Source organism: uncultured Parabacteroides sp. (assembly GCF_905196875.1).
GTDB lineage: Bacteria > Bacteroidota > Bacteroidia > Bacteroidales > Tannerellaceae > Parabacteroides.
Genome location: NZ_CAJJWO010000022.1, coordinates 1 through 57,671, shown reverse-complemented (window position 1 = coordinate 57,671; position 57,671 = coordinate 1). Strand labels below are relative to the sequence as shown.

Annotated in this window: 39 protein-coding genes and 1 pseudogene; 16 read left to right on the top strand and 24 right to left on the bottom strand. The window is 44.8% G+C overall.

Features of this window, described 5'->3' with window-relative positions:
• The first annotated feature begins 73 nt into the window (after nt 1–73).
• From QZ076_RS09730 to QZ076_RS09705, 6 genes are all read left to right on the top strand, one after another.
• Entirely contained in the window at nt 74–1,813 is a 1,740-nt protein-coding gene (locus tag QZ076_RS09730; RefSeq protein ID WP_293712872.1) for a DUF6057 family protein, read from the top strand.
• A gap of 11 nt (nt 1,814–1,824) precedes the next feature.
• On the top strand, nt 1,825–3,288 hold the full coding sequence (locus QZ076_RS09725) for a hypothetical protein (RefSeq protein WP_293712870.1): 1,464 nt from the start codon (nt 1,825–1,827) through the stop codon (nt 3,286–3,288).
• 214 nt (nt 3,289–3,502) lie between these two features.
• Nucleotides 3,503–4,489 (top strand): FecR family protein, encoded by a 987-nt coding sequence (locus QZ076_RS09720; RefSeq protein WP_293712868.1) that lies wholly within the window; start codon nt 3,503–3,505, stop codon nt 4,487–4,489.
• Nucleotides 4,490–4,589: 100 nt separating this feature from the next.
• Nucleotides 4,590–8,054 carry a TonB-dependent receptor gene (locus tag QZ076_RS09715; protein WP_293712866.1) on the top strand — a complete coding sequence of 1,155 codons (3,465 nt, stop codon included), beginning with the start codon at nt 4,590–4,592 and terminating at the stop codon, nt 8,052–8,054.
• 5 nt (nt 8,055–8,059) lie between these two features.
• The gene (locus QZ076_RS09710) at nt 8,060–9,892 is read left to right on the top strand and encodes a RagB/SusD family nutrient uptake outer membrane protein (protein WP_293712864.1); all 1,833 of its coding nucleotides are present in this window, start codon (nt 8,060–8,062) and stop codon (nt 9,890–9,892) included.
• A gap of 16 nt (nt 9,893–9,908) precedes the next feature.
• Entirely contained in the window at nt 9,909–10,583 is a 675-nt protein-coding gene (locus tag QZ076_RS09705) for a DUF3823 domain-containing protein (protein ID WP_293712862.1), read from the top strand.
• Nucleotides 10,584–10,701: 118 nt separating this feature from the next.
• Here the strand turns inward: QZ076_RS09705 and QZ076_RS09700 are convergent, their stop codons facing one another.
• The 14 genes and pseudogenes from QZ076_RS09700 to QZ076_RS09630 form a co-directional block, all read right to left on the bottom strand.
• Nucleotides 10,702–11,076: a hypothetical protein gene (locus QZ076_RS09700; RefSeq protein ID WP_293712860.1), complete on the bottom strand. Its 375-nt coding sequence runs from the start codon at nt 11,074–11,076 to the stop codon at nt 10,702–10,704.
• 312 nt (nt 11,077–11,388) lie between these two features.
• Nucleotides 11,389–11,571 (bottom strand): DUF418 domain-containing protein, encoded by a 183-nt coding sequence (locus tag QZ076_RS09695; protein WP_293712905.1) that lies wholly within the window; start codon nt 11,569–11,571, stop codon nt 11,389–11,391.
• Nucleotides 11,565–12,557, bottom strand: a complete 993-nt coding sequence (locus QZ076_RS09690) for a family 43 glycosylhydrolase (protein ID WP_293712858.1) — start codon at nt 12,555–12,557, stop codon at nt 11,565–11,567. The genes QZ076_RS09695 and QZ076_RS09690 overlap by 7 nt, the downstream gene beginning before the upstream one ends.
• 24 nt (nt 12,558–12,581) lie before the next feature.
• A complete protein-coding gene (locus tag QZ076_RS09685) occupies nt 12,582–13,463 on the bottom strand; it encodes an aryl-sulfate sulfotransferase (protein ID WP_293712856.1) in 882 nt (293 codons plus the stop codon).
• Between the two features lie 9 nt (nt 13,464–13,472).
• Nucleotides 13,473–15,269, bottom strand: coding sequence for a c-type cytochrome (locus tag QZ076_RS09680; protein ID WP_293712854.1), 1,797 nt, complete (start codon nt 15,267–15,269; stop codon nt 13,473–13,475).
• A gap of 5 nt (nt 15,270–15,274) precedes the next feature.
• Nucleotides 15,275–17,764 carry a hypothetical protein gene (locus tag QZ076_RS09675; protein ID WP_293712852.1) on the bottom strand — a complete coding sequence of 830 codons (2,490 nt, stop codon included), beginning with the start codon at nt 17,762–17,764 and terminating at the stop codon, nt 15,275–15,277.
• A 137-nt stretch (nt 17,765–17,901) separates the two neighbouring features.
• Nucleotides 17,902–18,597, bottom strand: a complete 696-nt coding sequence (deoC, locus tag QZ076_RS09670; RefSeq protein WP_293712850.1) for a deoxyribose-phosphate aldolase — start codon at nt 18,595–18,597, stop codon at nt 17,902–17,904.
• A 12-nt stretch (nt 18,598–18,609) separates the two neighbouring features.
• Nucleotides 18,610–19,644, bottom strand: a complete 1,035-nt coding sequence (locus QZ076_RS09665; protein WP_293712848.1) for a zinc-binding dehydrogenase — start codon at nt 19,642–19,644, stop codon at nt 18,610–18,612.
• A gap of 20 nt (nt 19,645–19,664) precedes the next feature.
• Nucleotides 19,665–21,188: a xylulokinase gene (xylB, locus tag QZ076_RS09660; protein ID WP_293712846.1), complete on the bottom strand. Its 1,524-nt coding sequence runs from the start codon at nt 21,186–21,188 to the stop codon at nt 19,665–19,667.
• A gap of 17 nt (nt 21,189–21,205) precedes the next feature.
• A complete protein-coding gene (locus QZ076_RS09655) occupies nt 21,206–21,685 on the bottom strand; it encodes a hypothetical protein (protein ID WP_293712844.1) in 480 nt (159 codons plus the stop codon).
• Nucleotides 21,682–22,068, bottom strand: coding sequence for an electron transporter RnfD (locus tag QZ076_RS09650; RefSeq protein ID WP_293712842.1), 387 nt, complete (start codon nt 22,066–22,068; stop codon nt 21,682–21,684). Before QZ076_RS09650 ends, QZ076_RS09655 begins: the two co-directional genes overlap by 4 nt.
• A 189-nt stretch (nt 22,069–22,257) precedes the next feature.
• Nucleotides 22,258–25,629, bottom strand: a pseudogene (locus QZ076_RS09640) (DUF5127 domain-containing protein); the annotation flags it as partial.
• A 202-nt stretch (nt 25,630–25,831) separates the two neighbouring features.
• Nucleotides 25,832–26,356 (bottom strand): DUF2867 domain-containing protein, encoded by a 525-nt coding sequence (locus tag QZ076_RS09635; protein ID WP_293712840.1) that lies wholly within the window; start codon nt 26,354–26,356, stop codon nt 25,832–25,834.
• Nucleotides 26,357–27,189: 833 nt separating this feature from the next.
• Nucleotides 27,190–28,689: a M20/M25/M40 family metallo-hydrolase gene (locus QZ076_RS09630; RefSeq protein ID WP_293712838.1), complete on the bottom strand. Its 1,500-nt coding sequence runs from the start codon at nt 28,687–28,689 to the stop codon at nt 27,190–27,192.
• 252 nt (nt 28,690–28,941) lie between these two features.
• Between QZ076_RS09630 and QZ076_RS09625 the strand changes: the two genes are divergently transcribed.
• From QZ076_RS09625 to QZ076_RS09615, 3 genes are read left to right on the top strand one after another with little or no spacing between them, the layout of a single operon-like run.
• Nucleotides 28,942–30,426: a TolC family protein gene (locus tag QZ076_RS09625; protein ID WP_293712836.1), complete on the top strand. Its 1,485-nt coding sequence runs from the start codon at nt 28,942–28,944 to the stop codon at nt 30,424–30,426.
• A gap of 33 nt (nt 30,427–30,459) precedes the next feature.
• Nucleotides 30,460–31,839 carry a sigma-54 dependent transcriptional regulator gene (locus QZ076_RS09620; RefSeq protein WP_293712834.1) on the top strand — a complete coding sequence of 460 codons (1,380 nt, stop codon included), beginning with the start codon at nt 30,460–30,462 and terminating at the stop codon, nt 31,837–31,839.
• A 9-nt stretch (nt 31,840–31,848) separates the two neighbouring features.
• Nucleotides 31,849–33,150, top strand: a complete 1,302-nt coding sequence (locus QZ076_RS09615) for an ATP-binding protein (protein WP_293712832.1) — start codon at nt 31,849–31,851, stop codon at nt 33,148–33,150.
• Between the two features lie 14 nt (nt 33,151–33,164).
• Here QZ076_RS09615 and QZ076_RS09610 read toward each other — a convergent pair whose 3' ends face one another.
• Together QZ076_RS09610 and QZ076_RS09605 are read right to left on the bottom strand one after the other, a co-directional pair.
• The gene (locus tag QZ076_RS09610; RefSeq protein ID WP_293712830.1) at nt 33,165–34,052 is read right to left on the bottom strand and encodes a hypothetical protein; all 888 of its coding nucleotides are present in this window, start codon (nt 34,050–34,052) and stop codon (nt 33,165–33,167) included.
• Complete coding sequence (locus QZ076_RS09605) at nt 34,049–37,378, bottom strand: SUMF1/EgtB/PvdO family nonheme iron enzyme (protein ID WP_293712828.1); 3,330 nt, start codon at nt 37,376–37,378, stop codon at nt 34,049–34,051. The genes QZ076_RS09610 and QZ076_RS09605 overlap by 4 nt, the downstream gene beginning before the upstream one ends.
• Before the next feature lie 162 nt (nt 37,379–37,540).
• Between QZ076_RS09605 and QZ076_RS09600 the strand changes: the two genes are divergently transcribed.
• A complete protein-coding gene (locus QZ076_RS09600) occupies nt 37,541–38,440 on the top strand; it encodes an AraC family transcriptional regulator (RefSeq protein WP_293712826.1) in 900 nt (299 codons plus the stop codon).
• Here the strand turns inward: QZ076_RS09600 and QZ076_RS09595 are convergent.
• From QZ076_RS09595 to QZ076_RS09580, 4 genes are all read right to left on the bottom strand, one after another.
• Complete coding sequence (locus QZ076_RS09595; protein ID WP_293712824.1) at nt 38,409–40,841, bottom strand: hypothetical protein; 2,433 nt, start codon at nt 40,839–40,841, stop codon at nt 38,409–38,411. The two genes, QZ076_RS09600 and QZ076_RS09595, sit on opposite strands and share 32 nt — an antisense overlap.
• A gap of 60 nt (nt 40,842–40,901) precedes the next feature.
• A complete protein-coding gene (locus QZ076_RS09590) occupies nt 40,902–43,706 on the bottom strand; it encodes a sugar-binding domain-containing protein (RefSeq protein ID WP_293712822.1) in 2,805 nt (934 codons plus the stop codon).
• A 266-nt stretch (nt 43,707–43,972) separates the two neighbouring features.
• Nucleotides 43,973–45,070 carry an aminoglycoside phosphotransferase family protein gene (locus QZ076_RS09585; protein ID WP_293712820.1) on the bottom strand — a complete coding sequence of 366 codons (1,098 nt, stop codon included), beginning with the start codon at nt 45,068–45,070 and terminating at the stop codon, nt 43,973–43,975.
• Between the two features lie 149 nt (nt 45,071–45,219).
• On the bottom strand, nt 45,220–45,474 hold the full coding sequence (locus QZ076_RS09580) for a type B 50S ribosomal protein L31 (protein WP_028726229.1): 255 nt from the start codon (nt 45,472–45,474) through the stop codon (nt 45,220–45,222).
• 220 nt (nt 45,475–45,694) lie between these two features.
• Here QZ076_RS09580 and QZ076_RS09575 point away from each other — a divergent pair, with 220 nt between their 5' ends.
• A complete protein-coding gene (locus tag QZ076_RS09575; protein ID WP_293712818.1) occupies nt 45,695–46,693 on the top strand; it encodes a class II fructose-bisphosphate aldolase in 999 nt (332 codons plus the stop codon).
• A gap of 55 nt (nt 46,694–46,748) precedes the next feature.
• Here the strand turns inward: QZ076_RS09575 and QZ076_RS09570 are convergent, their stop codons facing one another.
• Both QZ076_RS09570 and QZ076_RS09565 read right to left on the bottom strand, forming a co-directional pair.
• Nucleotides 46,749–48,152, bottom strand: a complete 1,404-nt coding sequence (locus tag QZ076_RS09570) for an MFS transporter (RefSeq protein ID WP_293712816.1) — start codon at nt 48,150–48,152, stop codon at nt 46,749–46,751.
• Nucleotides 48,153–48,162: 10 nt separating this feature from the next.
• Nucleotides 48,163–50,163, bottom strand: coding sequence for a hypothetical protein (locus QZ076_RS09565; protein WP_293712814.1), 2,001 nt, complete (start codon nt 50,161–50,163; stop codon nt 48,163–48,165).
• Between the two features lie 113 nt (nt 50,164–50,276).
• Here QZ076_RS09565 and QZ076_RS09560 point away from each other — a divergent pair, with 113 nt between their 5' ends.
• Nucleotides 50,277–50,897 carry a DUF4923 family protein gene (locus QZ076_RS09560; RefSeq protein ID WP_293712812.1) on the top strand — a complete coding sequence of 207 codons (621 nt, stop codon included), beginning with the start codon at nt 50,277–50,279 and terminating at the stop codon, nt 50,895–50,897.
• 156 nt (nt 50,898–51,053) lie between these two features.
• On the opposite strand, the gene QZ076_RS09555 is transcribed toward QZ076_RS09560, so the two are convergent.
• Together QZ076_RS09555 and QZ076_RS09550 are read right to left on the bottom strand one after the other, a co-directional pair.
• A complete protein-coding gene (locus QZ076_RS09555) occupies nt 51,054–53,177 on the bottom strand; it encodes an HRDC domain-containing protein (RefSeq protein WP_293712899.1) in 2,124 nt (707 codons plus the stop codon).
• Nucleotides 53,178–53,292: 115 nt separating this feature from the next.
• Nucleotides 53,293–54,891 (bottom strand): TrkA C-terminal domain-containing protein, encoded by a 1,599-nt coding sequence (locus QZ076_RS09550; protein ID WP_293712810.1) that lies wholly within the window; start codon nt 54,889–54,891, stop codon nt 53,293–53,295.
• A 124-nt stretch (nt 54,892–55,015) separates the two neighbouring features.
• Between QZ076_RS09550 and truA the strand changes: the two genes are divergently transcribed.
• From truA to QZ076_RS09530, 4 genes are read left to right on the top strand one after another with little or no spacing between them, the layout of a single operon-like run.
• Nucleotides 55,016–55,768 (top strand): tRNA pseudouridine(38-40) synthase TruA, encoded by a 753-nt coding sequence (truA, locus tag QZ076_RS09545; RefSeq protein ID WP_293712808.1) that lies wholly within the window; start codon nt 55,016–55,018, stop codon nt 55,766–55,768.
• A 5-nt stretch (nt 55,769–55,773) separates the two neighbouring features.
• Nucleotides 55,774–56,670 (top strand): DMT family transporter, encoded by an 897-nt coding sequence (locus tag QZ076_RS09540; protein ID WP_293712806.1) that lies wholly within the window; start codon nt 55,774–55,776, stop codon nt 56,668–56,670.
• A 42-nt stretch (nt 56,671–56,712) separates the two neighbouring features.
• Nucleotides 56,713–56,871 carry a hypothetical protein gene (locus QZ076_RS09535; protein WP_293712804.1) on the top strand — a complete coding sequence of 53 codons (159 nt, stop codon included), beginning with the start codon at nt 56,713–56,715 and terminating at the stop codon, nt 56,869–56,871.
• Complete coding sequence (locus QZ076_RS09530) at nt 56,872–57,504, top strand: DUF3256 family protein (protein ID WP_293712802.1); 633 nt, start codon at nt 56,872–56,874, stop codon at nt 57,502–57,504.
• Nucleotides 57,505–57,671: the final 167 nt, after the last annotated feature.

Sequence of the window (57,671 nt, the reverse complement as noted above, 5' to 3'; positions counted from 1 at the left end):
ACATTTGTTTAAGGGGTATTCGTTGGTTTTGAGTCTTTATTAATAATAAAGATTTAAGCTAACGAATATTATTATGAAATATAAAGATATTGCTGTTTGGGGAATTGTATGCTGTGGTTTATTCTTTTTTTTGCAGTATAACTACCAGTTCTATTTCTATTATATAGAACAATTGCAAATATTTCCATTCACATGGGACTATTTTAGGGATACGTCAGGTCAACCTGGTGGATTCGCTTTTTATCTATCTGGTTTTCTTTCTCAGTTTTATAGATTACCGTATGTCGGTGCATTAATTACGACTTTTTTGTTATTAATAGTGGGGTTATTGATGCAACGAATTTGCAGGCTAATTGCTCCGACTAATTTTTCTTATTTGATTTCTTTATTGCCTGTTTTATCACTTCTACCTTTGCACCTGGACATGAATTATCGATTGCAAGGTACGGTGTCTTACCTCTTGATGCTCGTTTTTTTTCTTTGGTATATAAATGTACAGGATTTTAGGTTCCGGTTTCTCATAGGTTGTCTTTTGTTACCGGTTTTATTGGGAATGGCAGGATCAGTTGTGTTTTTATTGGGAATGAGTATACTTCTTTGGGAACTCCTATATCGTAAAATGTATTGGTATTATATATTCTTGATATTGTTGGAATTGATTGTATTATTTTATTTATCTGTTCATCTGGCTTGGCAAGGAGAATACCGGATGATTTTATTACCGGATTTTTATTACGAACCGCTTTTGAATACCGGAATGATCTATTATTCATGGATTGTATTTCCAACCGGTATCGTTTTAACCGGCTACTTAAGAAGGAAAAATAACTTATCGGGATTAAAAGAGTTTTTAGTTGTCTTCAGTCAATTACTTCCGGTATTATTCTCCTTTTATTGGATACAAAGCCAAAGGAGGTTGGTCTGGCAAGAGAATATGAAGCAAGATTATTATTTGAAAACTGAGCAATGGGATAAAATAATAGCTATGTTTTCAGCAGAAAAGGCAAATCTGCAAACGATAAATGTTTTAAATCTGGCATTGGCCAATAAAGGTAAGCTGGGGGATAAACTATTTCATTATCCTCAATTTAGCAAAGACTGTTTATTACCGAACTGGGACAGCTCTTTACCTTGTGCAGTCGTATTAACTGAAATCTGTTTTCATGTAGGAGATATTGCTTCGGCACAGAAGTTTGCATTTGAAGGATATGTATCGTCGATAACCGGAAGTTCCTATTTCTTAAAACGTTTGGTACAAACTAATCTGATATTTGGCGCTTATCCGGTAGCAGAAAAATATATTAATATCTTGGAACGTACTTTGTTTTATCGGCAATGGGCAAGCGAACAACGAAAATATTTGTATAATGATAATTTAGTGAATGAAGATGTATTGCTGGGAGGAAAAAGAAAGGCATTAATAGGAAAAGGCACATATGCCGTTTCTTCCACGATATTGAAAACGTTGGAACAACTGGCTGTAAACAACCCAAATAACCAGATCGCTTTTCAATATTTATTGGGATATCATATATTGAGTAAAACATTGAAAAATTTTGAAGCTTTATATGAAAAATATTATCACACTGAGGTTTGGCCATCTTTGTCTATTAGCCATCAGGAGGCAATCGTTGCTTTGTTTCAAGAGCAGCCGGCCGTGTGGGCACAGAAAGGAGTAGGTTTGAAAGTGGAACAGAGGTATGGAGCATTCAACCAAGACATGAATGACAAGCGCGGGTATCTAAACTTTCGGGATGTAATGGCTGCTTCTTTTGGAGATACATATTGGTTTTACTTGGTATTTAAAAAATAAATAATGGTGAGATGAAACAGTTCTATTTTATTATTTTATTGTTTTTTTTCTGGGCTTGTACAAAAGATAGACAAATACTAGGTAATATGGAAAGTTTACCTACTATATTTCCGGATTATGTAAATGTGACAATCCCTTATAATATAGCTCCGTTAAATTTCTCTGTTCAATCCTCAGGCCAGCCTATTCTTGCCTTGTTCAGATATAGAGACGAAGAGTTTCAAGTAGAAGGAAGAAATGGAGAAGTTTGTATTCCCGAAAAGAAGTGGAAAGACTTACTGATCCAAGCCAAAGGCGATTCAATAGAGATAACGATTGCAAAAAAAGAACAAGACAAATGGGTTGCCTATTCCCCTTTTTCGATGTATGTGACGAAAGAAGCCGTAGATCCGTATCTCGCTTATCGTTTGATAGATCCCGGATATTCATTATGGAACAAAATGGGAATCTTTCAGCGGAATTTGGAATCGTATGAAGAAACGCCTATCTATGAAAATAAGATAACGAATTATAATTGTGTGAATTGTCATTCGTTTTGTATGTATAATCCGGATAAAATGCTTTTCCACATGAGGTCCAAAATGGGTGGGACAGTCTTGATCGATGAAGGAGAGATTGAATTTTTGGAAACAAAAGTTGAAGAAACGATTTCTGCATTGGTATACCCTTTCTGGCATCCTTCCGGCAAATATATTGCTTTTTCCGTGAATAAAACAACCCAGGATTTGCATCCGACTCAACGTACGGAAGTATATGATACAGCTTCCGATGTGGTTGTTTACGATATAGAGAAACATACAATCTTATCAACTCCCCTAACTACCTCTAAAAATAATTTCGAAACATTTCCAACATTTTCCCCGGACGGCAAGACATTGTTTTATTGTAGCGCTCCGGCTTGTCCCATGCCCGATTCAATAAGAAAACTTTCATATAGTTTATGTTATTTGTCTTTTGATCCGGAAACAGGAACCTTCGGTAATAAAGCAGATACTCTTTATAATGCCTATACCGATGGGAAGAGCGTTTCATTTCCACGTGTTTCTCCTGATGGCAAGTTTATGCTTTGCACGTTGTCCGCTTACGGAACTTTCCCAGTCTGGCATAAAGATGCCGATTTGTATATGATCGATTTACGAACAAAGAAAGGTTTTTATCCGAACGCTGTAAATAGTGATGATACTGAGAGTTATCATTCCTGGTCGTCAAATAGTCGTTGGATTGTATTTAGCAGCCGGCGTATGGACGGCCTATATACACGTCCTTTTTTCGCTTATGTAGCTGAAACCGGTGCTATTGCCAAGCCTTTTGTACTTCCTCAAAAGGATACCGGTTATTACGATCTCCTGATGAAATCTTATAATATACCTGAATTTATTACAGGAAAAGTCGATAATAATTCTTTTAAGATACGTAAAAAAGCCGAACGGGGAGGAGTTGCGGTGAAATATAGCAGGAGATCTGTACCAAAATAAGAATAGACACAGGACATGAGACTAACATAGCCAGCACTATAGTGCTGGTAGAGGTAATACAGTAGTGTTGGTTGGAATAGCATAGTAGTGTTAGGATAACTAGCATAATAATGTTGCAGTCTGTTATGTCTCTACACAAAAAGTGAAAAAAAATCATTTTGTTTTAGGGGATGCCGGGCTTTTTTGAGTCTCACGTTGTATAAATAGAGCGAAAATGGATAGAAACATACCATGGGATTTAATTATACGGAAATTCAAGCATGAGATTTCAGCTGAGGAGCAGACTGAACTGGAGGTGTGGTTTGCTGACAAAGCGAATCATACCCTGTTTCTTGAATTGCAATCCGTATGGTTGTCTCTTATGGCGGAAGGTACAAATTACGTTTCGGAGGTAGATATTTTATGGAAGAGGATGGAACTTAATATAAAAGAAAAGGAACCTAAAATAGTAAAGATGCCCTTATCTTCTTTTCGTTGGTTGTTGGGAGTTGCTTCTGTTTTTCTTCTTTTATTATTTTCTGCAACAAGTTATGTGGTCAATGAATGGTATCAAACCAGTTCTGCTGTTTTGACTTATTCTTCATTAAACGGTAAATCGAAAGTGATTTTGCCTGATGGTACGAAGGTTTGGTTGAATGCAGAATCTACGCTTGAATATTCGACTTCTTTATGGTCGAAAAAACGAAATGTGTTTTTGAAAGGTGAAGCTTATTTTGAAGTAGCGAAAGATTCGGAGCGTCTCTTTGTCGTTAATGGAGGGGGAGTAGCTGTAAAAGTGTATGGTACTGTTTTTAATGTCGAAGCGAGGGAGAATGAGAAGAATGTAAATGTAAGTCTGTTGTCCGGATCGATCCTTGTTGAAAATACAGGAGCATCTCAAATGCTTACACCCGGAGATATTGCAGTTTGTCTTAAAAATAAGCCTAGTATCCGAACAGAACGGTTTGATGTCGCTTTCTCTTCCATTTGGGCTCATGAATCTATTCGTTTTCAAAGAAAATCGATCCGTGAGTTAACCGAATATTTATCGAAATGGTATGGTGTGAAGATTGTGTTGGATCCCCAGGTGCCGACTGACCAGGCATATACGTTTTCGATCAAACATGAATCATTAGAGGAGGTACTTCGATTGATTGCCAGGATAAATCCGATACAATACAGTTTCGATGAAAACAATACAGTGAGAATAACAAATAAGTAGTAATAATTAAAATCGTAATGCCTATGGAATAGAACACAAGAGAAATACAATTTTTTAACATTGAATAAGTAATTAGTAAATTATTAAATCTTAAAAAGTTATGAAGAAACGAAAGTTCTTTAGTACCAGTGGTATTTTAAAATGGAGAATGCCACTTTTGTTAACTGTTTTTTTATTATGGGTTAGTTTCCCTGGAATGATCGAAGCAAAGATGCAACTTCGTTCCATTTCTCTTCATTTAGAAAATGCATCATTAAGTGAAGTGCTTGACCAGATCGAAGAGGTAAGCGGTTATTCATTTTTTTATGATGAGAATAAAGTTGATTTGTCACATCGTGTAAGTGTAAATGCTGATAATAAATCAGTAAAAGATGTGCTGGCTAATATCCTTGATTCTACCGGGATGACTTTTGAAATCTCAAACGACCAGATTGTATTAGTACCGGAAAATGAAAAAGGTAATACGGTTAAATCTATAGTACCTTCGACTCCTCAACCACAACAGCAACAAAAAGTGGTGAAGGGTACCGTGCTTGATCCTTTGGGAGAACCAGTGATTGGGGCAAATGTTGTAGAGAAAGGAACGACGAACGGTATTATTACCGACCTGGACGGTACATTTACCTTAAATGTCTCTCCTGATGCCGTATTGGAAATTTCATATATAGGATATGTCACTCAGACGATCCCTGTAAAAGGGAAATCGGCGGTCAGTGTGACATTGCGTGAAGATTCTCAAGCGTTGGATGAAGTTGTGGTTACCGGTTTCGGTTTAGCTCAAAAGAAAGCGACGTTGACAGGTGCTATCACACAAGTCGGTTCTGAGGATATCAGCCGCTCTGTTGCTTCTACAGCTTCAGGGGCATTGGTCGGTAAAATTGCCGGTTTGAATACCCGTCAGACAGACGGACGTCCGGGAGCAACGACCAGCATTCAGATTCGCAATATGGGTAATCCGTTGTATGTAATCGATGGTATTCAGTCTGATTCAAAGCAATTCAATAATATTGATTTTAACGATATCGAGAGTATTTCTGTATTGAAAGATGCTTCTGCTGCTATTTATGGAGTACGTGCGGCAAATGGTGTTATTGTCGTTACGACCAAGAAAGGTAAAAGGAATACTAAAAATACGGTTTCTTTGAATGCTTATTACGGTTGGCAGAACCCTTCAACTTTCCCAAAACCAGCGGATGCTGCTACTTATCTTACTAATTATGTTCAGTCCGAGACTGTTCAGGGAAAGACGGATTATACATATAGTAAAGAGGATTATCAAAAATGGTTAGCAGGTAAAGAAAAAGGATATGTTCCTTTTGACTGGTATGATTTTATCTGGGAAACTAATCCGCAATATTATCTGAATGCTAATATATCCGGCGGATCAGACAAAATTAATTATTATTTATCTGTCGGTCATTTGAACCAAGATGCCATGATTGTAAATTATGGTGGATTTAAGCGTACGAATGTGCAGATGAGTATTGATGCACAAATTAATAATCGTCTGAAAGTTGGGGCAACAATGAATGGGCGTATAGAAGATATAAAGAATCCGGGTGTTCCTGAAGTTGATGACTATTGGATGCCACGTTTTGGAACCTATCGGAATTTACCGACCAAACGTCCCTATGCAAATGATAATCCAAATTACCCAACAATGACATCTTCAAATGCAGCTACGAATTTTGCATGGTTGAATTATGATTTGTCAGGAGAATTTCAGGAAACCTGGCGTGTGGCCCAGTTACAGGCTACGGCAGAATATGATATTTGGGATGGTTTAAAAGCTAAAGCAATGGTTGGTTATTTTTTGAACTACCATGTAAAGAATAACCAGGAGTATACCTATAAATTGTATAGTTATGACGAAGCAACAGACACGTATCCTGTAATGTTTGAGAATACCAATCCGTGGAGAGAACGTGAAGTTGGACATGAGGAAGAATTAAGCTCGAATATTCAATTATCTTATAATAAGAAATTCGGAGATCATTCTGTTGCAGCAATTGTTGGTTTTGAAGCGATCAAACGTGATACTCCACATTCCTGGTTGCATTCCGTACCTACTGCAAATTCTTTGCACTTGATTGATTATCCGACAATGGATACCTATGATGATTATGGAAATGAAACACAGGCTCGTTTAGGCTGGATGTTTCGTGGAAATTATGATTATGCAAACAAATACTTGGTTGAGTTTTCTGCCCGTTATGATGGTTCTTGGAAATTCCCGCCTAATCAGCGTTGGGGATTTTTCCCTTCAGCTTCTGTTGGTTGGAGGATATCGGAAGAAGTTTTTTGGAAAGAAAGTAAGTTAGCGAATATTTTCAGTGATTTGAAGATTCGTGGTTCTTATGGTATGGTGGGAGATGATATGGAGACATCGGGTGACCCGAATAGAGATTTATATCGTCCTTTTGACTATATGAGTGGTTATAATTATAAGAACGGAGGCTCTGTCATCGATGGTGTTTATACAATAGGTTCTGTTCCCCGTGGTCTGCCGGTAACGACAATTTCCTGGTTGAAAGTAAAAATACTGGACATTGGCCTTGATGTTGCTTTTCTGGATAATCGTTTGACCGGACAGTTTGATTTTTTCCGTCGTCAGCGTGATGGGTTACCAGCTTCCCGTTATGATGTTTTATTACCATCGGAAGTAGGATTCAGCTTGCCGAAAGAAAATCTGAACTCAGATGTACATATGGGGTATGATGCTGCTGTACGTTGGTCAGACCGTGTGGAAGATTTCACTTACTCTATTGGTGGTAATATCACTTATTCTCGTTTTTATGATTGGGAGCAGTATAAACCTCGTTTCTCCAACTCTTGGGATGTGTATCGTAATTCAATCAATCATCGTTTTGGATATGTAAACTGGGGATTGGAAGCTATCGGACAGTTCCAGAGCTGGGAAGAAATCGCTACTTATCCAATCGATAATGACCGTCAGGGTAATAAAACGCTTCGTCCGGGTGATATAAAATATAAAGATGTGAATGGTGATGGTGTAATCAATAGTATGGATGAACGTCCGGTTGGTTATAGAGAAGGAGCTACTCCGGTATTGAACTTCGGTTTGAATTTTGCTTTTGGTTGGAAAGGTTTTGACCTGGCATTTGATTTGACCGGTGGAGCTATGGCTTCTTGGTATCAGGATTGGGAACAGCGTAACCCATTCCATGACGGAGGTAATAACCCGCAGTATTATATGGAGGATACATGGCACTTGGCTGATATTTGGGATGCTGACAGTGAATTAATACCAGGAAAATATCCGATGTTGTTGATCGGTAATAGTTCGCATAGTAATTATTGGAACAGTACTTTCTGGAAAAAGAATGTGCGTTATGTCAAGCTACGAAATTTGGAGTTAGGATATACGTTACCGAAACATATTGTGGAAAAAGCATTGATTTCGGATTTACGTTTTTATGTCGCCGGAACAAACTTGTTTACATTAACGAATGCTCCTGGCATTGATCCTGAAACCTCTGAGGGGAATGGATTGGCATATCCGACGACACGAATTATAAATATTGGTGTAAACCTTAAATTTTAAGTGGTATGAAGAAGAAATATATAATGGCGGCAATCGTTGCTTGCATGTTATCGACAACAGCTTGTAGTGATTTTCTGGATCGTGAACCGGATCGGATTATGACGAACGATCAGATATTTGCCGATGCGGTTATGATTAAATCTGTTTTGGCAAATTATTATGGCCGGGTAACATGGGGACAACATGTTGCTGATTGGGGGGCAATGACGGTTTTGGATGAAGCTGCTTTTTGTAATGGCGGACCGGATCATCGTTCTACTTTTGAAGATGATCGTTGGCGTGTGTACGATTATACACTCGTTCGTGATATCAATCAGTTTTTAAAGGGAGTTCGTGAAACGACTGCTTTGACTACTGATGAAAAAACTCCGTTGGAAGGAGAAGCTCGTTTTTTGCGGGCATGGTATTATTTTAATGTGTGTCGTAGTCTGGGAGGCATGCCGATAGTAGGGGATGAGATTTTCGATTATCAACCGGGCATGGATGTTACGACTATGCAGTATCCCCGTTCAACAGAAGCTGCTACGTACGATTATGTTATCTCTGAATGTCAGGCTGTTTATTCGATGCTTCCGGCCGATAAGCAAATCAACTCGGCTCGTGCCAATAAATGGGCAGCTAAAATGTTGGAAGCCCGTGCTGCTTTGTATGCGGCATCTATTGCTAATTATAATAATAAAATGGCGCAACCGATCCGTACAGATGGTGGCGAGGTCGGTATCCCGGCTGATAAGGCAACTGCTTATTATCAGATGGCTTTGGCTGCTGCAGAAGATGTAATTAATAACAGTCCGTATGAGCTACAAAATAAACGCCCTGATGATAGAGGCAAGAATTTTTATGAAGCAGTTTGTGTAAAAGACAATAATACGGAAGTTATTTGGGCACGCGATTATAAATACCCAGGGCAAACACATGGCTTTACTACTAACAATGCTCCAAAGTCTCATGCAGAGGATATTGATAATAGTTATTTGGGGGCTGTATTAAATTTGGTGGAGGATTATGAATTGATAAATACTCAGACTCCCGGACAAAAGAGCTTGGTGCAAACGATGGAAAATGGAACATACAAATTTTATAATACGGCTGATGAGCCTTTCAAAAACCGTGATCCGCGTTTGTGGGGAACTATTATTTATCCAGGTGCAGAATTTAAGAGCATACCTGTAATTCTTCAAGCCGGACAGTTGATTCAAAATAATGGAAATTGGGAGTTTTTAACAGGTGATTTGGATTCAAAGGATGGGCAGGGGAATCTGTTGACTGCTATGAACGGTCCTAAAGAATCGAACGAACAATATATCAATAAAACGGGCTTTTATGTACGTAAGTATTTGGATGAAACTCCGTCTGCCGGAACTCGTGGACGTGGTTCTGAGATGTGGATGCCTCGTTTTCGTGTAGCGGAAGCATATATGATTGCAGCAGAAGCATCGCTTGAATTGAATAATGGCAAAACCGAAGGTTATATAAATGCCGTACGCGAAAGAGCCGGCGTACAACCTTTGACAAAAGTAACATTCGATAATATCGTGCACGAGAACCGGGTTGAATTTGCATTTGAGGATCACCGTTATTGGGATATGAAACGCTGGCGTTTGGCAGATAAAGTCTGGAATGGCAATAACAATGATGAACAGGCCCGTCATCGCCGTTTGTGGCCTTATCGTGTAGTTGCACCGGGTGATCCGAATAACGGAAAGTGGGTATTCGTAGAAGACTTTTTATTTATGTCCCCGAATGCACGTTATTTCAGAATGCAGAACTATTACAACTTCCTTGATTTGGGCTGGATCAATAATAATCCCAAATTGGTGAAGAATCCGTATCAATAATTAAAACAAATTGAATATGAAGATTATATCAAATATTTTTTCGTTAGTATTACTACTGGTTCTGTTTACTGGTTGTGGAAAAGATAATTATGATGCACCGGAATCCAAATTGGTCGGAAAAGTAACTTATCAAGGACAAGCGTTGAATTTACGTGGTACCGGTGAAGCAATTCAGTTGCAATTGTATCAGGATGGTTATGAAAAACATGACCCGATTTCTGTTTTTGTCGGACAGGAAGGGGAATTTTCCGCTCTTTTGTTTAATGGAGAATACAAACTGGTAACTAGAGATGGTAACGGACCGTGGATGAATCGGCATGATACGGTAACGGTTAATCTGAGCGGACATTCGGAAGTGAATATTGAGGTCACTCCTTATTTCACGATATCTAACGAACAGTTAGCCGTATCCGGTACGACGATGACAGCTTCTTTTACAATTAACCAAATTGTTTCGACTGCAACGATCAACAAGGTAATGTTGATTTTAAGCAAGACACAGTTTGCTGATGATGTAAATAATGTATTTCGTAAAGATATAACCGAAGTATCTACCGGCGCAGTAAATCTGAGTGCGGATATTAGTGGTAATACAGAAATAGCCAAAGCGAAAGCGTTATATGCTCGTGTCGGTGTTTTGGCTAATGGAGCTGATCAAGCTATTTATTCATCAGTTGTACGATTGAAATAGTTTCTGTTATCTGGCTTAGCATAGGATGAAAAGTAAAAGAGGCTATCTCATTGAAGTTTACTTCATTTTGAGATAGCCCCTTGTTTTACCTGCTAAAAATAAGATAAATGAGATTGAGTTATCGTTCTATTACAAAGTAATAGGTTTCAACATTCGAGCTACTACTTTCTCCAGGAATACTGATTCTAAATCTATCTCCAAGAATTCTTACTTCTGTTGTTCCTTTTGCATAATAATATCCACCACCACCTTGATCCCATTGCCAGTCAATACGAAAACTTGTATTTTCACCTCTTTTGAAAAAAAGATTATATGCGCTTTGGTCGATGTAAATAACATCGCTTGAAAGACGATTTCCACAAGTTTGTACAAGTGTTGGTGTTGAAGCAACATTTTCTGTTTTTACATTTTCTGTTTCGTTCTCTTTTTCAGTGAAAGAACTTAGTCCGAGTGATAATAAACTTAGACATGCAAGCATTGCAACTTGTTTCATAACTTAATAAAATTATAGGTTAAACAATAAAGATATCATATATTTAGACTCTAAAAAGAAGGGGATCCCCTAAATGATTATGCATAAAAATCAAATATTAATTAGTTTTACGCATATAAAGTTGTGTTTCGTTGAGCAGGTCTAGTCACTTACGATCGTTGGGTTGAGAAGATGAATCTGGAAAAGGTCAAACAAATCAACCGGGAGGTAATAGAAGGTACGCGACAAAATAAGTAGCATATCTATGTAGAGAAGGTAGCACCATAGTGCTACCTTTCCTGATTATTTCCATCTTAAAGGAACCTAGGCGAATCAGGTCAGTGTATGCCACAGCCATTCGATCAGGCCATAATAAAAACGTTTCATCCACCAGTTGCTGTAACCGATCTGGATCAGGCAGAAAACAATCCCGACCAGTAAACTTTGCAGGTAATTAAATATTACCGCCAGGTTAGCACCGAAGCCATAGAATAAAGTGACTTCATTATTTAGAATACGGGAGCTTCAGCTTCCAGTGAAGGGGTAGAACCGGTTACTTCCGGCCAGTCGTTCACCCATCTGACCTGATCCAGCATCAGGACGCGGCCGGTTGGATTTTCTTTGCTCACCGCATGATAAAGCATCCAGTCGTTTCCGGCTTTGTCAGTCACTATTTCCGAGTTATGGCCGGTACCGACAAAGGCTTCATTTCCGCGGATCAGTATCTCGTGATGATTCTCCATCATCGGTTGCCCCTGTTTGTCCACATAAGGGCCGAACAGGTTTTCAGAGCGACCGACTACCGTTGTATAGGTACTTTTCAATCCTTCACAGCAACTGCCGATAGAGGCGAACAGATAATAGTATTTGCCACGTTTATGAATATAGGTTCCTTCATAAGCAGTACCGGCTACCTGTTTTTTCACTGCTCCTTCCCTCAGGGCTAGTCCGTCGTCTGACAACTCTATCCCGTAAATACCCCGGAAGCTTCCCCAAAACATGTACTTTTTACCATTCTCTTCGATGTAATACTGGTCGATGGAGTTTTGTACGCCTATCGTATTACTCCTGAACATCATACCCCGGTCGGTAAAAGGGCCTTCCGCTTTGTCGGCAGTCGCGACTCCGATACCGCAGGTCCACTCTCCACCCCAGACAGACATGGAGTAATATAAAACGTACTGTCCGTCGATATAATTGATATCAGGTGCCCACAGACCGCCTTTAGGCTCGAAAGTCGGGCGGGTTTTGTCAGTAAAGGCAGTGCCCACTTCTTCCCAGTCCACCAGGTTTACGGAACGGTGGATAGGAAGATTACGAATATTCTCCGTTGCATACACGTAAAAGTAACCGTCACCGGCTTTGATAAGGCTGGGGTCCGGCAGGCTGTAATCGACGACAGGATTCTTATAGGTCTTATTTTCTGTTTGTAGCGGCTTATCGGCCAGACAGGCTGTAAGCGATGTAATCCCGAATAGGGATATAAAAAATAATTTCCTCATATAGCTGTTGTTTGAATAACTGTTTTAATGAAGCGAACCGGTATTTTCATCCAGGCTGAATACGGAAGACATGGTTTGTATTCCTTCCTGATCCTTTAATGTACAGAGAATGTTCTTATCCCTGTCTACCAGGAACAGATGATCCCGTTTGTCAGGATTCACATGCCCGACCCAGTTGGTGAAGAGCAAACGCCCGTCGGGGAAATATTGCATACCTCCCAGAAACTTTAAAGGCTCTCCGGGAATATCCCTGTTGGATATTTCCCATACGGTGTTGCCTTTTTTGTCTAATTCGACGATGCGGGGATTCTGTGTCTTATCGGCTACGGCGACCAGTGTGTGGCCGTTCGGCAACCGGATCACCGAATGGGGACCGCCGGGGACCTGTACCTGCCAGACTACTTCCCCTTTTGAATTGTATTCTTTGACATATTCCCCTCCGTAATGCGCAACCAGATAATTGCCATTATCCAGTTTGCGGGCATTACGCATAAAGGCAAATGTTCCGTCCGAGACACCTTCCGGCAGGATGCATACCTCGTTTACGATTTTCCCCCCGGGAGAGACTTCCAGTAAGCGTCCGGCATTGCATTCACCGATAAAAGTATTCCCGTTTTTCAGACGTTGGCAGGCGAAGACGGGACTTTCCGATGCGTAATAAAAGACGGTATCGTTTTGCCGGGTCACTTCCAATACTCCTTTACCAACCGAAAACAATAAGTTCCCATTCGGAAGTACCCAGAGATCATTCGATTCCGGAGCCTCATGTTGCCAGACGATCTTGTTGTTTTCCATAATGAAAACGATCCCCTGGGAATAATCGGCTCCGGCAAAGTTCCCGCATTGTGCCAGTACACTAAAGCAGTGAATGCAGGAAAGTACAAATATATGAGCGAAATGTTTCATAATGCTGTTTTATAGAGATAAGACATATTCTGCCAGATCGTTGAGTTCGTTATCTGATAATGTTTCGGCAGGGCCGTGCACTTTCAGCATTTCCTGCATGGTGTAGCTGCGCCCGTCATACAGATAGGGGGCTGTTCTCCATACTTCGTTTAAGGCGGGAACATCCATTTTTACATTCTTATCCGGCCCGTTCGTCCAGTTTACCTTGTACTGTTTCATATCCGTATAATAAGTACCCGAATGACAAGACGCACAGTTCTTCCCGAAATGTTCTTTCCCTTTTTGGGCGGCTTCGGATAAATTACCGTTTACCAGATAAGGACTTGGAACAGGTGCCAGTGACTTCAGATAGGTATCGATGGCCGGAGCTATTTCTTCTGTCGAAGCAGCAAATAAGATATATTTGATACCTGATATAACGGCCGTTTCCGCATCTTTGCGAATACCGGAAACCATACAAGGAGGAGTCTGGTGGGATAAAACCAATGTCTTGGTATTTTTAGGATTCCCCATGCCGTCGTTTAATAAATCCCAGTTCAAGCCGTCCATGCGGGCATCGTTGGGGTGGCAACTGGCACAACTCTGCCATTCCTGGAAGCCGATGGAAGCATCGTGGAAATACATATCGCCTTTCCCTTTTTGAGTGGATGCGAGTGCCGTACCCAATGAGGAAGAAACCATATCCTTGCCGCTTCCGTTGAAGGCAACCAACTCTCCGGTATAGTAATTTGCCGTATAGACTTTATCCGGTGTGACGTACAGGGCACGGGGACCTTTCCCCTGCGTTTTGTAGAAATCGCGGATACCGTATAAAAAACCGGCATCATCCGGGATATGCGCATAATCTTTGGTCGAAGGAGTTACTTTCTCGCCCTCCTTTGCCCGTGCCAGGCGGTCATGCAATGAGGTTCTGTCTACACATACCAGTTCGTGAGTTCCGGAGACAGATACCCATATTTTACTATCATCAGGAGAGACGACAACGTTCCACGGATTGGAGGCGCCTTTCTGCGGAGTGTCCAACAGAACTGTATTCTCCACTTCCTGTGTGTGCAGGTTGATGACGGACAGGACATTCGTACTCATCCATCCCCGGTCTACCTGGTTGGTAGGGAGCTGGTAGCGTGCCAGTAAATGGACGGCATACGCGTAATCGCCTTTACTGTCCGTAGCTAATGCTTTTACATCCGTAGAACCGTTTGGAAGCTGTAAGCGTTTCACCACCTTTTTATTGTTTACATCGACAATATCCAGTTGGCAGGCAATCGGATACGTAAGCGATGACATTTCCGGCAGGTTGTTGGCAACCAGTAATAAGCTGTCGCCAGCGAATGAGACGATGTCTACCGGTTCGCGGCCTACGCTGATCCGGCTCAACACTTCTTTTGTCTTCGGAGATATTTCCCACAGCTCATTGTTGAAGCGTTGGGTTGTCCATAATGAACCTGTCTGCCGGTTGAATAAGAGGGCAGAAGGAGTATGTCCCAATGCTGTTTGGGAGATAAGGGACAGGTCTTTCCCGTTCAACTCGCATAAAGAACCTCCGACGCCGTCGCATACCACCCAGATATGCCGGTCGGGCGTTTCCGTCAGGTCGTTGGCGGCGGTTGGCAATGTCACTTTGATACCCGTATTTTTTAAATGGGTATCGATGAGGCATATTTCTTTTTTATCCCGGTTTGTCACCAGAAGTCCGTTTTCTTGGCCGGCACTCCATATATGATCCGGAGCAAAGACATCATTTGCGTTGCATCCTGCCAGGGCGATGAGGCACAGGCAGGCTATATAAGTCCGGTTTATTTTCATAATCTTTACTTCTTTGCTTTTAATGATTGAAGATACTGACGGATGTTTTCTTTCTCGGCAGCCCGGGATGTTTCCCGCTTCTTCTCATAGTATGTATAGTAATCCTTCTCCTCCTGTGTCCAGTTGTTTGCTTCCCGATAGTCACCGATGAAGGGTACGCATAGGTCGATCCATAAAGCGATCGTTTCCATTTCTTCCTTACTCAGGTTGCATCCGCCATGCCCGTTTTCAAGCCGTTTGATCAGATTGCTTGTGTTGGAACCGGCAAAATAGGGGGCGAGTAATGTCGGTTCGGACAGGTTGCTTATCCAGTTTACTTCCGGGTGATGAGCGTCTCCCTGCCAGGAGTCGTTGCCTTCGGTCATTTTACGGGCGTGAGTCAGATTTAGATAGGAGTCTGAGAACTTGCGCTTTGTCTGTTGATCGACTACTTTCAACTCACCTTTCAGGCTCAGCTTGCTTTTCACTCCGTCATGACAGGAGATGCAATGCGCATCCCAGATAGGCTGCACCTCTTTGATATAGCTGAAGCTACGGTCGCCGATCCCTTCCGGCTCGATCTTTTGGATACCGGTGTTCATCGCCATAGATACCGGATGCGAAGCGACCGGAACTGTGTTTTTATGTTCGTGGCATCCTACGCAACTTTGTGTTTCTCCCGGTTGCAGGGTCGACCAGCTACGCATGGTCTGTACAACCCGGTTGTTTTCATCCAATGCCTGGAAGTATAAAGGTGTGCGGCAAGGCACTGTGAAGAAGGCGGAACCGTCCGGCTGCACATCGGCCGTGCCGAGTATCCGTTTAACATCCCAGCTGGCATTGCCGACTCCCACCGGAGAGAAAGCGTGTCCTCCGCCACCTGCATCAAACCCGAAAGCCGCACCGATACTGGCTACACGGTAGATGGGTTCTACAATCCGCAGCTTTTTGATTGTTCCCGGCTGGATACCTTTCAAACCGTTCCCTTCGTAAATGTTCTGCATATAGTAGATACCTTCCTCTTTTGTGTAATCCACGTTGTTTACACGCTCGAAAGGACGTTCACGTTCAGCCAGCAGAACGGGCTGATTGCAGGACAGGCTGGCATCCGAAACCAATAGTTCGCGTTCTCCGTCCGGTGTCATCCAGTAGATTCCGAATTCCATCGGGTGACCTACATGATAGCCCAACGGCGTATAGGAAATCAGGAATTCCTCTTCATTCAAGGGGTAAGGGTGCTGGAACTGATCGCCGAACTGTCCGTATGTATCGACTTTTACGGCTTCCGGTTTGTGAAGCGGAGCCACCAGCATAACGCCTTCGTTCTCGTCGCGTCCCGCTTCGGGGTCGATGATACATAGTTTGCCGTGCTGTGGGGTGTGGTGTCCGAGGATGGTTGCCATCACCTTACGCGTTCCGGGGATTTGACGGGTATGCGTGACGGTGGTAGGGAAGAAGCTGTTTCCTCCGTAATACTCAGCCTGTCCGGTACCGTCCGGATTCATCTGGCAGAGCGGTTGCATGAATACCTGTCCGCGGTCGTTGTATTCCCAGCGGGTATAGACCACGCGGCCGTCGTCGAGCAATGTCGGGTTAGACGTATGCACCTGGTCGAAACCTACTTGCCGCATATAACGTCCTTCGCGGTCGCAAAGATACAGGTTGCTGACTTCTACGGTCCAGCAATCTACCGAGCTACCGTTGCGGGTGGAGTTGAACATAATATTTTCATCTGGCAGGTAGATCGGTTCTATGTCGGCAAATCCCAGTCCGGAAGTAAGCTGCTTTAGTTTCCGGGCCGGCATTTCCATTTCATACAGGTGGAAGTCGTCTTCTTTCTGCGACTTCTTCCATGCAAATACTACATGCTTTCCATCGAAATGTACGTCCGGATCACGGAAAACGCCGGCTGTATCTTTCAATAGTGTCTCTTCCTTTGCCCAGATACCGTCCATCCTGAAGTAAGCCAGCTCACCTCCCGCAAAGAAATTACATTCTGCGCGGGCATCCGACAAACCTTCCGTATAAGCAAAGAAAGACGGGCGTAACGTGCGGAATTTGGTAAACACAACTTCAGGAGTACTTTTTACGAAGGACGCCAGCCGCTGTTCTCTTCGTGCCTGACAGGCATCCAGATAAGAGGAGATAGCCTGTGTGATGCTTTCGGGCGTATTGGTTACTTTTGTTTCCTGCTGCAATTTGTGCAGGCGTTCGCTGATCTGCTCGGACAATGATTTGTCGAACCATTTTACATCGCTTCCATCCTGTAGCCACCAGTCGTAGTAAACCGGATAGTGATGGTATAAATGCAGATGTGCTTCCCGGATGAGGGAAGCCGTACTGTCTTTCGAAACAATTCCTTCGGTTGCCTTTATCTTATTGAACCGGTTTTGTATCTCTGTTATAAATTCCTGCTTATCGACAGGATGATGATCCTTATATGTACTTTCCTTATGCTGGCAAGCTGCCAGGACAAGGCATATAAGTCCCATTCCTATTTTGTGTAAGTTATTCATTCTACTCCCTTCTTTCTTAATGATCCGCTTTGCGGAATAAATTGAAACCGCTTAGTTTGTTTCAATTAGTTTCTTCAGCATGAAACAGTTGTTTCTCTTAGGTGAAACAGTTGTTTCATACCGAAGAAACTTTTGTTTCAACCTAGTGAAACTTTATACGCTTCTACGATTGAGACTCCGCTTGACGTACCGATGCGGGTAGCGCCTGCTTTAATCATGGCTAATGCCGTATCCAGGTCGCGGATACCGCCTGCTGCTTTTACTCCGATCTCCGGACCTACTACGCGGCGCATCAGGGCAACGTCTTCAACGGTGGCTCCGGCTGTTCCGAAACCGGTAGAGGTTTTCACGAAATCGACACCTGCTTCTTTGGCGATTTGGCAGACTGTTTCCTTTTCTGCATCAGACAGGTAGCAGGTTTCCAGAATGACTTTACAAATGACACCTGCCGGTTTGCAGATGGCTACCATATCTTCGATTTCTTTCTTTACAATATCCAATCTTCCCTTTTGCAAAGCACGGACGTTGATTACTGTATCGATTTCCGTTGCTCCTTTTTCGATGGCATCGCGTGTTTCGAACGCTTTGCATTCGGTGGTCGTCTGGCCTAACGGAAAGCCGATGGCTGCACCGACACGAACAGGCGAACCTTCCAGTAGTTTGACGCAGGTTTCTACTTCGGCCGGATTGATGGCTACCATTGCGAATTCATATTTCCGTGCTTCGGCACAAAGCTTTTCGATGTTCTCTGCCGTGCCGAAAGGTTTCAGGAAGGTATGGTCGATCATTCCTGCTAATTGTTCTGCTGTTAGGTTTGCGATTATTTCGTTCATGATAAATGATGTTTAGAATGTTAATACTGTTTTTATTACTTCGTTACGTTTTACGGCTTCCAGAGCCTCGTTTATTTGTTCTATCTTAAAGCGATGGGAGATAAAATCGGAGGCGGACAGACGACCTTCGCGTATCCATCCGGTCAGTGCAATCATGGCCCGTTTCTCTTCCGAACGAGTCGGCCAGCGGTGGATGTAGAGGTTGAAGTTGTATGGAGCCTGATCTAAATCGATCGTCGGGTTTTTAGTCATCACACCGTAGACACAAATGTCGCCGGCCATTTTGATAAGCGGCAGAGCCGAGTTTACGATGGATGGCAAACCGACTGCGTCGATGATAGTGTCGTACGAACGGTTGGCCGTAGCTATAAATTCAGGGGTGGCGATTTCTGCCGGAGTATACCCGTTGTCGGCTCCCATCTGTTTGGCCAGTTCCAGTTTGGCGGGGAGCATGTCGACGATATCTACTTGCCCCAGACCGAACAGTTTACCCAGTTTGACGAAACTCAGTCCGACGGGACCGGCACCGAATACCATTACTTTCTTGCCCGGAGCCAGACGGAAGTCTTTAAATGCGCCGACTATCTCACGCCAGGTGCAAGCGATTACCGCTTCTTCCGGCTGTATATCGGCAGGTACGGCATTCTGAATTTCAAAGCTGTCCCAGCAGCCCTGCTCCGGTGTGGCGAGGCCTTCTTCCTGCAAAACTTCGAAATCGTTCACGACGACATATTCACTGAAACCACCCCAGGCACTATTCAATCCCGGAGTTGTAAAGGTGGCATTCAATCCGCCGATGGCCCTGTCGCCCACACGGAAGTTGCGGACTTTGGCCCCGACTTCTACAACAATACCTACATTCTCATGTCCCAAAGCCATCGGGAACTGGTCTGCCCCGGGGAAATGTCCGGATATCAGTTTACTGTCGGTTGCATTACACAAGGCTACCATTTCGGTTTTTACCAAAGCCTGATAGGGTGTGATAGCCGGTATATCTATCTCCCGGATCTCTACTACTCCGGGAGCTGTTGCGATTACGCTTTTCATTTGTCCTTTCATATTCTTTCTTATAGATTTAAATTCGACAAGTCCGTATAAACTTCTTTCAAATGGTCGTATGTCTTATCGAATACTCCGATTAATTCCTGATATTTCTCCACATTGGCCGCGATCGGGCTGATCTTCTTATCGATATGGATAAAGCGGTCGGTCACGCTGAAGTCCTTGAACAATCCCGCTCCGATACCGGCCAGGATAGCGGCACCCATCGAGGTGGCTTCTTCCAGGTAGTTCGGTATCTTTATTTCTGTCTGATAGATGTCGGCCATCATCTGTTGCCAGATGGGGTTTTTGGCACAGCCGCCTATCACCGTCATATTCTCGACCGGCACGTGGTTGCGGAATATATTTACGATAAGTCCCAGGTTGAGGGTGATACCTTCCATGACGGAACGGAGCATATCGGCATGCGTATGTCCAACGGTCAGTCCGATAAATGCACCTTTGGCATTTACATTCCAACGCGGAGAACGTTCGCCCATCAGATAGGGCAGGAACAATAGTTTGTTGGAGCCTATCGGTGATTTCCGGATCTGTTCGTCGATCAGTTCGTATACATTTCCTTTCCGGAGTTTGGCCTCTTCCAGTTCCTGTTGACACAGTTGCTGAACCATCCAGTTGTAGCTGGCTCCTGCCGTTTGCATCGTGCCGGATGGATGAAGCATACCGGGTACGACATGTGCCCAGTTCATCGTGCGCCGTTGTTCGTCGACAACGGGTTTTTCTACGGTCAGGGCCACCCATGAGGAAGATCCCAGGTAGTTATAAGATGTTCCCGGAGCTACGCAGCCAACGCCTACTCCGGCACAACTGCCGTCGCCTCCTCCGCAAATGACCGGTGTCCCTTTTCGGAGTCCGGTAGCTTTGGCTGCCTCTTCCGTCACTTCGCCTATCACGTCGATGGAGGAACGTACTTCGGGGAAGAGTGACATATCCAGTCCTGCCGCTTCGATGATCTCTTCGCTCCAGGCCCAGCGATTCAGATCGTAGGCATTCGTGCCGGAAGCATCCGACGGGTCGGTGGCTATCGTACCGCAAAGACGGAAATTGATATAATCCTTTGCATTGAGCATTTTGTAAGTATTCGCAAATACTTCCGGCAGATGTTTCCGTATCCACATGAGCTTTTCTATCGAATAAGAGGCACTGATACGATGGCCTGTTATCTCGTAAAAATGAAGCGGGTCGATTTTTCCAGCCAGGAACGCTTCCTCCTCCTGCGAACGCTGGTCGCAATACAACAGGTGGGGATAAAGGGGATTTCCTTTTTTATCGATGCATAAGCAGCCCATCATTTGTCCGCTCAGGGCAACCCCGGCGATATCATCCGGCGAAACGATTTGCAGTAAAGCGTTGGTTGTTTCAACGATCGCCTTCCACCAGTCGGCAGGATTTTGTTCTGCCCGGTTGCCGGCAGCATAATCGGTACGGTAAGAGGCTACATGGGAGGCAACCAGTTTGCCCTCTTCGTCGAACAAAGTCGCCTTGTTGCCACTCGTACCTAAGTCGTGTGCAATAACGTATTTTGACATGGTCTATAGAATATTATTTATAATGCAGCATTCGTATATCCGGTCAGCCCGACCAGGATACCCCCAACGATTCCTCCGGCTATGATAACCACCCAGCGCGGGAATGCTTCTTTCAATAAGCCCAGACGCTGACCTTTCGGGGCACAGAGCGTATCGCAAACCACAAATCCCATCGCAATGGCCCAACCCATATCTACCCACGGAGCACTACCGCGTGCACCTTGGTGAATCAGGCTGAACTGCATCGGCAGTCCGTTTGCATCCAGGGCCAGGCCGGTGGAGAAACCGAAGCCGGGGAGTTTATGGTTTACCAGCCAGAATGTTCCGATAATTAACGCAGCAGCCATAAAGCCACCTATCGGGCCAAAGTCTTTTACCAGCTTCGGCCAGCTGAGTATGACCGTGAAAGTAACGGCAAACGAGCCGAATATACTGGTGATGATGCCGGCATTGTACATGCCGAACAACTCATTGTAAGTCTGTAACCATTCGCTCATATCGTTGTCTCCTCCTCTTTTGACAGGCGGTTACCGCACGAACGCATCGCCCAGATGGTCAGACCGGCTAACGCTCCCCCGATCAGGCAACAAAGCAGGGTGGGAGCAGCCAGAAAGAATTGTGTGATGTCGCCCTGGAAACGGACGATCCCCCAGGTTATGCCGGCAGAACCTATACACCATCCCTGGTCGAGCCATATCTTCCCTTCCGGGTTCAGGATGGCTCCGTTGTAATGGTTCATGTACCACATGATCCCGATAATAAGTGTAGCCGCCAGCCATCCTCCCATGAGGCCGTAGGTTTTCCAAAGCTCCGGCCAGATGCCGAAAGCAAAACCTCCGCATATGGCCGATCCGGCAAATGTAGATAAGTAGTGTTTCATGATATTATGGTTAATCTGTTAGTTAAGTTGCAATTTAGCTAGTGTAAAAGGCTTGTCGTGTCCGGTATTTACTTTGTCGGGGCCTGTTACGATATCGAAGCAGGAAACGATTACCTGGCCGTTCCATACGATCGGTTCTCCCGGCTGGTCGAGTCCGCCGTCGCTTCCGTCGCAATCCGGACTTTGGGCGATACGTTGAATGCGGCCGTTCTTATCGATGCGGGCAACTGCATTCTCCGAGAAATCGGCTACCCAGATATTTCCGTCGTCGTCGATACACATTCCATCGGTGGTACGTAGCTGTGAGGGATCCTGCGCCCAGATCTCATTGCCGGTAACGCTGCCGTTGGCATCCATTGTTATCCGGTGGATCGTTCCATCACCGAAGTTGCCGACATATAAATTACCTTCCTTATCGAAAACAATACCATCCAGTCCGTACTGTACATCCTTGTTCTTGGTGATGACGGTGGTGATCAGGTTTTTATCTGCTTTCGTATTGGTTACTTTTATGTTCTTGTCATTCTTGTCAAAACAATATACGCCGCTGACAAGCAGTCCCGACGGATCTTCGATGGAAGACAAGCTGCTCTGTGTCACATACAGCTTCCCATCGCGAAAACGAACCCCATTGGGGTGCTCCATTCCTGAAGCAACCACAATGGTTTCGTCTAACCTGCCATCTTTCAGCTTTAAACACAACAACCTTCCTTTGTTTTGGGCTTTGGGGGCACCGCTCCATCCCTGGTTATCACAGATAAATAAATTACCCTCGTCGTCGAATGTGATTCCCATCGGAGCGGCCCAGCCCGTTTCCGGTAATACCGGTACATCTAACCATTTATCAATCTTCCCATCTTTTGTGATACGCATCAGGCAAGCCGGCTTCGACAAATCGGCGAAGTTCGGGCAAGCCAGGATCAGATCACCGTTCGGAGCAGTCGCCATACCGTCGGGGGTCGGGCAATTGTCCGGTAATTCCATAAATAGTTCACTTTTTTGCATTGCAGGTGCATCGGTCAAAGAAGGAGCCACCGCTGGGGCTCCCTTATACATTTGTTTTTCAAGCATCTTCATAAACAAACCGCCTACAACCGAACGGGCACGGAAACCGACTGAATTTGCGTTTGTCGTTTCATACCAGTCGCTTAACGGCATGCGGGTATTGGTTTCGTTTGCATATTTATAAACGGGTGATACCAATTGGGTAAAATCGTTCATATTGTCTGTCAGGCAAGCTGTCCAGAGGATCCAGTCTGCTTTCGTATAGGTCTTACGGCTGTCGAGCGGCAGACCGTACGTGTTCTGTTGGGTCAGGTAGTAAGCCATCTCTTTACCGGCGATTTCCTGCGGGAAGATACCCATTCCGAACAGTTTGTCCCATATCAGGTTATATTTCTGGCTCCAGGTAGCCGGTTGGTCGAAGGTCAGGCGATAGTGATCGCCGGCATTTGCCATGGCAGCCCATTTCATCGCCATCTCTTTAGCGGCGGAAATATATTTTTCGGCAGTAACCTTATCGCCCAGCATATCGGCCAGTTTACCGTATCCGGCTATACCCATGATCGCTTTGATGGAAAGGTTTGCATTGTGTGCAAAGTGTCCGGCAAAGTCGTCCGTACAAAGCTGGTTCTCAGGATCGAGGCCTTCTTTAAGCAGATAGTTCGCCCAGGTTGTCAATGTCTCCCAGTGTTTCTTGGCAAATTCGGCATTTCCTTCACGAAGGGCGATCGCTGTTGTTAGGATCAGCATGTTGCCGCTTTCTTCCACCGGCATGTCGCCACCGTAAGTTTGTCCGTTAGCCAACGGATAAGTACCTACATCGTGGGCTGCAAACGGTTTGTTCCACTTGCCACTTTCACTGTAATAGAAAATAGGCGTCATCATTCCTTTCAGTAATTCAGGATTGTATATCAGGAACAAAGGTGACGAAGGATAGGTAATATCGACTGTACCGATAGAACCGTTGCTGAAGTTCTCTTTAGAAAGGAACAACAGATTGCCTTCTTTGTCTTCTACCAGTTTATGGGCAGCAATGGATTGACGATAGGAAATGGCACAAAGTTCGGCGTATTCCTTACCGCCGGCTTTCTCTGCATCGTTCATCATCTGTGTATCGAACTGACGGCAACGTTTCATAATCGAAGCATAATCGTTGTTTGCTTCTTCAAACGCCTGCTCGATATTTTTCTGACCGTTGTGTTTCCAATAGGCCATGCGGTTGTCGTTGAAATATTGGATAGCATACAGGTCGTCATATCCGATCATCAGGTAATTGCTGACGGGAGAGGATACGGCTCCCAGGTCGTGGCAGTAGGCCAATACGCTCATCTCATTCTGCATGTCGGATGAAAGTCCTTCTGCAGTTGTGTTAACAGGCAGTTTTCCGTTAGCGGCAAAGTCTTGTTTGGTTGCATGATACTGTCCCATTGTCATGGTTGTGTTAGCATCTGTGCCGGCTGCCAGGTAGAAATATCCCCAGTCGATACGTACGTCATCCCCTTTACGACCCAGTACAGGCTGTTCGATTGTTCCTGTTTTCAGATAGGTGATATTGTTTTTCTCATTCCGGTCGAAAGATACCGACTGGTTATCAGTGTTAACGGCCAGCTGAGGAGTAGCCTCCATATAAATTTGTACGTCATGTTTCCGGCCATCCAACGATTTAGCCTGGTAAGAGATATAATTGACCGGACGTGTCATCAGGTCCAGATCATCCATTAATAGAGGGGAAGTGAAAATAACGTCCAGTTCGACCGGGCCGCATTCGAAGGTATAGAAAGTCTGTGTAGGCAGTACGTTGACCGACTTCTGGGTGGCAGCTTCATTGAAGAACGTTTTGTTTTCTTCTTTGGTGAACAGACCGAAGTCTACGTATCCTCCTCCGGTTTTGTTATGGCAATGAGCGGCAATTACATTTTTGCCGGGTTTCAATGTTGCCTTTACTTCGGCGGGAAGTTCGGATAATACATTGTTTTTCCATACATAGCCTGTCGAGATTACTTGTATGCCGTTAATATATAATTCAAAGATATCGTCGTGAGAATATTCGAGATATACGGATTGTGCAGTGTAATCATCCGAGAGATCGAATGTTCTTCTTACCCAGATGTCTTTGCTGTTCCAGGGGGTGGACAGGTCGGGCATGTCAGGAGTACCGAAAGCAGCTTGTCCTTTGGTCCATGCAGCATCGTTGAAGTCCGGTTTTACCCAGTTGGCTGCCGGTTCTTTTTCCGTATAGGCGGCTTCCCATTTTTCTTTGGCAGCAGTGGGAATAATTACTTTCAGCGGAAGGTCTTCTACTCCCATAAAACGGTAAGATTGACCGTCTACGCGGACAACACCGAGTAACGGAGCTTTTTTACCTGTCCAATGACGGGTTGCATCCTCATTCAGTTTGTCGGTAAACGACCAGACGCTGGTATACGGATCGATCGTTACCAGAGGAAAGGAAGGTGCACGAAGCGCATTTTGTTTTTCGGGTTCAAAATAGTTTGAAGGTCCGCTGCAAGCAGAGAGCAGCCACGAAAACAAGACACATAATAAAGATACATTTCTCATGATATATAGCATTTTTTATTTATTGTCCTTACCGTTGACAGGAGCAATCTTAATAATGTGATTCAGAAAAGGGCTGTATCCCTTAAATGAGTGCATCATTTTAACTGTTTTTTTGTAGGCAAAGGAACATAAATTCATATTGGCCGAGTTACAGTTATCGGTCAAAAGCTTTCAAATTTCAATCAGAGAAGCTGTAAATCTGCTATTTATTTGTTTTTATAACCTCCGGTCGCAGGATGTGTTTCAACATCCCTCTTACTACCAGATAATGGAAAGGAGCTATCGCATAGAAGTAGGCATATCCCAGCCAGTAATGAAAATGTACGACGGTGATACATCTGATCTTTTTGCGGTTATCTCCGAGTTCTTCGAGGTGAATGGATAGATAAGCGCAGAGGTGTTTGTCGTCCAACTGCATAATGGTTTCGTTGGGTGATTTGTCGGTGATGTTGGCTAAAGGAGTCTTTTCTCCTGTCCGGATACATCTTTCAATGTCCGGCTTTTCCTTTTCTCCGGCTTGGAGGCCGAATGGTTTTACCAATAAATTGCGCAGTTTAAAGAGTTTGTTAATCCAATCCGGCATATCCGTCCAGAGTGAGATCAGAATATCATCCGCAGTGATCTTTTTCTTCGTGGTTATTTCACATTCAAATGCATCCGAATAGTTTGCCGGGAGGTATTTGTTTATCAGGCTGTCCGCAGGGATTGTCGAATTTTTGACTTTCATGATGTATTTGTTTATGAATTAAATAGATACAAATATAGTTTATTTCTGGGATAACTCAACTGTTTTGAAAACAGGATAGCTTCTGTCAGATAGTGTCCGGCATATTATTAAGAAAAGCCCGGCAGCTTTTAGCTAATAGGTCGGCAGGTTTTCGGAAATAGCTAGGTAGCTAAATAAAATGGCTCGGCACTCATTTGAAATAGCTCCGGCAGCCACAGGGAATAGCTCCGGGAGCTAGCTAGCCTAAGACAAGCCGATGGTATAGTTAAGCAGGAATTGTTACACTATAGGGCTGGATCATTCACTCTATAGGGTAAGCTTTTCTTCCCTAAAGGGTATGTTCAATTACTAAGTAGGGTATATTTTTTGCTCTATCTTCATAAATCACTTTTAAGACGAAAGGTGCTATACCTTAATACTTTACACTGAAGTTCCGTATCTGAAGGAAATATATTCCCCGAACAGAACTTCAGTGTATGTTGCTGTATATCAGAAATATTGGTCTGAAAAGTGATTAATGAAGATGGATGTTTTTCAGTTGATAAATATCTGGTAACAGCTAGGTTTTTCTGCCAAACATAGAAGGTCTTGAACAATCGAAGATTGTCTTTAACAAGGCGTTGCCTTGTTGAGAGACTATTTCTGATTATCCAATTAATACTAGTTTGATCATAATGGCTGACTGTTACTTGTTAACTCTTTCCTTTAGAAATATTTCATTTTTGTCAATATGTGAAACACTCACATCTGAAAATAATAGAACCTATTGCTATCTCCATTGGCATATTGGCACATTAGCAAATTGGCTCATTATTGACAATAATTGCGCTATCCTATTTCCTAGGCATCATTTCATCCCGCATTGCGGCATTATACACAAACCAGGCTACGATCACAGCATTGTGTCGTATATCGTCTAGTACCAGGCGATCGGCAAAATCCTGTGTGCGGTGTGAGTGTCGTCCCCATTCCATAGGGTCTTGTATAAACTGGAAAGCCGGAATACCTGCGTTGTCGAAAGGAACATGGTCGGTGCTGCCCACACTCCGGTTGGAAACAGTGGTGAAACCAGTATCCAGAAATGGTTGCATCCAGTCGGTAAAGATTGGATAAGCCTGTAAGTTATCTTGTGTAAAGATACCTCTGAATTTTCCGGGTCCGTAGTCTGAATTGAAATAGGCGGATATTTTATTGTATTCTTTTTTCTTTTCAAGAGTGACCGGATCTTGTACGAACTGCTCCACATAACCGCTTGAACCATGCAGGCCCACTTCTTCACCGCCCCAGAAAGCGACACGGATCGTGCGTCTCGGTTGTACGCCGATAGCCTTCAGTATACGCATGGCTTCCAGCATGGCAATAAATCCGGCACCATCGTCACCGGCCCCCGGACTCATGTGATAACAGTCCAGATGACCGCCGATAATGACCAGTTCGTCTTTCAGTTTGGGGTCGGTGCCGGGTATCTCGGCTATGACGTTATATATCTTGCGATCCGATTCGAATTTAACGGCGATATCGACTTCCATCTCTACCTTTTCACCGTTCCTGATCAGGCGTTCCATCAAGCCGTGGTTTTCGCAGGCAATATTCAGTTCGCAAGGAACGGGGCCGGCTTCTTCCAGCTTATGGAAGTTTAATCCCGGAACACTGTAATTCCCCGATTCATGGATAATGACTGCCGGGTTCTCCCGGTGTACAAAATTCAATATTTCGGCATAAGACAATTCGCTCCCTTCGATAGCCGGAGCGGGTCTGCGGCGACGGGGCTGTACTTTAGTGATCGGATATTCAGCCGTTTGCTTTAAAGACTCTTCCGTATGCCGACGGGCCATAGGTTCGAAACTGATTTTATAATCCGTAACGGACGGCATTAGTACGATCTTTCCTTTCAGTGTCCCTTTCAATGCCTGCAGTTCTTCGTTGTTTGCGGCAGTGATCAGTACGACATTTCCTTTTACCGGTCCGTTTGTGCCGTTCGTCCAGGCTACCGGAGCCGGAAAGATGGGTATATAATAAGGTAACGTCATTGCGGCGTAAGCCTTTTCGATATCCCATCCGCCACGCGGCCAGTCACGGGCAAACTCGATGCGGGGATTAGACAGGTTGTACTCTTCCATCATTTCTTTGGCTACTTTATAACCTCTCTCCATCCCGTCAGACCCTGTCAGGCGGGGACCGGCATAGTCCAGCAAGCGGTAAGATAACCGCTCTATGTCGGAATTCAGTTGTTCTTCCTGCTTGATCTTTTGGGCGACAGCCAGGTCGATCTTCTCATTCTGGGCCATTACGGATGATACGCCGATCATCAAAAATACCAATAAGCTTTTCATTTCTATCTTTGTTATGGTTTCACATAAGTGTAAGTTGTTTTCTAAGACCACCAAAGGTAATAAATCTGTGTTTTATACGGATCAATCGCAGCAGAATATATCCGATATATTTGGATATACGAAAGGAAAAGAAACGATATCGGACACACTGTTCATTATCGGACACTAGCGATAGCGGTTATAATTCAGTAAATCAGTTGTATATGTTTTTGGCATAGCTTTTGCCTGTGGAATGGCAAAACATTTATTACAATGAAAAAGATATATATAGCTATCGCATCTTTGTTGCTGACCGTATCCGGCTTGCATGCGGAAGGACAGGTGAATATAGTGAAACTGACCTTGAAAGAGGCTATCGGCCTGGCACACCTACAATCGGTGGATGCCGCCGTTGCCCTCAACGAGCTAAAGACATCTTACTGGGAATACCGCACCCACGTGGCAGACCAGTTACCGGAAATGAATTTCAAAGGAACGATACCCAGTTACAGCAAGCAATATTCCCGTTACCAGCAGTCGGACGGAACCTATGCGTTCGTGCAGGACAATAACCTCTCCATGAACGGGGCTATCTCTATCGATCAGAACATTGCGCTGACAGGTGGTAAGATCTCGCTGACCTCTTCTCTTAATTTCTCCCGGCAGCTGGGGCATGGTGCTTTTAATGAATATATGAGTGTCCCGGTTGGGTTGACCCTGACACAACCTATTTTCGGGGTGAACAACCAGAAGTGGAAACGTCGTATCGAACCTGTTCGTTATCAGGAAGCGAAAGCCGCCTATATCGAGAGTGTGGAAGAGGTGACTATCTCCACAATCGCTTATTTCTTTAACCTTCTGCTGGCAAAAGAAAACCTGTTCACTTCGGAGCAAAACCTGGAGAATGCCAATAAACTCTATGAGATAGCCATCGCCAAACGTAAGATCGGTCATATCTCTGAAAGCGAGTTGATGCAACTTAAACTGTCCGCTTTGCAGGCGAAAGGCAAGCTGACGGAAGCCCAGTCGAACCTGAACGCGAATATGTTCCAGCTCCGTTCTTTCCTCGGATTGAGCGAAGAGGATGTGATAGAACCGGTTATCCCCGAATCCGTACCCGATATGCGCCTGGTCTATCAGGAGGTACTGGGAAAGGCACAGGAAAATAACTCGTTTGCCAAACGTATCCTGCGCGAACAACTGGAAGCCGATTATGCCGTTGCTACCGCCAAAGGACAACGCCGCGATATAAACCTGTTTGCTTCTGTGGGGTATACCGGAAAGGATAATGATTTTTCCGGAGCTTACAATCCCCTGAGAGATAACCAGGTCGTCGAAGTCGGTTTCAGCATCCCTCTGCTCGACTGGGGTAAACGGAAAGGAAAAGTCAAAGTGGCCGAGTCGAACCGCGAGGTGGTACTGTCCAAGAACCGTCAGAACCAGATGACGTTCAACCAGAATATATTCCTGCTGGTGGAAAACTTTAATAACCAGGCTGCCCAGCTCGAAATTGCAGCCGAGGCCGACGAGATCGCACAGAAGCGTTACCAGACATCTATCGAAACCTTTATGATCGGTAAGATCAACATCCTCGACCTGAACGACGCTCAACAATCGAAAGACGATGCCAAGCAAAAACATATCCGTGAACTGTATGGCTTCTGGAGTTATTTCTACAATGTCCGGAGCGTTACCCTCTATGACTTCCTCAACGATCGCAATCTGGATGCCGATTTCGAGGAAATAGTAAGAAGATAATTCGTATCTTTACAAACCTAAAAAGGAACCTATATGATATTAATTGTTGATGATGACGCTGCTGTTCGTTCTTCGCTTACCTTTTTATTGAAACGGGCAGGCTTTGAACCGGAAGCTGTCCCGGGGCCTGAAGAAGCGCTGGCAATTGTGCGCCGGGAAGCACCACAGCTGATCCTGATGGATATGAACTTTACCTTGACTACGACGGGAGAAGAAGGAATTCAATTATTGAAACAGGTAAAAATATTTCAACCCGATGTGCCGGTCATCCTGATGACTGCCTGGGGTTCCATCTCGCTGGCTGTGCAGGGAATGCAGGCCGGCGCTTTCGATTTTATAACCAAGCCCTGGAACAATCTGGTGCTGCTTAAGTCGATCCGTACGGCTCTCGAACTGAACGAGCAGAAGAAAATAGAGAAGGCTCCGCTCAACCGCAACGATGCGGACAATAAGTTCCATTTTACCAAGATCATCGGACAGAGCGATGCACTGATGGATGTGCTGGGCACCGTTTCACGGATAGCTCCGACCAATGCCTCGGTATTGATCACCGGCGAAAGCGGAACCGGAAAGGAACTGATCGCAGAAGCGATCCATGCAAACAGTCCACGTGTGAAGGAGCCTTTTGTGAAGGTCAACCTGGGCGGATTGTCCCAAAGCCTTTTTGAAAGTGAAATGTTCGGACATAAGAAGGGGGCCTTTACCGACGCTTATATCGACCGTACCGGACGTTTTGAGATGGCTAACAAAGGCACGATCTTCCTGGATGAGATAGGTGACCTGGAGTTGTCGTGTCAGGTGAAGCTGTTGCGTGTATTACAGGATCAGACCTTTGAGGTGCTTGGTGACAGCCGTCCCCGGAAAGTCGATATACGTGTGGTCAGTGCAACGAACTGTAACCTGCCGGAAATGGTAGCGGCCCGTACCTTTCGCGAAGACTTGTTTTACCGTATCAACCTGATCACGATCCATCTGCCTGCCCTGCGGGAACGGAAAGACGATATACCTCTGCTGGCCCGCTATTTTGCCGATAAGCAATCGGAGGTGAACGGCTTACCTCGTGTGGACTTTTCGGCCGATGCAAAAGTATTTCTGCAGCGTCTTCCTTATCCTGGAAATATACGCGAACTGAAGAATCTGGTGGAAAGAACAATGCTGGTATCCGGCAAATCCTTACTAGACGTAGCTGATTTTGAAAGTCAGTGCCTTAATATGGGAAATACTCAACCTGTATCCAAAGGTGGTGCTGTCAGCTTCGAAGGGATGACATTGGATGAAATAGAGCGGCAAACGATCCTGCAGGCACTTGAAACGCATAACGGCAACCTGTCGCATGTCGCATCGGCGTTGGGTATCAGCCGGGCAGCCTTATACCGTCGCTTAGAGAAATATGATATTCCTACCGATAAATAAGATATACGGATGAGAGTAAAAGGGTTGTTCTGGATTTTAACCGGGTTATTGTTGACCGTGTTGGGAGTAATAACCTGGCATGTATTCTACAATTTCTCGTCTGCCATGTTTTTCATGGTAGAAGGGCTGGTACTTGTTACAATCCTTTATCTGATCCTGTTCTATCGTCGTATTATCAAGCCGTTGAATATTATTGGAAACGGTATGGAGCTGTTGAAGGAACAGGATTTTAGTTCGCGTCTGAGCCGGGTAGGGCAGAAGGAGGCCGACCGTATTGTCGATATCTTCAATAAGATGATGGAGCAGCTTAAAAACGAACGCCTGCATCTGAGAGAGCAGAACCATTTCCTCGACCTGTTGATCAATGCTTCTCCCATGGGAGTAATCATGTTGAACCTGGACAATGAGATTATATCACTTAACCCGGCCGCACATAAAATGCTCGGACAACCTACCTCTGTTATTTTCGAAGGGAAATCTCTGACAGATATAGACTCTCCTTTGGCTATCGAATTGGCAAATATACCTTTATATGAGTCACAGACAGTACGACTGAATGATGCCAATATTTATAAATGTACGCATTCCTCTTTCGTAGACCGTGGGTTCCATCATTCGTTCTATTTAGTGGAAGGTTTGACACAGGAAGTATTCAAGGCTGAAAAGAAAGCGTATGAAAAGGTGATCCGCATGATCGCCCATGAAGTAAATAATACGACTGCCGGGATCACTTCCACATTAGATACGCTTGAATCGACCTTTAGCGAATTGGAAAATACGGAAGACATATGCGAGGTCTTGCGTGTCTCCATCGAACGTTGTTACAGTATGAGCCATTTTATCACGAACTTCGCGGATGTGGTACGTATACCGGAACCTCAGACGGTTTGTCGTGAACTGAATGCAGTCGTCACTTCCTGTAAACGGTTTATGGAAACGATCTGCCAGAATCGTAATATCCGGATTGTCATGGAGCTTGATGAGGTTTCTCCTGTCGTGAAGCTCGATAGCTCTCTCTTTGAACAAGTGTTGGTCAATATCATAAAGAATGCAGCCGAATCTATCGACCACGACGGTCATATTTATATACGTACTTCACATAATCCGGTTTGCCTGGAAATAGCGGATACCGGTAAAGGGATAGATAAAGAGACTGAAACCAAACTGTTCAGCCCCTTCTTCTCTTCCAAGCCGAACGGACAGGGTATCGGCCTGATCTTTATACGTGAAGTTTTACAGAAACAAAACTGTTCTTTCTCCCTGCGTACTTATGCCGATGGTTTGACCCGTTTCCGTATCCTTTTTGAATAACGGATATTTTTTGTCTATTCCCCAAATGAATAGACTGCTGAAATATTGATTATGTCGGGATGAAGAGGTAATGCCCAAACTACCTGGTTGTCCGGATTGATTTCAACCAGTAGCGGTTGCGATTTATTTTTACTGTGACCGTTCCAGTTACTTATTAGCGTATTGCCGTTTTTATACCGGACTAGTTCAGCCACGAAGAGAAGCGTGATATCCTCTACATCGTCATCGCCTACATTTTTTACGATCTGCTGTCCGGCCGGATCGATTTCCACGAAGTTATGCCCATCGCCGCAGGATACGAGCCAGTTCCCATTGTCGAGTATCCGGATGGCAAAAGGGTTGCCTCCGCAATGTACCCTGTTGACGATCTCTTTGTCTTTGTTCATTTCAATTACTTCCCCTTTACCCATTAATGGGATCAGATAGGTGTTTTGCGGGGTTTTTACGATTTGCCGGAACTGGTCGTGTACGCCGGTTATACTGGTGTCGAATGATAGTTCATCGATCAGTTTCCCGTTCGTATCGAGTTCGACAATACGCGAAGGGGTACCGCAGATAGCCAGCATATAATTGCCGGAGGGGAGGCGGGTGGCGGTGAAAAGTTCTTCTCCCTTTTGGGCTTTGAAGTCCCAGACAGTTTGTTGATCGCGGGTGATTAGCCGGGCACCAGAGGTATATGCATAGAGGATATGACCATCCGCTGTCATTTCTACATCGTTACAATCTTCTCCCGGGTTTAGCGGGTGGCTCCATTCGATGGCTCCGGTCGCTTTGTCGAGGATCGCTACCTGCTTCCAGCCGCAGCCGGAAACAAGTAACTTTTCTCTGGTGTTGCTGCACGAGCAACTAGTGCTAATTACTACTACAATGCAAAACAGATATTTTAAACAGCGATTTATCATTCTTCAGTCATTACTACACGGAATCCTACATTATAAACTTTCTGATACTCACGGTACGGCAGGCGGAAAGAAGAGGTCGAACGGTAAGGACGGTCGTACCAGGAACCTCCGCGTACAACACGTTTGCCGTTTTCAGAGGTGACCCCGTTGCGGCCGTCGTTCTCGTTGTACGGATAAGGTTGGTAGCTCGATAATGTCCACTCCCATACGTTTCCGTGCATGTCGAACAGATCCCACGGGTTACGGATGTAGCGTCCCACCGGTTCGGAGATAAAGCCGCCGTCGTTGTAAGTGGTGTCGCGCGGTATCCAGTCGTCATACTTATTCGGGTTTTCAATGACCATCGCGCTCTCGTAGAACTTATAAGCGGTACAGGCGGCAAACTCTTTTAGTTTGATATCTCCCAGGTTGGCATAACGTGAGAAGTCGGCGGACATATTGCCGTACCAGAACGGCGTATCGCTTCCGGCACGGCAAGCCCATTCCCATTGTGCTTCGGTGGGGAGTGAGAACTTCATACCGGTCTTTTCCGACAGCCACTTGCAATAGTCCATCGCTTCCTGCCAGGAGATACGGACAGCCGGCTGGTCGGGATGGTTCATTGAGTAACCTTTGCGTCCGAACTGGTAACCGTGGCGGTGTTCGTCGCGGCTGTCGTGTTCCGGATCGTAGGCTCTGAACTGTGCATTAGTGATTTCGAAACGTCCCATCCAGAAAGGTTTATCTACCTGTACGATCGTTTGCGGCAGTTCGTCCGGATGACGGTCGCTACCCATGATAAAAGAACCGGCCGGTATTTTTACCAGTTCCAGGGTTATGCCGTTACCCAGCGGGATACTCTTCTGGAAATTGCCCAAAGCCAGCTGTTTCCATTGGGTGTCTCCCCATTGGGAATAAGCTTTTTGAGTCGGATCGTATACCGGCCATTTGTCGAGTACGGTATCACCAAGAGGCTTTTGTTCTTTTTCGAATCTGACCGGCTCGATGTTTTGAGGGATCTCCGGCAACCATTCGGCTGTTGATTTCGGGGCACCGAACATTTCACGATGCAGCTCCCGTAGTTCGTTACTTTTCTGCGTATCCGGGAAGTTCGGGATATCCGAACGACGTCCGTGGAAAGGTGCGTTGAAGTCGATCCAACAGGCCAGTTTCTCTATCGATTCTTTATCCAGTTGCACGTTATAATGTCCTTTCTGAAGGATTTGCATCAACTCTGTTTGATCGGCATGTACGTCCATCGGAACCAACATGTGCATATCGCTTTCGATACCCGGCCGGCGTACATACCGGTGCAGGTTGGCATACGACAGGGTGAAATGACCTCCGTAATCCGATCCGGCCCGGCCGCTGATCTGTGAAGTCCAGTCCGTGATCCATTGATCGCCTTTCAGGTAGGGCTTGCCCGGTTTATCCTGATTGTGGCAGGAGATACAATATTTATCCAATACAGGTTGTACTTCATGGCGATAGCTGAAACCACGTTCCTTACCGTACCATTCTTTGATCGGTTGCGGGCTTTTCTTTGAAGCCGTGGTCATTTTGGGAACAGGTATGGTATTCTTGTCTTCATGGCAGCCGATGCAGGAAAGTGTTTCGCCCGGCATTCCGGTAAACCAGCTACGCATTACCTGAAGAGCTTTTCCTTCTTCGTCGAGCGGCTGGATGAAGATCGGAGTATTGGCCGGAACGGTGAACATGGCAGAGCCGTCCTCTTCTACATCTACTTCGCCGAGAATACGTTTGATATCCCAGGGGCCATCCATACCGATCGTACCTAACAGACCTCCCTGGTTCAGCGGACTGAAACTAAAGGAACCGACGCGAAGCTTTTTCACCGTCCCGCGGGGAATACCTTTCAGGCCGTCGCCATGATAGACATCCTGCATGAAGACAGTTGTGGTGGTAGATGCCAGGTCTATGCGGTCGGGGATGATAGCCGGGGCTTTCCGGGCTTCCATCAGTACCGGATCGAGATAGGCTATGTTTTCTTCTTCGGCTATCAGGGTACGGTTGTCGTAGGTATCTACCAGATAGATACCCCACAGGCTTTCGGGACTGTCCTTCATCGATACCAGATAATAGGTATCGTTCAGGGGATAAGGTTGCAGGAACTGAGGCCATACGCCATCCGGCAAACGGTCGCGTACCAGTGGTTCTACCTTTCGTCCGGCATGGGGGATCTCGGCGATTACTCCGTCTGCTTCGTGTCTTCCTTTACGGGTGTCGATCACAAGTAGCCGTCCGCTACGGGATACACTGTGGTGTCCGGTCGCTACTCCGACAATGGCTGACGGGCGTCCGGGGATAGGGCGGGCACTAAAGAATGAGGTTGGAAAATAGGAGTTCGAACCGTAGAAGGCCGATTGCGAAGTGCCGTCCGGGTTCATGGTGAACATGACACGCGAGTTGGAGTGGGGTAGGTCTGCATATTCCCAACGCTGATAGAGCAGCATACCGTTTTCCATCATGACCGGGTCCCAGTTGCTGTCCTGGTCGTAGGTCAACTGACGGGTCAGTTGTGTTTTGGGGTCGTAAAGATACAGGCCGCACATTTTGTTTCCTCCGTTTGTACAGGGAAGTCCGAGGAAGGTCCCTGTGGAGCAGAAGATATACCGTCCGTCAGGGGTATAGCAACCGTCGAAACTGTCGAAGTCTTTATAAGTATCGGGTGTCAGTTGGCGGGTCTTCCCGGTTTTCATATCCAGTTCGAACAATTGCCAGCGGTCGGAGGTTCCGATGGAGGAATACATCAGTTTGTTTCCGTCGAAATGAGGTTCCGGGTCAGTCACGATCATGCCTGGTTCCGGTTTATAGAGCGTGGTTTGTTTTATTTTGCCGGGGGTGATGTTCAGGGAAACGAATTCATTCGTCCATCCTGTTTTAGGGTTTCCTATCTCGGAGTTGTTCTGGAAATTGGAAGGGGCGATACCTAATCCGCCGCTCATGGCTTTACGCGCGTTATCGCCTAATGTCCTGCGGATGGCAACGACCTGTTTGCCGGCCAGTAGCGGGTTAGCTAATAAAGCGGCATCCAGCTGTTGCAGTAGCTTTTGGGTTTGTTTCTCCGCTTTCGGATCTTTGGCTTTCAAACCTTTGATAAGTGTTTCTTTATCAGCCTTCAGTTCTTCGATAGCCTTTTCGAAATCTTTATCCGGACGATAACTATCCGGATATTTCTTCTTCAGGTTATCTGTTGCCAATTTGTATTTTTCCGGTGAATAATAGGTAAGCCGGTTGATCAGGCTTTGCCAGGAATCCTGTGCGGAAAGTAAGAACGGACAACATAGTCCGGCCAAAATAAACAGAGCTGTAATGAGCCGTTTCATAGTGTGTTAGTATTATGTTGTAAGATGAAGTTTAGTAAATACAAAAATAAAGCTTCTCTTTTTCTTAACTTTGACAAAATAAGATGAATACTTTGCATAAACCGATATTGTGAATTGAATATAATTCCTATATTTACGACGGTTAACTAATAAACATCTGATATGCTTGTCTCTTATTCTCCGTATGACCTGTCGCTGCCTTTGCTTTATGCCGATCATTCCCGGGTGGAAACCTGGTGGAATTATCAGGATGTCATCAGTCCTTTTTATCGGCTTTATTTGATTACCAAAGGAAGAGGTAAAGTTTATATCAATCAGAAAGGATATGAACTGCTACCGGGCCAACTGTTCCTGATACCTAAGTTTGCTTTCCATAGTTATGAATGTGATGATTTCATGGAGCATTATTATATCTGTTTCTTTGATGAAACGACAGGGGGTAAAGGCATCAGTAATCCGATGAAGATGAATTTGCAGGTGGAAGCCACTCCAATGGATTATTCTTTGATGGAACGTTTTCTGGCTCTAAATCCTTATAAATCGTTACCGACGTCGGATCCTAAACATTATGATAATGACCGGAATATTTATACCAAGGAAGATGAGATATCTGTTTCGACATTTTCCAACCTGGTAGAAAGTAGCGGTATTCTGTTGCAACTTTTTTCCCGTTTTATAACAGAAGAATGTCTGCTTTTACCGGAGGCGAACAGTTTGTATGAGAAGCTGGATGTGACGATACAATATATAAATAAACATCTGGACCGACGTATCTCTGTTTCGACGCTGGCTGATCTGATGTGTATTACTTCCGACCACTTCTCTAAGGTATTCAAACGAATAATAGGTATGCCTCCTTGTGAGTATATCCAGATGAAGCGGATTGAACGGGCACAGACTCTATTGCTTACTTCTCATATGTCGATCATTGAAATAGCGGAAAAAGTAGGGATCAGTAACCTTTCCCAGTTTTCCCGCCTGTTTTCGAAGATGGTCCGTTGTTCCCCGAGAGAATACCGCTTAAGACAATTCAATGCTCTGAAATCTGAGAATCATATATGACTTCTTCCGGTGTCCCTTTAGTGATGTAACGAATAATTACTTCCGGTGCATCTTCGCTGGTCTGTTCGCAAGAGAAAGCGACAGCCGATGAACCGGCAGGAAGCAAGGCTTTACCTTGAGGTTGTACTTCGCTGATCACATTGTAATTCTTATCGGTAACTACCGCTTTACCGTCAAAAGTATAAAGTAGGTACTGGCGGTCGGAAATCTCGCAAGGGAACTTGATTACTCCTTTAGGGGTTGTGAAAGACGGATCTTTGATCGTGCCGTCTCCATCTACTTTCAGACGGATAGCGTATGCACTTTCATAGGGGCTTTCCCAGGACCAATCTGCTCCGCCCGGTTGTCCCGGTTGCATTTCTGCCAGGTTACAACGGTAATGTTTAGAGATATGGAGCGGATACAGGTTATAGTTTTTTTCACTTACTTTTTCCAGATGCCATTCGGTCTGCGGATCTCTCAGCATGGCTTTTTGTTCTTCAGTGAAAGCTTCTGCATCGCGTAGCTTGTCCCAGTTTTTGATAGCTTCCAGTAATTTGTCGATCTGTCCGTGACGGCGTAATGTGTTACTGTTGATCGTCATGGCATAGCCGGCATCGAAACCGGCTGATTCGGATAATGCCCATTCCAGATCCTCCAGGGAAGAACATTCGAAGTTACGGTCTGCCAGGCGGATCAGGAACCATCCCAACATACGCGGAAAAAGATTACGTTTGAAGAATGCCTGGTTCTTGATACGGTTTTCTACCTGGCCTGTACGCATGGCTTCTCCCCAGGGTTCACCCCAGTTCATGCGGGTATGGATATGCCATAGGTTATGGCTGAGGCGACTGGCATCGTTCAGTACGTTATGGTTCAGCTGATTGTACCAGCGATAGACAAAGCGGTTGTTTGCATATTCGTCCTGTCCGGTGTAAGAGCATCCTTCCAGACCGTCGAAAGAGATTTGGCAAAGTCCTGTTTTATTCATGATCTCCGCCAATCGGTCGGAGAATTTGTCCTGCAGGACCAGGTCGGGGAACAGGGTTTTATACGGATAATCCCATAATTTATAAAGAGGAGTCTTTTGTGAATGAGCTGCGGCTGTCGTACCGTATGCGCCTCTTTTACAGTTTTTCAGCAGGAATGTTTCCCCTTTGTCTTCCATGCTTCCGTAAGTGATCAGTTCTTTGTCGATCTGCATGGCATTCAGGCTCATCGGCATAGAGAACAGATCAGATTTCTTGATCGTGATCTCTGTTTGATCCTTGTTCAGATCAGTGGTGAGCGATAGTACGCCTTGCTTCAATAAATGTTCGGAGGGGATGGGTGTAACATAGGCATCGTTGGTAGTCATGAAGTTGCTGAGCGTATGTACGCCAACGGCAATGCCTTCTGCCTTTGCCTTGTCTACCATTTTCCTGACACCTTCGTCACCGCTTTTCGTGAATTTTGGGTCCCAGTTGAAATGTCCCCAGTCCAGGAACGGACCGCTATGGTATACATATTCGAATCCGGCCATCTTAGCTTTATCGAGGATCATATCGAAATTATCTTCCGAGAAGTCGGAGATCAGATAAGACTTCATGGCTGCTCGGGTCGTTTTGCCCCATTCGCCGTCAAATAACGGGTGAGGAAGTCCCTGTTCGATCTCGATTTCACCGATACGGGCCAGTGCATCTGTATTCTTACTCCCGAAGAAAGCTATTTTGGAGCCTTTGATCAGGCCGTCTTCTCCTTCAACCGGAAGAACCTGCGATTTCCCGATCTGCTGCACTTTACGGTATTCCTGTTTGTTCCTTCTGCGGGCGGAAAAATGAAATACTGTACCGTCTGATATATCGGCAGCTGCCAGTTTGTAATCAGGAATGCTGGCAACGGATAATTCGGCTGCTTTTCCGGTGTAACCGTAAGTTTGTGTAATCAGTTGGCCGTATTCTTCCGGGATACCTGCATTTGTTTTGATGTTCAGTGCCTGTATGCCGAAAGCAACGCCACTGCCTTGAGCTACACCGACCACATCGCCGACCACTTCATTGATATTAACGGCTAACGGGCCGAATAACAATACTTCATATTTTTCCGGGATATTGGCTACTTCCAACGTAATGCATACATCGCTTTCCTTATGTTTCAGAGAGATAGTGCTCCCGTCGGACATGGTCAGTTTAAATTGGTTGCCACTGGAAGTCAATTTTGTCGGGGTCACCAGTTTGTTTTCTGTACAGGCTGTTACGAGCGGGTACTTTCCCGTGTGTAAGATATCTTTTCCTTCTACCTGAATGGAGGAAAAGTAGCCATTGTTATCGATTCCGATTTGGGTAGAACGGGTTTTCAGGTTTACAATCTGTGCACCGGCCTGAAAGACGAATGCGAATGTAAAAAGCAAAACGATTCTACCGATTAAAGAGATGTGTTTCATGTTTGTTTATTTAATATGTTAATCTTTTGATCGTTATTTCTCCGATTGATGATGTCTTTTTTATTTTTGATACAAAGCTTTCACCAATGCCGGGTCGAGCGAAGCAGGCGGATTGAAACGGCCGGATGCCATATATTGCAGGATACTTTGTCGGAACTGGCGTGCTGCCGGGCGTTTATTCAGGTCTTTTTGAAGATCCGCACTGCATACTATCAGTTTGCCGTTGCCAACTTTTCCTTCCAGCAGAATTCCCAGTTTCCGGTTCGTGAACCAGTCGTCCACCAGCTGTACCACCGGACGGTAATTTGCCGGGAAGTCATCCAATACCATTGCATTGCAATTACTTACCAGATCCCACCATTGATAATCACTGTATCCTTCGGTAGGGAAGGCTGCCAGTGCCGGATGTGCCGGGTCGCAGAGAATTCCCAACGTGTGGGGAGGTTGTTTGTTTGTCCAGGCTGTATTCCAGAAGATGGAAGAGAAACCGACACGGATATCTCCGCCTTTTTCCGGCAGGATACTTCCGGGAGCTAACAAGAGCAGCACATTTTCGCCTTTGTCGAGGCGTGCCATCGTCTGGTTGTCGAGTGTAGAGGTAATGTAGGGCAGTTGCTCTACGGCTTCCTGTTTGGCGGGATATACCCAGATATTCCATTGGTTCTTACTGTTTGTCTCTTTCACTTCGACGCTGACAATCAGTTGCGACGGTTCGCCGATACCGGAGAGGGCATATTCGATTTCGCCTGCCGGGATACAGTTGGTTACCGGAAGGTCCTTCGTGAAACTGCCTTGTGCCAGTTTATTACCGGCACGGTCGCTGATCTGCCAGTTGATATGGGCGGCCTGCAAAGGCTTTTCTCCGAAATGGGCTATTTCGACCGGAACATTTAATGTCTCATTGTTTAACCAGACCATTTTCGGAAAGCGGATAAGCGGAACTGTATTATTGCAGAATGTGCTGTATTCCTTGCCTGTTACATATCCTTTTTCGTCCCAGAACGGATCGAGAACGCCGACAAGCGCTGTTCCTTGTCCTGGGAAATCATGCAGGTCGAGCAGCTGGAAACCGGCAAAGCCCGGAGTACGTAAGGCTGCTTCTATATCAGATTTGTAACAGAGCGTTTGTAACCGGCCGGAAGCATACAGGAATGCATCGGCAAGGTCGTCCATATGATGATCTTTCAGTGTTTCGCGGAATATCTCGAAGTTTTTAGCTTTCAGGACACCAGTGTATTTATCTATTTCTTTTAAGTTCGGATACACACACCACTGTCCGATCTCATGGCTGACTGTCGGCATATTTTCCCGGATGATATGAGCGAAGTCGTAATCGGTACGGGGTGGTTGGGCATTGATAATGCTGCGTAATCCTTCTCCCCATCCTTGTATACGCGGATCGGGGGCATTCCAGTAGTCTGCATTTTCTACGTAAGGCCATCCTCCGGAACTTGTATAGGCGCGGCGCAGATCTTTCGATTTCCAGTGGTCGATCAGTTCGGAAAGGTATTTTACCTGGTTTGCTCCACCAGGTTCATTCCCGTAGGCCATCAAGCAGAAAGAAGGATGGTTGCCATATTCTTTCAGGATACGGTCGCTTTCCTCTCGGAACCACTGGTCGGAGTAACCGCCGTCGCCTACGGTTGCCCAACCTGCACATTCAACCTGCAGATAGAATCCCATGCTGTCAGCAACGGCGAAGGCTGCTTCGGGAGGACACCAGGAATGGAAACGGACATGGTTCAGACCGTATGCTTTACACTGGTTATATATTTTTGTCCAGTAAGCGCGATCCGTAGCGGGATATCCGGTCAGTGGGAATATACAGCATTCCAGGGTTCCCCGGAGGAATACCGGGTGGCCGTTTACTTCGAAACGTGTACCGTTTGCCTTGAACTCGCGGAGGCCGAAAGTTCGGTATTGTTCCTCTTTCTTTCCGTCACTCTCTACGACAGCATATAATGTGTAAAGATTCGGACTGTGTTCCGACCAGAGCAGGGCATCTTCTCCCATAGAGAGAGTGATTTCCTGCTTCATCCCGGCTTCGGGGTTGATGGTGACTTTATGAGGTTTGCCAACCACACTGCCGTCTTTTTTCTCTACTTGAAGAAGGAGGGTGGCATCGTTCGTTGTAGTCGTGCCGTTCAACGATACGGCTACCTTAACCGTTTTGTCGGCGATGTTCGGATATATCTGTATGTCGTCTATATAAAGGGACGGTTTGGCTGTCAGGCTGATCGTTCCGATCACACCGTTCCAGTTAGACTGTGTATGGTCGGAAACGCTGTGTGCATTCACACCGACTTCAATATTGACCCGGTTGTCTACGCGAAGGGTGAGCGTATGTTTACCGGGTGTCAACTCTTTGAACGTATGACGATAGGGAGTAGACAATGATTCGTGTTTCCCCATTTCGACACCGTCGAGGAAGAGTGTCGTTTCCCAATGCGTACGTTCCAGTTCGAGTTGTACCGGACTATCGCTCCATGAGGCAGGTATATCGATCTCTTTCTGATACCAGGCGACTCCTACATAATGTCTGTCCGGATTCAGCCAGAAAGGTACTTTGATGTTTCTCGGCTGGCGGAATTTCTCATATAAAGGGGAGTCGTACCATGACTTGTCGACGATCTGTCCGGTCCAGGGTGTTTCAATCCCGACCTCATCGCCGTATCCTTGTTCCTGAAGCGAACCGGACAGATGGATCGTGTCGGTTAATGACCGGGTGTACCATTGTTCTGCCAGTCCCCGGTCGTTCCGGTCGAGGGCGAAGCGCCATTCTCCTTGCAGGGATTGTGTGTTATCTGCCTGACGGCAGGCTGTCAGAGCTAAAAAGGAAAGCAAGATCAACAAGTACTTTTTCATGAGTATTGAGTTGTATTAATTTGAGATACAAAGTAAGAAGATTATAAGTAATAAGTAAATAGATAAAATATCTCAAAAGATGGACAATTTAATGATTTATGAATGAGGAATTCAGATAGGGATATGGGTTGATGGGATATTATATGTCTAAGGTTATCGGAGGTAAGATACGAATAGATAAAAGGGATAATGAATACTTGTTATAGTTTCTTTATCCCTTTTATTAAGTTATTTGTGACAAGAATACAAATTCCCTGTTAGTTTCATTACAGCCATTCTTTCATAAAGTTGTCCATCTCTTCAGCATGTTCTTCGAGGCTTTGCAGCAGTTTGAACTGAGCTTTTGTACGGATCAGGTTATGTTTCGGGCTATGGATTTTATAATAAGTATCGCCGTTGATATAGTCTGTCAGGAAGCGTACTGTCTGCATATAAGTCAATAGACGACCGCCATAAGGAAGCAGGCTGATTTCAAGCGGAGAAAGGAATGCCTTTGCTGTTTCCATGTAACCACGGGTATATGCTTTGAAGATATCCATGTTCACATTTACGTTGTCCAGATTTTCATCGTCTTCTGCACCGGTGTTTGCTCCTGTACGGATAAAGTCACCGATATCCGATAAAACGAATCCCGGCATAACTGTATCGAGGTCGATCACACAAAGCACTTTGTCCGTATCGGCATCGAACATCATGTTGTTCACCTTTGTATCGCAATGGTTTGTACGTTTCTGAAGTTTGCCCTCACGGTACAAACGTTCCTGGATACACATGGCTTCCGCACGTTTTTCTACTTCTTCGATCAGGTCTTTCACTTCTTCCAAACGTCCTGCAGCATTTGCTTGTACAGCGTCATGGAATTGTTGCAGGCGGAATTCCATATTATGGAAATTAGGAATTGTTTCACCCAATGATCCTTCCGGCAGGTCTGACAGCATGGATTGGAAATCACCGAAAGCTTTCCCTGCTTCATAAGACAGTTCGGGAGTTACTTCTTCGTAGCTTTTGCTGTTCGGGATGAACAGGCATACACGCCAGTAGCTGTCGCCGTCGAAGTAATAGGGTTTGCCGTCTTTTGTCGAGAGGAAAGTCAATACTTTGCGGTCGATATCGCTCTCGCCTTTGGCTTCCAGTTTTTTACGGATATGTGTCGTTACAGTGTTGATATTGTTCTGTAACATATCTACATTTGTAAAGATCAGATGGTTGATACGTTGTAATACGTATTTGATTTCACCTTTTTCGTTCGTTACTTTCAGCGTATCGTTAATGTGTCCGTTTCCGAAAGGTTCAGCGGAAACTACTTTTTCTGCCAGTGTGAACTGGTCGAGAATGTTCAGTAATTCTTCTTTTGTTTTTGCCATGGTATTTTATTCGATTAATATAGCTTTTAACAAGCTACAAATATAGGAATATTTTTGATTTTCTCTCTTTCTTATTTCTAAAATGGGAGGGCATAAAAAAAAGGCTGCGAACTAAATCGCAACCTTTTTCAATTCCTTGCAGGAAATGATTATTTCTTATTACGGTTACCGTAACGGCTCATGAACTTATCAACACGTCCAGCAGTATCCACCAGTTTAGACTTACCAGTGTAGAACGGGTGTGAAGTATTAGAGATTTCGACCTTTACCAGTGGGTATTCAACACCGTCGATTTCGATAGTTTCTTTTGCATTAATAGTTGAACGAGTGATAAATACATCATCGTTTGACATGTCCTTGAATACTACAGGACGATAGTTTTCAGGATGGATTCCTTTTTTCATTGCTTCTTTATCTAATTTAATTTATACTCTTATTAGTTTGGTAACCGGTAAATTGGCTTGCAAAGGTATGGATTTGCTCTAAACAAACAAAGAAATTCTGACTATTTTTTCCGAAACCTTGACTTTTGTGTTATTTTATATGCTTAATAGCATAATATATTTGGATAGTTTTTATCTTTGTGCAAGATTTTCAATCATTAACGTAATAACATATACAACAATGGTAAATTACAAAGACTTAGGTTTGGTAAACACTAGAGAAATGTTTGCTAAAGCCATCAAAGGCGGATATGCAATTCCGGCTTTCAACTTTAATAACATGGAACAGATGCAGGCTATCATCAAGGCTGCTGTTGAAACAAAATCTCCGGTTATCCTGCAGGTATCTAAAGGTGCTCGTCAGTATGCTAATGCAACTCTGTTGCGTTACATGGCTCAGGGTGCAGTTGAATATGCAAAGGAATTAGGTTGCGCTAATCCTCAGATCGTTCTTCACTTGGATCATGGTGATACTTTTGAAACTTGCAAGAGCTGTATCGATTCAGGTTTCTCTTCTGTAATGATTGACGGTTCTCACCTGCCTTACGAAGAAAACGTTGCTTTGACTAAGAAAGTGGTTGAATACGCTCATCAGTTCGATGTAACAGTTGAAGGTGAACTGGGTGTATTGGCTGGTGTTGAAGACGAAGTATCATCTGACCATCACACATATACTGACCCTGAAGAAGTAATCGATTTCGCTACTCGCACAGGTTGCGATTCTTTGGCTATTTCAATCGGTACTTCTCACGGTGCTTACAAATTTACTCCGGAACAGTGCCATATCGATCCGAAGACTGGCAAGATGGTTCCTCCTCCATTGGCATTCGAAGTATTGGACGCTGTAATGGAAAAACTTCCGGGATTCCCTATCGTTCTTCACGGTTCTTCTTCTGTTCCTGAAGAAGAAGTTGAAACAATCAACAAATTCGGTGGAAACTTGAAGGCTGCTATCGGTATTCCGGAAGAATGGTTGCGCAAGGCTGCTACATCTTCTGTTTGCAAGATCAATATCGACTCAGACTCTCGTCTGGCTATGACTGCTGCAATCCGTAAGACTTTCGCTGAAAAACCAGCAGAATTCGACCCTCGTAAATATCTGGGCCCGGCTCGTGATAACATGGAAAAACTGTACAAACACAAAATTCTTAATGTTTTGGGTTCTGACAACAAACTTTAATCCAAGTTACAGATCAAATATAGGAAGCCACTCTGCATTTGCAGGGTGGTTTTTTTTATTTGAATCCTTTCAGTGGGCGTGGCTGTGAAATTCTCAGGCAACTGACTATTGCGGCAACAACAGCAAAACCGGTTGCTAAATATAGACATGTTTGCGAACTATTGGTCGGGATTAAGTTGAATATCATGGCAACTAGCGTAGCTCCCAGTGTCTGTCCCAGTAAACGTGCCGTTCCCAACATCCCGCTTGCTCCGCCACTTCGGTTGGATGGAGCAGAAGAGATAATAGTACTGTTGTTGGGTGTTTGGAATAAGCCGAATCCCGCACCACAGATGAACAGACGCCACACAATATCCATATTTGTTGGATCAGAGGGGAGAATGGCTAAAAGGAAAAGCCCCGTTGCAAATATAGTCATGCCGATTCCTCCCAATATACCTGCATGGATACGTTCAACCAGGCGTCCCGCAAGAGGAGCCATGATCATAGTGGCCAACGGCCAGGGTGTCAGAAGTAATCCGGTTGTTACATCGCTACGTCCCAACGAACCTTGCAGGAAAAAAGGAAGGGAGATCATCGCTAGCATTTGTCCGGTGAAGGAACAGATAGATGTGCCGATCGACATGGAGAAGATCGGGATACGCATCAAGTCGACCGGAAGTAATGGAAATTGCTGTTTCAACTGGCGGTGAACAAAAAAATATCCAATCACACATAAAGCAATGATCCCTCCTATGATCAGTGAGAGGTTCTCCTTGTGAGCAATACCTTCAAGTGAGAAAATCAACAATCCGAAGGTAAAAGCGTTCATTACACAACTGAGTTTATCGAAGCGTCTGCCAATTACCTTTATAGGATTTGCGGGTAAGTGCATCATCCCGATCACAAAAGCTGCAATCCCGATCGGGATATTGATTGCAAAGAGCCAGTGCCAGGAACCGAGTGATAAAATGATAGAGGCTATAGTTGGTCCTGCGGCGATGGATACTGCAACAACCAGTGCATTAATACCCATCCCACGACCAAGAAAACGTTTTGGATAAATGATCCGGAGCAACGCCGTATTCACGCTGGTGATGGCAGCAGCTCCGAATCCCTGTAATATACGTGCAGCAGTCAGCATCCAAAACGAATCAGCCAAAGCACAGATGGCAGATGTGATACTGAACAGCAAGATTCCTGATAAGTAAATCTTCCGGTAACCGTAAATGTCTCCCAACGAAGAGAAGGAGAGAAGCGAAATGGTGATGGCCAGCTGATAGGCATTGACTACCCAGATCGTTACAGACGGTGATGTTCCCAGGTCGCGTGCTATGGTCGGTAATGCAACGTTGGCAATGGTTCCGTCTATCACCGACATTCCTACTCCTAAAGCTGTGGCTAAGATGGCCCAGTAACGCTTGGGTAACGGTAGTCCGTCGTTTTCATTTACAGTTGTGGCGCGATTTGAGAATATCATTTTATCTTATTTACTTGATAACTTCTCTTACAGCTTCCAGCATGGGTTCGACAGTGAGCGGACTTCCGGTTGCCAGTATCATCCATTGGTTCGGGGTAAGGCGTCCCTGGCGGAAGATACGTTCGACTTCGTTGGCGAAATCTTTACCTTCCAGATACTGGTCGAGTTGGAATTCGATGATCTGTCCGAATGCATAGGCCGATAGATACAGCGGATAACTGATCATATGCGAATAAACAGCCAATACCGTTTCATCTTTTACACCGAATACCGGTGCATAATATTTATTCCATATATCTTTCGATAATCCGATTGTTGCCTCCTTCAGTTGTTCGGCAGTTGCTTCCGGGTGGGCATACATCCATTTCCAAACGGAGATATCTAACATGGAAACACCACATATTTCGTACATGCTCCATATCTTATCCAGGACATCCATCGCTTTTTTATCCGGATTCGGATCAGTAATGCCTAATATTTCGAGGTCACGTTTCTGGAATACAAAGGCTAATGCTTCGGTAAAGGCAGTGTTCGGAACACCGCTCAACATATAATAATCTACGTCATAAAGTGATAGTGTTTGCTCCACATTATGGCCGAACTCATGGATAGCTATGTTGTATCCTTTATAATTCATTCCGGTTACTGGGATACGGGTGCGTAGATGGGATTGCTGCCCTTTCATAGCTGCCCCCCAAGCATGTCCCGAACCACGTGCTGCATCTACGGCGATCTTGTCAGCCAGATAATTGGCACGTTCGGCATTGAAGCCAAGTTTCATCAGGATATCCGGCAGTTTCTTCTCCAGTGTGGCAGCATCGGGATAAAGGGCTTGAGTTTGTGCATCCAGTTTTGTTTCGTCGAGATTACTGCGTGCTTTGAAACCGTCGTACCAGATATCATAGGCTTCCAGTTTTCGTCCGAGCCGTTTGGAAATCATTTTGCCGACCTCTTTCAGTTCAGGGGCAGACAGGAATTCGTCGAATAACTTTTCAACGTCCTGGAGGGAAACTTCCATATTGTCGTTGAAATTTCGGTCGATGAAAGTATCGCCGGTATATTTATCAATATCCTGCATTGCTTTGAAATTGTTCAGCATTTTCTGATAACGGACAGTCGACTCGGGAGTTGCCTTAACTTCTTTCTTGTCCTGACTGATCGTGTTGCGATACGGATTCCAATCGTAGGTACCCGAATTGATCACTTCGACCGGTATCTCCTGTGATACGATCCGTTTCATTACCTCATAAACGGTGCGTTGTTTATCCAGTCCCTCTTTACCTTTATTATAGTTGGCCTTGATCTCGTCGCGCAGATTCCAGTGCGATAACAATATCATGTCTTTAGGAAACAAGAACTGATCCTTTTTGTTTTGTACATGTCCCATATAAATATTGTACTGGGAAATATAAATGTCAGCATCACTTCCGGCATTGGCAACTACTTGTTGCAGAGAAGCCGGAATACGTTCGGTGAACAAGTCCCCCATGCGGGCATAGGCCCAGGCTTTACGGTCGGGACCGAGTGCCTCTTTTTCATCTAGTGTAAGATGAGGAAAGTTAAGGGCAATGATGAAAGCGATCTTGTTGTTATATAAATCGTCACTGAGGTGAGTAGACGGACTGTAGGAACCGAACTTCTCATCGATAGGAAGCAGCGGCCCATTATCCAGATGCAGGCTTTTTTGCAGGCGTAAAGACATTTCGTTGAAATGTCCGTCGATACCTTCCAGGTAGTCACTGATCTTGAGGAATACCTGATACTTTTCGTCCGGATTGGCGATGTAGTTTGCCTCGCAGAAGGTTTGGAAGGCCGTGTTGTCTCCATCTGCCTGTTGCCAGAGACGGGCTACTTGTGTGACACCTTTTTCAATACCAGATTTGTTGTTGTCTTTGGCTGTCAGCGCCTTGATTGTCGATTGTACAACTGACGGATCGATTGCCGCTTGTCCGTTCAGATACGCAAATGAGCAAATAAGCATGATGAAAATGCGTTTAATTAAATTTCTCATAAGACTTATGTTATTAAGTTTAAGATCTTTCCCTGTGTAAATAAAAGCAAGAAACAAATGTAGGGATAATATTTGTATCTTTGTATGTTTTTTAAAAGAGTAAAACTAGAGAAATGAAAAAAGTGTGGATTATAATGGTTGCTGTATGCAGCCTGCTGTCTGTATCCGGTCAGGCTTACGGACAATCGTTGAAAGACCTGTTGAACTCGTCTACAGTAAAAGATGCGGTGACATCCGTGACGGGAGGTAAGAAATTGACCGTTGAGAATCTGGCGGGAACGTGGACGTATACGAATCCGGCTGTTCAGCTGGAAGGAGATAACGCCTTGAAGAATGTTGCCGGAAGTGTAGCTGCCGGTGAATTGGAAAAGAAGCTGAAAACATATTGTGCTAAGGTTGGTATAGTTGAAGGTATGTTCAATTATGTATTCAATAGTGACAGTACATTTACGAATGCATTGAAGAAGAAAACCTTGAAAGGCACTTTCTCTGTTAATCCGGATGAGAAGACGGTTGAACTGAAATATGCTTTGGGTGGAAAACTGAAAGTGACCACTCTGACAGCTCATGTCGTTATCTCCGGCGATGAGTTATCGTTGTTGTTCAATGCAGATAAGCTGCTTGATTTTCTAACTAAAATATCCTCTATATCCGATAACTCTACGTTGAAAATGGTCAATAAATTGGCCAGTGAGTACGATGGAATGATGTTAGGGTTTGAGTTGAAGAAATAGAAATATCTTGCAGGTCCTGGATAATATTGAAATTATCTAGGACTTGTTGTTTTCTTTAAAACCGGGCAATAATCTATAAAACGTTTTCCTGGTCATGATCTTCCGATGAAGAAGATATACAAATACACGATTTTGTTGTTAAATAAAGAGGGAATGTTACTCCTGTTTTTCTGTATATTCCTTTACAAGTCTCAGTAGTATACTTCCATAGTTCTCGATAATTTTCTTTCCGATTCCGGGTATTGCCAGTAGTTCCCTTGAATTAGTAGGTAATGTGTTTACAATTCCCAGTAATGCTTTTTGTTGCAGAATTGTGTAGGGAGGTAATTCTTTTTCTGTTGCCAGTTCATACCTCCACCGTTTGATACTGTTGTAAAGCTCCGGATGTAGTATGTCGCTTGAGACAGTGACCTTAGCCGGTTGCGAGGAACGTTCGGGACGTTTCTTTGCTGAAGCTGTTGGTTCGATTGCCGCTTTCGATCTGGCTGAGAGATAGCGGGTGACACTGAAACCCTCCTTGCATGCTTTCAACGTCTCTTGCTTCAGATGAAGCTCCTCGGTGAATTTGCCGATCGCATTGTTTACCGCTTTCCGGCTCTCTTTATTGTCTATTTCAACGGCAGAATTCTCTTCCAGGGAAGAGCACAGGCTGTCGATGCGTTCTATAAAGTAAGCTACTCCTTTCCTGACACGTTCCTGGATCATTTCATCCTGTTGGTAATTCGGATTTCCTGAAATCATACGACTCAACTGTTGTTGGAAACGTCCGCCCACTTCTGTTATTACATCGCGGAATGCATCGCGGGTATTGGCATATTGCGTGTTGAGTTCCGGATATAACTTTTGCAAATGAGTATAAACCATATAAGCGGCATATTGCAGGCGTTGCTGGATAGAGGCGAAGTTAAAAAGATCGGTTACCAATTCTTCGAAATAATGTTGCTGTGCCTTTTCAAGCTGTTCTTTCCCTGGTTGCTTATCGGCTACGGAAGAAGAAAACTCTTGTATCCGTAAGTCCTTGATCATGGCGTTACGGGTGATCGGACTGCTTAAAACCAAACCTTCCAATGTTTTGCAACGGCTAAGCGCTACATATACCTGTCCGTGTGAGAAAGCGGCAGAAGCATCGATAATAGCATGTTCGAAGGTAAGCCCTTGACTTTTATGGATCGTAATGGCCCAAGCCGTTTTCAATGGATATTGGCTGAATGTTCCGGCGATCGTTTCCGTAATCTCTTTCGTTTCCGGATTGATCGTGTATTTAACGTTGCTCCAGGTCTCTTTTTCAACCTGTATCTCGTTTCCATCTTCTCCTACGACGGTGATTTTGTTCGGGTTGATGAAGACAATCTTTCCGATTTTCCCGTTATAGTAACGATGATCGCCCGAGGAATCATTCTTCACAAACATTACCTGGGCACCGCATTTCAGTTCCAGGTTATCATCTGTCGGATAGGAGTATTCCGGGAAATCATTATTTATCTCGGCCGTGAACCTGTATGATTTACCGGGTAACTCGGCTAGCTTCCGGTTGTTGATTTGCTGGGCCTGGTAATTATGTGTCGTAAGGGTGATATACCCTAGTTTGTCATCAGGTCTGAAGTCGGGAGCATACCGCTGGTTGAGCATCCGGAGGGTTTCATCATCGAAGCAGTTCTCCCGGATTTTGTTCAACAGGTTGATAAATACACTATCGCTTTGGCGGTAGACATGTGTGAGTTCGATGCTGAAATAGGTACTTTCAGAAAGTGCTTTGCTGTCGAAGAAGAACGTCGAAGCATAATGCTCTTTCAACAGGTTCCATTCTTCATCTTTGGCGACGGGCGCAAGCTGTTGCAGGTCACCGATAAGCAGTAGCTGCACGCCTCCAAAAGGTTTTGAATGATCTTTGTAACGGCAAAGTACATCACTTATCGCATCCAGCAGATCGGCACGTACCATGCTGACTTCATCTATCACCAATAAATCCATGCTGCGGATAATATTGATTTTGTCCCGGCTGAATTTATTAGAGAAGTTGCTCGACTGGCTCCCGGTTTTGTTGGCTGAAGGAATATAAGGGCCGAAGGGCAACTGGAAGAAAGAGTGGATCGTAACGCCACCGGCATTAATGGCTGCTACCCCTGTGGGAGCTACAACGATCATTCGTTTTGGGGAGACCTCTTTTAATCTTTTCAGAAATGTTGTTTTTCCGGTTCCTGCCTTTCCTGTCAGGAAGAGGTGTGTACCGGTGTTCTGCAGGAAGTTGAAGGCAAGGTCAAATTGTTGGTTCATTTGCATAGTCATAGAAATGTTGTTTATGGTATCTGCAAATATAAGATAAAAAATATAAAACAAAGGCTTACAAGCTAAAAATCAAGCTTGCAAGCCTTTGTTTTTTTATAATAGGGAGAGATTAGACGATCAAACCGGCAATTAATTGGATAAACAGGATCAGGAACACCATCGCGATCGGGTAAACCGTTGCGTAAGCAATGCTCGGAGCCGAACTATCGGTCATCGAATCGGCTGCTGCAAGTCCGGGTGTACTGGTCATACCTCCGGCAATCGTTCCGATCAGGTCGAGGATGTTGATCTTGAAAACCCAGTATCCGAAACCGACAGCGATAAGCATCGGTACCATAGTTATTGCCATTCCTACTCCAAACAATGTCCAACCGCTCTCCTGGAAGGTCGATACCAGGTTTACTCCGGCCGACGTTCCAACTTCTGCGAGGAACAATAACAGACCTAATTGACGGAGCAATTGGTTGGCTGATCCGGACATAGACCAAACGATCGGCCCTGTTTTCCCTATTGCGCTTAATATAAGGGCTACCATCAGAATACCTCCGGTAAGGCCCGGAGAGAATGAGAACGAGTCGGAGAATGACAAGTTCAGCTTCCCGAACAAGACACCCAATACGATACCGGCGGCAATCGGGAAGAAGTCGGTATCGGAAAGTCTTTTTTCGTCATTGCCGAGTACCTGTCCAACTTCTGTCAAATCTTCTTTTTCACCGGCAATCATCAGTTTATCACCGAATTTCAGAGCCAGGGAGGGTTCGGGAGGAAGGTCGATACCGCTTCGGCGGATGCGGGTAACCGTACAGTTGAAGTTCCCTTGTAAATTCAGATAACCCAGTGTCTTGTTGATCACACTTTTGTTCGTGATCAGCATAGACTGAAGCTCTTGGGTGCTGCCGAAAGGCAGATCGTCTTTAATGCGTTCGCCTACCAATATTTCCAGTTGTTCCAGCGATTTATCGTTACCGACGGCTTTGATCAGGTCGCCTTCAACCAATACGGTCTGGGCAGTAGGGATAGATGTTGTTTTGTTATGTTTGATACGTGACACAACAGCTCCCGTCATGCTGCGGATCTGTAACTGAGCCAGTGTCTTACCACAGATATTGCTGTTTACGATACGGAACGCAGCCGTATGTAAAGGAGGGTATTTCCCTTTTCTTTTAGCTTCAAGAGCTTTTGCTTCAGCCATCAGGTCGATACGCAATATCTTCGGCAATAGTTTGACAAACAAGATAACTCCGATCACCCCGAACGGATAAGCGATACCATAAGCAATGGATGCGGAGGATGATTGAGTCGAATCGATTGCAACAGCAAGACCGGGTGTACTGGTCAACGCTCCGGCTATCAACCCAACCAGGCTGGGGGTGTCGATATCCAGGAGATATTTGAATACAAGTCCGGTGATACAGGAAGAGCCGACGATCAATAAGGTCAGTATGATCAGTGTTTTCCCTTTCGACCGGAACGAGTCAAAGAATCCGGGACCGGCCTGTATACCAATGGTAAAGATGAATAACACTAATCCGAAGTTTCCCAGTTCTTTAGGGATAATCACTCCGAAATGACCAAACAAAAGTGCAATAAAAATGACGGCAGAGACGTCGAGCGATAAACCCTTAATCTGTATCCTGCCTAAAATGAATCCCAATGCAACGATCAGGAACAGGGAGAAATAGGAGGACTGAAGCAATGTTTCAAACATGTCAGATAGTTTTGTTTTAACGATTTGAGAGCGCAAAAGTACACTTTTTTGAGCGTTCAGGCAATCTCCTGGCGAGAATTCTGTTACCTTTGCACCGAATAATAAAAAGCAAACAGATCCGGACGTGAATCGCTACTTTATATATCTTGGATATAACGGTAAGAATTTCAGTGGTTGGCAAGTGCAACCCAATGGTATAACCGTGCAGCAATGCATAGAAGAGGCACTGGCCACTTTGTTTCGCCGGCCTGTTCCCATCGTTGGGGCCGGGCGTACGGATGCCGGTGTACATGCCCGTACGATGATTGCTCATTTCGATTGGGACGAGCCGATTGCCGATCTGCCTTTCCTGGCGGAGAAGCTGAACCGTCTGCTTCCGAAAGATATTGCCATTTACCGGATCGTCCCGGTGCGGCCGGAAGCGCATGCCCGTTTCGATGCCACTTCCCGTACCTATAAATATTATATCACCACTCATAAAGACCCGTTCAATTACGACCTGGTTTATAAGATGACGGGCAAACTGGACTTTGAAGCGATGAATGAAGCCTGTACGGTCTTATTCGATTTTGTCGATTTTACCAGCTTCAGCAAGTTGCATACAGATGTGAAGACGAATAACTGCCGTATCTATAAGGCCGGATGGGAGCAGGAAGGGAATGTCTGGGTTTTTACCGTACAGGCAGATCGTTTTCTGCGTAATATGGTGCGGGCTATCGTCGGTACTCTATTGGAAGTGGGACGGGGCAAATTGACAATAGAAGGTTTTCGTAAAGTAATAGAGGCAAAAGACAGATGCAAAGCCGGTACTTCCGTGCCAGGGCATGCACTTTATCTCGTGGATGTAACATATCCCGAAGAATTGTTTAATAGTTAATATTTATGTGGGTAGCATTAGCATTTGCCTCCGCATTCCTGCTGGGATGCTATGAGGTGAATAAAAAGATTTCCCTGAATGGGAATGCCGTAATTCCGGTATTGTTCCTGAATACGTTGATAAGCAGCCTTATCTTCGTTCCTTTTATAATCCTGTCGTTTTGTACATCCGTATTGGACGATACAATGTTTTATGTGCCGCGTGTTTCTTTCGAAACGCATGTGGCTGTATTTATCAAGGCTGTCATCGTCTTATCCTCATGGATATCCGGTTACTTTGCCTTAAAGCATCTGCCGCTAACCATAACGGGGCCCATCAAGGCGACACAGCCTGTTCTAACCTTAGTCGGAGCAATGGTTATATTCGGTGAACGGCTGAATTTGTATCAATGGATCGGAGTATTGCTCTCGATTGCTTCTTTCTATCTGCTTTCATCTTCGGGAAAGAAGGAGGGGATTCACTTCACCCATAACAAATGGATCTTTTTTACGGTGATATCCATCCTGACCGGAGCCATGAGCGGTTTATACGACAAATACCTGATGGGAACGATGGATGTGATGACGGTGCAGGTTTGGTTCAATGTCTATCAGTGCCTTATCATGTTGCCGATCCTGCTGTTGCTGTGGTATCCTCAACGGAAAAAGAGTACACCGTTCGTTTGGCACTGGAATATTGTTTTTATCTCCGTCTTTCTGATCATTGCCGACTGGATTTACTTCTATGCCTTAAGTTTCCCCGACTCGATGATCTCGATCGTATCCATGATACGTCGTAGCAACGTACTTGTCACTTTCATTGCCGGAGCGATCTTCTTCCATGAAAAAAACTTAAAGAGCAAGGCGATAGACCTCTTTTTAGTATTATTAGGAATGATATTCCTATATCTGGGTACACGCTAAAGGTTATTCTATTATTTTTGTAGATACAAAATATTACAGGATATGAAAACAGGAGATAAAGTGCAGGTCTCGCCTGACCTTACAGGTTTGGATGATTGGTTGGCCGGTATTGAATGGTTTAGAAAATCGGTAAGGGATATCAGAGCCTTTAAGGTAGAAGACTGGTCAGACTTTACCGATATAATAAAAAATGAAAAGTAAATGAAACGACTTATTTTTTCTATATTGATTTGTGCTTTAGCTTTGGGTGTGAAGGCACAGGAGATGGATGCTTTATTTATCTCGATGCCCGACCAGAATATTCCCCAGCTGGAAAATGCCTGGCGTAAGGATTTGGTTGATTTGTATAAATCAGGTAAAGATGCTACGTTGAAGAATACGATGAACGGCTCTTCCTCACTGAAGAAGCTGACTTCGGATTATTTGTTATTGCAGGCTACCGAGCGGAGCTCAATAGAAATGAAGCTCTTGCCTTTGGTGAATAACACGAATGTTATCTGTATGATAAGAACGGTAAACGGTCCGGTGGCAGACAGCCAGATCGAGTTTTTTACCACAGAATGGCAGCCGTTGGCCGTATCCGACCTGTTTACACCGGTGGATGCCGACTGGTTTATCAAAGACGATACCGACAAAAATAGTAATGCCTTTCAGGATGCCGCATCCCGTTTGGATATGGACCTGATACAGTATACCTTGAGTCCGGATAACCTGACATTGACAGCTACTTACACCACTCCTTTATATCTGAGTAAGGAAGACCGGAAAGCGGTAATTCCTTTTATAAAGGAATCTCCCAAAGTATATACCTGGGAGAAGTACCATTTTAAATGAACTGATTATAACTTATAAAAATAGCCTCCCCGGTACGGCAGTCATGCTTTATCGGGGAGGCTATTTTGTTCGTTAGGCATTTAATCCTTTTGCCATGCCTTTGGCAAAACTCTGCCATGCCTTTGGCAAAACTCTGCCATGCCTTTGGCAAAACTCTGCCATGCCTT

What these genes read in the sequence shown, in the direction of transcription:
- QZ076_RS09730 (WP_293712872.1), top strand. Translation starts at nt 74, where the DNA reads ATGAAATATAAAGATATTGCTGTTTGGGGAATTGTATGCTGTGGTTTA.
- QZ076_RS09725 (WP_293712870.1), top strand. Translation starts at nt 1,825, where the DNA reads ATGAAACAGTTCTATTTTATTATTTTATTGTTTTTTTTCTGGGCTTGT.
- QZ076_RS09720 (WP_293712868.1), top strand. Translation starts at nt 3,503, where the DNA reads ATGGATAGAAACATACCATGGGATTTAATTATACGGAAATTCAAGCAT.
- QZ076_RS09715 (WP_293712866.1), top strand. Translation starts at nt 4,590, where the DNA reads ATGAAGAAACGAAAGTTCTTTAGTACCAGTGGTATTTTAAAATGGAGA.
- QZ076_RS09710 (WP_293712864.1), top strand. Translation starts at nt 8,060, where the DNA reads ATGAAGAAGAAATATATAATGGCGGCAATCGTTGCTTGCATGTTATCG.
- QZ076_RS09705 (WP_293712862.1), top strand. Translation starts at nt 9,909, where the DNA reads ATGAAGATTATATCAAATATTTTTTCGTTAGTATTACTACTGGTTCTG.
- QZ076_RS09700 (WP_293712860.1), bottom strand. Translation starts at nt 11,076, where the DNA reads ATGAAACAAGTTGCAATGCTTGCATGTCTAAGTTTATTATCACTCGGA.
- QZ076_RS09690 (WP_293712858.1), bottom strand. Translation starts at nt 12,557, where the DNA reads ATGAGGAAATTATTTTTTATATCCCTATTCGGGATTACATCGCTTACA.
- QZ076_RS09685 (WP_293712856.1), bottom strand. Translation starts at nt 13,463, where the DNA reads ATGAAACATTTCGCTCATATATTTGTACTTTCCTGCATTCACTGCTTT.
- QZ076_RS09680 (WP_293712854.1), bottom strand. Translation starts at nt 15,269, where the DNA reads ATGAAAATAAACCGGACTTATATAGCCTGCCTGTGCCTCATCGCCCTG.
- QZ076_RS09675 (WP_293712852.1), bottom strand. Translation starts at nt 17,764, where the DNA reads ATGAATAACTTACACAAAATAGGAATGGGACTTATATGCCTTGTCCTG.
- deoC (WP_293712850.1), bottom strand. Translation starts at nt 18,597, where the DNA reads ATGAACGAAATAATCGCAAACCTAACAGCAGAACAATTAGCAGGAATG.
- QZ076_RS09665 (WP_293712848.1), bottom strand. Translation starts at nt 19,644, where the DNA reads ATGAAAAGCGTAATCGCAACAGCTCCCGGAGTAGTAGAGATCCGGGAG.
- xylB (WP_293712846.1), bottom strand. Translation starts at nt 21,188, where the DNA reads ATGTCAAAATACGTTATTGCACACGACTTAGGTACGAGTGGCAACAAG.
- QZ076_RS09655 (WP_293712844.1), bottom strand. Translation starts at nt 21,685, where the DNA reads ATGAGCGAATGGTTACAGACTTACAATGAGTTGTTCGGCATGTACAAT.
- QZ076_RS09650 (WP_293712842.1), bottom strand. Translation starts at nt 22,068, where the DNA reads ATGAAACACTACTTATCTACATTTGCCGGATCGGCCATATGCGGAGGT.
- QZ076_RS09635 (WP_293712840.1), bottom strand. Translation starts at nt 26,356, where the DNA reads ATGAAAGTCAAAAATTCGACAATCCCTGCGGACAGCCTGATAAACAAA.
- QZ076_RS09630 (WP_293712838.1), bottom strand. Translation starts at nt 28,689, where the DNA reads ATGAAAAGCTTATTGGTATTTTTGATGATCGGCGTATCATCCGTAATG.
- QZ076_RS09625 (WP_293712836.1), top strand. Translation starts at nt 28,942, where the DNA reads ATGAAAAAGATATATATAGCTATCGCATCTTTGTTGCTGACCGTATCC.
- QZ076_RS09620 (WP_293712834.1), top strand. Translation starts at nt 30,460, where the DNA reads ATGATATTAATTGTTGATGATGACGCTGCTGTTCGTTCTTCGCTTACC.
- QZ076_RS09615 (WP_293712832.1), top strand. Translation starts at nt 31,849, where the DNA reads ATGAGAGTAAAAGGGTTGTTCTGGATTTTAACCGGGTTATTGTTGACC.
- QZ076_RS09610 (WP_293712830.1), bottom strand. Translation starts at nt 34,052, where the DNA reads ATGATAAATCGCTGTTTAAAATATCTGTTTTGCATTGTAGTAGTAATT.
- QZ076_RS09605 (WP_293712828.1), bottom strand. Translation starts at nt 37,378, where the DNA reads ATGAAACGGCTCATTACAGCTCTGTTTATTTTGGCCGGACTATGTTGT.
- QZ076_RS09600 (WP_293712826.1), top strand. Translation starts at nt 37,541, where the DNA reads ATGCTTGTCTCTTATTCTCCGTATGACCTGTCGCTGCCTTTGCTTTAT.
- QZ076_RS09595 (WP_293712824.1), bottom strand. Translation starts at nt 40,841, where the DNA reads ATGAAACACATCTCTTTAATCGGTAGAATCGTTTTGCTTTTTACATTC.
- QZ076_RS09590 (WP_293712822.1), bottom strand. Translation starts at nt 43,706, where the DNA reads ATGAAAAAGTACTTGTTGATCTTGCTTTCCTTTTTAGCTCTGACAGCC.
- QZ076_RS09585 (WP_293712820.1), bottom strand. Translation starts at nt 45,070, where the DNA reads ATGGCAAAAACAAAAGAAGAATTACTGAACATTCTCGACCAGTTCACA.
- QZ076_RS09580 (WP_028726229.1), bottom strand. Translation starts at nt 45,474, where the DNA reads ATGAAAAAAGGAATCCATCCTGAAAACTATCGTCCTGTAGTATTCAAG.
- QZ076_RS09575 (WP_293712818.1), top strand. Translation starts at nt 45,695, where the DNA reads ATGGTAAATTACAAAGACTTAGGTTTGGTAAACACTAGAGAAATGTTT.
- QZ076_RS09570 (WP_293712816.1), bottom strand. Translation starts at nt 48,152, where the DNA reads ATGATATTCTCAAATCGCGCCACAACTGTAAATGAAAACGACGGACTA.
- QZ076_RS09565 (WP_293712814.1), bottom strand. Translation starts at nt 50,163, where the DNA reads ATGAGAAATTTAATTAAACGCATTTTCATCATGCTTATTTGCTCATTT.
- QZ076_RS09560 (WP_293712812.1), top strand. Translation starts at nt 50,277, where the DNA reads ATGAAAAAAGTGTGGATTATAATGGTTGCTGTATGCAGCCTGCTGTCT.
- QZ076_RS09555 (WP_293712899.1), bottom strand. Translation starts at nt 53,177, where the DNA reads ATGCAAATGAACCAACAATTTGACCTTGCCTTCAACTTCCTGCAGAAC.
- QZ076_RS09550 (WP_293712810.1), bottom strand. Translation starts at nt 54,891, where the DNA reads ATGTTTGAAACATTGCTTCAGTCCTCCTATTTCTCCCTGTTCCTGATC.
- QZ076_RS09540 (WP_293712806.1), top strand. Translation starts at nt 55,774, where the DNA reads ATGTGGGTAGCATTAGCATTTGCCTCCGCATTCCTGCTGGGATGCTAT.
- QZ076_RS09535 (WP_293712804.1), top strand. Translation starts at nt 56,713, where the DNA reads ATGAAAACAGGAGATAAAGTGCAGGTCTCGCCTGACCTTACAGGTTTG.
- QZ076_RS09530 (WP_293712802.1), top strand. Translation starts at nt 56,872, where the DNA reads ATGAAACGACTTATTTTTTCTATATTGATTTGTGCTTTAGCTTTGGGT.